Source organism: Pseudomonas sp. IT-232MI5, from assembly GCF_949767845.1.
Lineage (GTDB): Bacteria > Pseudomonadota > Gammaproteobacteria > Pseudomonadales > Pseudomonadaceae > Aquipseudomonas.
Window position 1 is genome coordinate 57,672 of the sequence record NZ_CATKQE010000007.1, and the last position, 57,411, is coordinate 115,082.

The 57,411-nt window shown below is 57.4% G+C and carries 51 protein-coding genes, 3 tRNA genes and 1 other RNA gene (2 of these 55 running past the window's edge); 38 read left to right on the plus strand and 17 right to left on the minus strand.

Annotation, left to right across the window (positions count from 1 at the left end):
- The 9 genes from hsdR to ACM6JQ_RS06840 form a co-directional block, all read right to left on the minus strand.
- Positions 1-97: the start of an EcoAI/FtnUII family type I restriction enzme subunit R gene (gene hsdR / locus ACM6JQ_RS06800; protein WP_414893451.1), read on the minus strand. It extends 2,270 nt beyond the left edge of the window; the window shows 97 of its 2,367 coding nt (coding positions 1-97); it begins with the start codon at positions 95-97; its stop codon lies off the left edge, out of view.
- Between the two features lie 183 nt (positions 98-280).
- The gene (locus ACM6JQ_RS06805; protein ID WP_414893452.1) at positions 281-1,168 is read right to left on the minus strand and encodes a hypothetical protein; all 888 of its coding nucleotides are present in this window, start codon (positions 1,166-1,168) and stop codon (positions 281-283) included.
- A 553-nt stretch (positions 1,169-1,721) separates the two neighbouring features.
- Positions 1,722-2,110, minus strand: a transfer-messenger RNA (tmRNA) gene (gene ssrA, locus ACM6JQ_RS06810).
- Between the two features lie 95 nt (positions 2,111-2,205).
- Complete coding sequence (locus tag ACM6JQ_RS06815; RefSeq protein ID WP_414893453.1) at positions 2,206-2,484, minus strand: hypothetical protein; 279 nt, start codon at positions 2,482-2,484, stop codon at positions 2,206-2,208.
- A 130-nt stretch (positions 2,485-2,614) separates the two neighbouring features.
- The gene (locus tag ACM6JQ_RS06820; protein ID WP_414893454.1) at positions 2,615-5,425 is read right to left on the minus strand and encodes an FAD-binding and (Fe-S)-binding domain-containing protein; all 2,811 of its coding nucleotides are present in this window, start codon (positions 5,423-5,425) and stop codon (positions 2,615-2,617) included.
- Complete coding sequence (locus ACM6JQ_RS06825; RefSeq protein WP_095114212.1) at positions 5,422-6,093, minus strand: LutC/YkgG family protein; 672 nt, start codon at positions 6,091-6,093, stop codon at positions 5,422-5,424. The genes ACM6JQ_RS06820 and ACM6JQ_RS06825 overlap by 4 nt, the downstream gene beginning before the upstream one ends.
- Positions 6,093-7,547, minus strand: a complete 1,455-nt coding sequence (locus tag ACM6JQ_RS06830) for a LutB/LldF family L-lactate oxidation iron-sulfur protein (protein ID WP_414893455.1) — start codon at positions 7,545-7,547, stop codon at positions 6,093-6,095. The genes ACM6JQ_RS06825 and ACM6JQ_RS06830 overlap by 1 nt, the downstream gene beginning before the upstream one ends.
- Positions 7,544-8,368, minus strand: a complete 825-nt coding sequence (locus ACM6JQ_RS06835) for a (Fe-S)-binding protein (RefSeq protein ID WP_007915202.1) — start codon at positions 8,366-8,368, stop codon at positions 7,544-7,546. Before ACM6JQ_RS06835 ends, ACM6JQ_RS06830 begins: the two co-directional genes overlap by 4 nt.
- A 150-nt stretch (positions 8,369-8,518) precedes the next feature.
- Positions 8,519-10,213 carry a lactate permease LctP family transporter gene (locus tag ACM6JQ_RS06840; protein ID WP_414893456.1) on the minus strand — a complete coding sequence of 565 codons (1,695 nt, stop codon included), beginning with the start codon at positions 10,211-10,213 and terminating at the stop codon, positions 8,519-8,521.
- A 262-nt stretch (positions 10,214-10,475) separates the two neighbouring features.
- Here ACM6JQ_RS06840 and ACM6JQ_RS06845 point away from each other — a divergent pair, with 262 nt between their 5' ends.
- Entirely contained in the window at positions 10,476-11,243 is a 768-nt protein-coding gene (locus ACM6JQ_RS06845; protein ID WP_007915207.1) for an FCD domain-containing protein, read from the plus strand.
- A gap of 120 nt (positions 11,244-11,363) precedes the next feature.
- On the opposite strand, the gene smpB is transcribed toward ACM6JQ_RS06845, so the two are convergent.
- Entirely contained in the window at positions 11,364-11,846 is a 483-nt protein-coding gene (gene smpB / locus ACM6JQ_RS06850) for an SsrA-binding protein SmpB (protein WP_007915208.1), read from the minus strand.
- A gap of 119 nt (positions 11,847-11,965) precedes the next feature.
- Between smpB and ACM6JQ_RS06855 the strand changes: the two genes are divergently transcribed.
- Genes ACM6JQ_RS06855 through ACM6JQ_RS06865 form a run of 3 tightly spaced genes read left to right on the plus strand, consistent with a single transcriptional unit; the run spans position 11,966 to position 14,118 of the window.
- Entirely contained in the window at positions 11,966-13,369 is a 1,404-nt protein-coding gene (locus tag ACM6JQ_RS06855) for a sodium-dependent transporter (protein ID WP_007915211.1), read from the plus strand.
- 7 nt (positions 13,370-13,376) lie between these two features.
- On the plus strand, positions 13,377-13,811 hold the full coding sequence (locus ACM6JQ_RS06860) for a type II toxin-antitoxin system RatA family toxin (RefSeq protein ID WP_007915213.1): 435 nt from the start codon (positions 13,377-13,379) through the stop codon (positions 13,809-13,811).
- Positions 13,804-14,118, plus strand: coding sequence for an RnfH family protein (locus ACM6JQ_RS06865; RefSeq protein WP_414893457.1), 315 nt, complete (start codon positions 13,804-13,806; stop codon positions 14,116-14,118). The genes ACM6JQ_RS06860 and ACM6JQ_RS06865 overlap by 8 nt, the downstream gene beginning before the upstream one ends.
- A gap of 60 nt (positions 14,119-14,178) precedes the next feature.
- On the opposite strand, the gene ACM6JQ_RS06870 is transcribed toward ACM6JQ_RS06865, so the two are convergent.
- Positions 14,179-14,706: an outer membrane protein assembly factor BamE gene (locus ACM6JQ_RS06870; protein WP_007915215.1), complete on the minus strand. Its 528-nt coding sequence runs from the start codon at positions 14,704-14,706 to the stop codon at positions 14,179-14,181.
- 97 nt (positions 14,707-14,803) lie between these two features.
- On the opposite strand from ACM6JQ_RS06870, the gene fur reads away from it, so the two are divergent.
- Positions 14,804-15,208 carry a ferric iron uptake transcriptional regulator gene (gene fur, locus ACM6JQ_RS06875; protein WP_007915216.1) on the plus strand — a complete coding sequence of 135 codons (405 nt, stop codon included), beginning with the start codon at positions 14,804-14,806 and terminating at the stop codon, positions 15,206-15,208.
- A gap of 75 nt (positions 15,209-15,283) precedes the next feature.
- Here fur and recN read toward each other — a convergent pair whose 3' ends face one another.
- Positions 15,284-16,957, minus strand: coding sequence for a DNA repair protein RecN (gene recN, locus ACM6JQ_RS06880; RefSeq protein WP_414893459.1), 1,674 nt, complete (start codon positions 16,955-16,957; stop codon positions 15,284-15,286).
- Positions 16,958-17,198: 241 nt separating this feature from the next.
- Between recN and grpE the strand changes: the two genes are divergently transcribed.
- From grpE to ACM6JQ_RS06920, 8 genes are all read left to right on the plus strand, one after another.
- Positions 17,199-17,765, plus strand: a complete 567-nt coding sequence (gene grpE, locus ACM6JQ_RS06885) for a nucleotide exchange factor GrpE (protein WP_007915219.1) — start codon at positions 17,199-17,201, stop codon at positions 17,763-17,765.
- A gap of 102 nt (positions 17,766-17,867) precedes the next feature.
- Positions 17,868-19,784 carry a molecular chaperone DnaK gene (dnaK, locus tag ACM6JQ_RS06890; protein ID WP_414893460.1) on the plus strand — a complete coding sequence of 639 codons (1,917 nt, stop codon included), beginning with the start codon at positions 17,868-17,870 and terminating at the stop codon, positions 19,782-19,784.
- A 297-nt stretch (positions 19,785-20,081) separates the two neighbouring features.
- Complete coding sequence (dnaJ, locus tag ACM6JQ_RS06895; protein WP_007915222.1) at positions 20,082-21,206, plus strand: molecular chaperone DnaJ; 1,125 nt, start codon at positions 20,082-20,084, stop codon at positions 21,204-21,206.
- Between the two features lie 9 nt (positions 21,207-21,215).
- On the plus strand, positions 21,216-22,022 hold the full coding sequence (gene dapB, locus ACM6JQ_RS06900) for a 4-hydroxy-tetrahydrodipicolinate reductase (RefSeq protein ID WP_414893462.1): 807 nt from the start codon (positions 21,216-21,218) through the stop codon (positions 22,020-22,022).
- Positions 22,023-22,279: 257 nt separating this feature from the next.
- Positions 22,280-23,416, plus strand: a complete 1,137-nt coding sequence (gene carA / locus ACM6JQ_RS06905; RefSeq protein ID WP_007915228.1) for a glutamine-hydrolyzing carbamoyl-phosphate synthase small subunit — start codon at positions 22,280-22,282, stop codon at positions 23,414-23,416.
- A 126-nt stretch (positions 23,417-23,542) separates the two neighbouring features.
- Positions 23,543-26,764, plus strand: coding sequence for a carbamoyl-phosphate synthase large subunit (gene carB / locus ACM6JQ_RS06910; protein ID WP_007915231.1), 3,222 nt, complete (start codon positions 23,543-23,545; stop codon positions 26,762-26,764).
- Positions 26,761-27,237, plus strand: a complete 477-nt coding sequence (gene greA / locus ACM6JQ_RS06915; protein WP_003221530.1) for a transcription elongation factor GreA — start codon at positions 26,761-26,763, stop codon at positions 27,235-27,237. The genes carB and greA overlap by 4 nt, the downstream gene beginning before the upstream one ends.
- A 28-nt stretch (positions 27,238-27,265) precedes the next feature.
- Positions 27,266-27,670 (plus strand): hypothetical protein, encoded by a 405-nt coding sequence (locus tag ACM6JQ_RS06920; protein ID WP_007915233.1) that lies wholly within the window; start codon positions 27,266-27,268, stop codon positions 27,668-27,670.
- Between the two features lie 9 nt (positions 27,671-27,679).
- Here ACM6JQ_RS06920 and ACM6JQ_RS06925 read toward each other — a convergent pair whose 3' ends face one another.
- A complete protein-coding gene (locus ACM6JQ_RS06925) occupies positions 27,680-27,988 on the minus strand; it encodes a YhbY family RNA-binding protein (RefSeq protein WP_007915235.1) in 309 nt (102 codons plus the stop codon).
- Between the two features lie 101 nt (positions 27,989-28,089).
- Here ACM6JQ_RS06925 and rlmE point away from each other — a divergent pair, with 101 nt between their 5' ends.
- From rlmE to ACM6JQ_RS07010, 17 genes are all read left to right on the plus strand, one after another.
- On the plus strand, positions 28,090-28,719 hold the full coding sequence (gene rlmE, locus ACM6JQ_RS06930) for a 23S rRNA (uridine(2552)-2'-O)-methyltransferase RlmE (protein ID WP_007915237.1): 630 nt from the start codon (positions 28,090-28,092) through the stop codon (positions 28,717-28,719).
- A gap of 202 nt (positions 28,720-28,921) precedes the next feature.
- Positions 28,922-30,829, plus strand: a complete 1,908-nt coding sequence (gene ftsH, locus ACM6JQ_RS06935) for an ATP-dependent zinc metalloprotease FtsH (protein WP_016986501.1) — start codon at positions 28,922-28,924, stop codon at positions 30,827-30,829.
- Between the two features lie 8 nt (positions 30,830-30,837).
- Complete coding sequence (folP, locus tag ACM6JQ_RS06940) at positions 30,838-31,689, plus strand: dihydropteroate synthase (protein ID WP_095114216.1); 852 nt, start codon at positions 30,838-30,840, stop codon at positions 31,687-31,689.
- Between the two features lie 16 nt (positions 31,690-31,705).
- Positions 31,706-33,043: a phosphoglucosamine mutase gene (gene glmM / locus ACM6JQ_RS06945; protein WP_064119464.1), complete on the plus strand. Its 1,338-nt coding sequence runs from the start codon at positions 31,706-31,708 to the stop codon at positions 33,041-33,043.
- A 65-nt stretch (positions 33,044-33,108) separates the two neighbouring features.
- Positions 33,109-33,864 (plus strand): triose-phosphate isomerase, encoded by a 756-nt coding sequence (gene tpiA, locus ACM6JQ_RS06950; RefSeq protein ID WP_007915248.1) that lies wholly within the window; start codon positions 33,109-33,111, stop codon positions 33,862-33,864.
- 4 nt (positions 33,865-33,868) lie between these two features.
- Positions 33,869-34,255, plus strand: coding sequence for a preprotein translocase subunit SecG (gene secG, locus ACM6JQ_RS06955; RefSeq protein WP_016986497.1), 387 nt, complete (start codon positions 33,869-33,871; stop codon positions 34,253-34,255).
- A 21-nt stretch (positions 34,256-34,276) separates the two neighbouring features.
- Positions 34,277-34,362, plus strand: a tRNA-Leu gene (locus ACM6JQ_RS06960).
- 97 nt (positions 34,363-34,459) lie between these two features.
- Positions 34,460-34,536, plus strand: a tRNA-Met gene (locus ACM6JQ_RS06965).
- A gap of 139 nt (positions 34,537-34,675) precedes the next feature.
- A complete protein-coding gene (gene rimP / locus ACM6JQ_RS06970) occupies positions 34,676-35,134 on the plus strand; it encodes a ribosome maturation factor RimP (protein WP_007915250.1) in 459 nt (152 codons plus the stop codon).
- 47 nt (positions 35,135-35,181) lie between these two features.
- Positions 35,182-36,663, plus strand: a complete 1,482-nt coding sequence (gene nusA / locus ACM6JQ_RS06975; protein ID WP_007915252.1) for a transcription termination factor NusA — start codon at positions 35,182-35,184, stop codon at positions 36,661-36,663.
- Positions 36,664-36,690: 27 nt separating this feature from the next.
- A complete protein-coding gene (gene infB, locus ACM6JQ_RS06980) occupies positions 36,691-39,222 on the plus strand; it encodes a translation initiation factor IF-2 (RefSeq protein WP_007915253.1) in 2,532 nt (843 codons plus the stop codon).
- Between the two features lie 160 nt (positions 39,223-39,382).
- Positions 39,383-39,784 (plus strand): 30S ribosome-binding factor RbfA, encoded by a 402-nt coding sequence (gene rbfA / locus ACM6JQ_RS06985; protein ID WP_007915259.1) that lies wholly within the window; start codon positions 39,383-39,385, stop codon positions 39,782-39,784.
- Positions 39,785-39,788: 4 nt separating this feature from the next.
- Complete coding sequence (truB, locus tag ACM6JQ_RS06990; RefSeq protein ID WP_053117035.1) at positions 39,789-40,706, plus strand: tRNA pseudouridine(55) synthase TruB; 918 nt, start codon at positions 39,789-39,791, stop codon at positions 40,704-40,706.
- A 142-nt stretch (positions 40,707-40,848) separates the two neighbouring features.
- Positions 40,849-41,118, plus strand: coding sequence for a 30S ribosomal protein S15 (rpsO, locus tag ACM6JQ_RS06995; protein WP_003177875.1), 270 nt, complete (start codon positions 40,849-40,851; stop codon positions 41,116-41,118).
- Positions 41,119-41,311: 193 nt separating this feature from the next.
- Positions 41,312-43,417, plus strand: a complete 2,106-nt coding sequence (gene pnp, locus ACM6JQ_RS07000) for a polyribonucleotide nucleotidyltransferase (RefSeq protein WP_007915263.1) — start codon at positions 41,312-41,314, stop codon at positions 43,415-43,417.
- Positions 43,418-43,546: 129 nt separating this feature from the next.
- Positions 43,547-43,622 (plus strand) — tRNA-Thr (locus ACM6JQ_RS07005).
- A gap of 399 nt (positions 43,623-44,021) precedes the next feature.
- Positions 44,022-45,182, plus strand: coding sequence for an acyltransferase family protein (locus ACM6JQ_RS07010; RefSeq protein ID WP_414893464.1), 1,161 nt, complete (start codon positions 44,022-44,024; stop codon positions 45,180-45,182).
- 141 nt (positions 45,183-45,323) lie between these two features.
- Here ACM6JQ_RS07010 and ACM6JQ_RS07015 read toward each other — a convergent pair whose 3' ends face one another.
- Complete coding sequence (locus ACM6JQ_RS07015; protein WP_007915265.1) at positions 45,324-45,818, minus strand: hypothetical protein; 495 nt, start codon at positions 45,816-45,818, stop codon at positions 45,324-45,326.
- Positions 45,819-46,093: 275 nt separating this feature from the next.
- Between ACM6JQ_RS07015 and ACM6JQ_RS07020 the strand changes: the two genes are divergently transcribed.
- Positions 46,094-46,393, plus strand: a complete 300-nt coding sequence (locus ACM6JQ_RS07020) for a DUF6388 family protein (protein WP_095114218.1) — start codon at positions 46,094-46,096, stop codon at positions 46,391-46,393.
- Between the two features lie 51 nt (positions 46,394-46,444).
- On the opposite strand, the gene nadC is transcribed toward ACM6JQ_RS07020, so the two are convergent.
- A complete protein-coding gene (gene nadC, locus ACM6JQ_RS07025; protein WP_007915269.1) occupies positions 46,445-47,293 on the minus strand; it encodes a carboxylating nicotinate-nucleotide diphosphorylase in 849 nt (282 codons plus the stop codon).
- 389 nt (positions 47,294-47,682) lie between these two features.
- Here nadC and ACM6JQ_RS07030 point away from each other — a divergent pair, with 389 nt between their 5' ends.
- From ACM6JQ_RS07030 to ACM6JQ_RS07055, 6 genes are all read left to right on the plus strand, one after another.
- Positions 47,683-49,863 (plus strand): DUF1631 domain-containing protein, encoded by a 2,181-nt coding sequence (locus ACM6JQ_RS07030; protein WP_414893465.1) that lies wholly within the window; start codon positions 47,683-47,685, stop codon positions 49,861-49,863.
- 64 nt (positions 49,864-49,927) lie between these two features.
- On the plus strand, positions 49,928-50,488 hold the full coding sequence (gene ampD / locus ACM6JQ_RS07035) for a 1,6-anhydro-N-acetylmuramyl-L-alanine amidase AmpD (RefSeq protein WP_007915273.1): 561 nt from the start codon (positions 49,928-49,930) through the stop codon (positions 50,486-50,488).
- Complete coding sequence (gene ampE, locus ACM6JQ_RS07040) at positions 50,485-51,324, plus strand: regulatory signaling modulator protein AmpE (protein WP_007915275.1); 840 nt, start codon at positions 50,485-50,487, stop codon at positions 51,322-51,324. Before ampD ends, ampE begins: the two co-directional genes overlap by 4 nt.
- 198 nt (positions 51,325-51,522) lie before the next feature.
- Positions 51,523-53,553 (plus strand): methyl-accepting chemotaxis protein, encoded by a 2,031-nt coding sequence (locus tag ACM6JQ_RS07045; protein ID WP_414893466.1) that lies wholly within the window; start codon positions 51,523-51,525, stop codon positions 53,551-53,553.
- Positions 53,554-53,798: 245 nt separating this feature from the next.
- On the plus strand, positions 53,799-54,188 hold the full coding sequence (locus ACM6JQ_RS07050; protein WP_095114221.1) for a hypothetical protein: 390 nt from the start codon (positions 53,799-53,801) through the stop codon (positions 54,186-54,188).
- Between the two features lie 340 nt (positions 54,189-54,528).
- The gene (locus tag ACM6JQ_RS07055) at positions 54,529-54,990 is read left to right on the plus strand and encodes a hypothetical protein (protein ID WP_007915281.1); all 462 of its coding nucleotides are present in this window, start codon (positions 54,529-54,531) and stop codon (positions 54,988-54,990) included.
- Positions 54,991-55,216: 226 nt separating this feature from the next.
- Here ACM6JQ_RS07055 and ACM6JQ_RS07060 read toward each other — a convergent pair whose 3' ends face one another.
- On the minus strand, positions 55,217-55,996 hold the full coding sequence (locus ACM6JQ_RS07060; RefSeq protein ID WP_414893467.1) for a TatD family hydrolase: 780 nt from the start codon (positions 55,994-55,996) through the stop codon (positions 55,217-55,219).
- A 3-nt stretch (positions 55,997-55,999) separates the two neighbouring features.
- Positions 56,000-56,995: a catabolite repressor/activator gene (cra, locus tag ACM6JQ_RS07065; protein WP_123375774.1), complete on the minus strand. Its 996-nt coding sequence runs from the start codon at positions 56,993-56,995 to the stop codon at positions 56,000-56,002.
- Positions 56,996-57,303: 308 nt separating this feature from the next.
- Between cra and ptsP the strand changes: the two genes are divergently transcribed.
- Positions 57,304-57,411, plus strand: partial view of a phosphoenolpyruvate--protein phosphotransferase gene (ptsP, locus tag ACM6JQ_RS07070; protein WP_414893468.1) — the 5' end (the start) only. The gene runs 2,754 nt beyond the window's last position; 108 of the gene's 2,862 nt are visible here — the first part of the coding sequence; the start codon lies at positions 57,304-57,306; the stop codon falls past the right edge of the window.

Genomic DNA, 57,411 nt, shown 5'->3' on the forward strand with positions numbered 1-57,411 from the left:
CGCGCACCTGCTTGTGCATGTCCCACCCAGCTTGTTGAACAGCTGGGGCGATGTACTTGCTGCAGATGTCCCGCTCGGAAAGCGACTTTTTGTCCATAACCCCAATTCCCTTTCAAGCCGGCCTGGTCGCTCCATTCCGGCACTGCTGATCGTGCTTGATGGGCGTAAATGTACCTTGTTTGATGATGGCACGGGGGAAGATCAGACTTAGGTGGCTGAAGCTATAGGTAAGATGAGTTGAGGCAATAACAAAGCGAATGTTTCGCGTTGTCCGAATCCTTTATCTAGGATCGTTTTCTGCGGCGGGCTGAAGGTGGCTAGGATGAATAGGGCCACACGCGAATCGTTGGTACTGAATTAACTTCCGTCGGCGTACGTCACCAATTTGGCGGAGCATGTTCGGTCGTTCCCGATCCATGTAGGCAGTTGGATACAGCACCGGATCGTAGGGGATGGCGTCCAGCACGTCGATTCCATATTCGACATAAACACGCTTGCCGAGCGGTGTCAGGGCCAAAGCCTTAATTCGGCGGATATGTTCTGATATGGCTCGGTATCCGTCATGTACAAGCAGGTCGCGCAGGTAATGGTTCGAAGCGCGAAGTGCGATCTTCACCCGCACGGATTCCCTGTGCCGCCGATCCTGCCAGTAAGCAAATAGGTTGAACAGGCGAGACTTTAGGCATGTGATGGGGTCGATGACGGCGACTTGCACGCCTTCGATATCCAGGACGGATAAATACTTGAAAATCTCTTTTTTGGGCGCGCCCCCGACGCTGTCCATTTCCAGGATATCGACGATGACCTCTTTATCGTCAATCCAGTGAATGTACGCGGCGGCAATATTTATTGTGTTGTCTTCCATCTTCGCTTTGCGAAAAGGGACGCCCATCATGCGGGCGCAATAATCAACAGAGTTGGGTTTGCCGATAAAGTCCAAGTCATCGCTGGTGACGAATCCGACATCCTCACCTGTCATTTCGTCGATGAGGTATTGTCGGGCCCAAAGCGTAAGCGATTGCCCGCCAACGATCACAAGGCCGTAATCGGTGACAGCTGATTGAATTGAGGGGCGGTAGACGCGCTGAATTAGATCGAGCAGGAAAGCGAAGAGCTCTGAGCGTTCAAGTAGGGCGAACGGAGCGTCTTCGTCTACCGTTTCGGGCATCAGTTGCTTAGCGCAGAGAATCGTTGTGGGCGAGCGATTGAAGCAGAGTTGCCACGAAGGGCGGATTTAGCACGGGCAGCAGCCATTTCAAGCATCTGAGGGTCAGCTGAATAGACAGCATCAACCTGGCGGTCACGTGAGCTACTTTTAAGGCTCATCATTTCCGCAAAGCTAAGGTCTTTTGAATGCTGGTGGCCGCTGATCATGGCAAAAATACCCATAAGGGTGGAAATATACTTGGGTTTGAGACTAGCACATTCAGTTGGCGCATTTACAGGTGAAGGGCTGTAAACGCAGAGTGTCCTGACGAAATGCATGCTAATCATGACGCCTAGGCGCAGGGCCGGCAAAGCCGGCCCTGCGCCTAGGCGTCAGTTTAACGAAATATACGGGAAGCTGTTAGCAGAGATAATCATCTGTCAAGCGGAATGTCAATATGGTGGGCGAAACCACTGGCTTGGCTGAGTGCGTCGCTCCTAGCAATCTTATGATGAGTCTGTTCCTGAATTTCAGGCACAAAAAAAGACGTCCTAGGACGTCTTTTTTATAGAGTTGGTGGAGCCGGGGGGATTTGAACCCCCGTCCGCCAGTACTCCGCTGTCGGTACTACATGCGTAGCCGTTTCTATTAAGTTAACCCTCAGCGACCCGAAGGGCAGGGTGCTTTGGGCGAGTTGTGTAAGTTTTAGCCGCTTCGTCCACAACGTACTGCACGGCGATTCTGTTCTATATGACAATCATTTTGGGTTTACAGACATCCCCTGATGATTGCTGGACCCGAAGGTACCAGGAGCATTGTCAGCTGCAATTAAGCAGCGAGAGCAACACCGTATTGGTCGTCATTGGCAACTATAAGTAGTTGCAACAGTGGATTTACGACTTCTGTTACCAAGTCGGCATGCACCTAAAGTTTCGCAACCGGCGTCGAATCCTAAACGGCCCCGAACTCGTTGCTCAGTACATCTGTTTGAGCAACAAGCCTGCGCAGTGTACGCCAATCAGCCCGTAAGGCCAACCCGAAGGTTGGCCGGGCTTTGATCAATTGTTGGTGCCGGCTGCTTTTTGAAGGTCCGAGATGAGTTGCGAGGTTTCCGCAACGCAGTTATCGATTTGACCTTTGGCCTTGAGGTCGTGGGCTCTGGTCACAGTGGCTTCAACCTTCTGGCTCACTTCTGGCTTCGCTGACAGCTGACCCTTCATATTATTGATGGTCTGAATATTCGCATCACACAGGTCAGCAGGCTTGTCCGCGGCGAACGAAGTGGACGCCATCATCGATGCAGTAACGAACAGACCTAACAGTACAGAACGTTTCATGTGTATCTCCTTGAACCGAGTGGGTCCAGACTTCGCTGGCCGTCAGGACGGGCAACCGTATGGAAGAAAAACCCCGATCAGTCGGGGTTATTCTGTGGACTACAGTCGAACTCAAGGGTTCTATTTTTCTTCAGCAGGCCTTCGCCCGGGTCACGCGATCCACCAGATAGACCAGCCCGTGGTAGTCGATTCCGCCGTGTTGCGTCAGGCCGATCTCACAGGTGCGACTGGTGGAAATCCCCTCGCTGCAATGCTGCACCGCATCCTTTAGCGTGCGCAGCGAGTGGCTGTTCAGCTCCGGCGTGGTGAAGCCTTTGTCGCCGGCAAACCCACAGCAGTGAATGCCTTCCGGGATCACCACGTTATTGCTGCACTTGCGCGCCAGATCGATCAACGCCTGGCTTTCGCCCAGATGCTGCGTGCTGCAGGTCACGTGTACGGCAATCGGTGCGTCTTGCGGAGTGAAGTCCAGTCGATCAAGAAGGTGCGTACGGATGAAGCGCACCGGGTCGTACAGATCCAGACGGGTTTCTCCTACGTCCTGAACCAGGCGCAACGTACACGGACTGGTATCGCAATAGATTGGATCAAGTCCGCCGCGACTGGCGTGCAACAGGGCGCTGATCAACTCCTGACGCTTGTGCTCGGCCTGTTCGGCGTAGCCCTTGGAGGCGAAGGGCTGACCGCAGCAGAGGTTGTCCTGATTGTCCGGGAAGACCACCTGGTAACCGGCCTTTTCCAGCAGTCCACGGGTTTTGTCGTAGAGCGACACTTGCTCTTTATCACCCGCCGCCGGACCCATGACTCGCGAGACACACGCTGCGAGATACACCACACGCGGACGTTCGTCTGAGACGCTGGGGCTGAAGCGAATGGCCTTCTCTGGCTGCGGCATCGCATTCGTCCACAACGGCACTTGGCCCTTGGACAGGCGCGTAATGGTTGCAGAAAGTTTCGCCAGACGCGGTGCGCCAAGCATCATCCGCGCACCGTTGGCCACGTGCAGGGTAAAACGGGCGCCTTGCAGAGTCTTGGCGAAATTTCCTTCAATCCAGTCAGCGGTTTTCTGATGCGTAGCGTGTCGGCCACGCAGCTTTTTCACCAGCTCGCCGGTATTAATTCCTACGGGGCAACGTTGCGCGCACAGACCAGTGGCGGCGCAGGTTTCGATGCCTTGGTATTCGTAAGCTTTTTCCAATTCTGTGGTGTCGACGCCCGCACGCTTTTTCGCCTGAATATCGCGCCAGATCACAATACGCTGGCGCGGACTCAGGGTCAGTCCTTTAGATGGGCAGACCGGTTCGCAGAAACCGCACTCGATGCACTTATCCACAATCTCGTCAGCCGCCGGCAGCGGTTTCAGATGCTTGAGGTGGATCTGCGGATCTTCGCTGAGCACTACGTCCGGGTTGAGAATCCCGTTCGGGTCGAGCAGACGTTTGAGCTGCCACATCAACTGATAGGCGTCGCTGCCCCATTCCAGTTCCACGAACGGCGCCATGTTGCGCCCGGTGCCGTGTTCGGCTTTCAGCGAACCGCCAAACTCCACCGCGACCAGTTGCGCGACGTCGTCCATGAACGCTTGATAGCGTGCGACTTCTTCCGGGTTGTTGAAGCCTTGGGTGAAGACGAAGTGCAGATTGCCTTCCAGCGCGTGTCCGAAAAGGATCGCTTCGTCGTAGGCATGTTTGTCGAACAACTCGATCAAGCGATTCACGCCGATTGCCAACTGGTCGACCGGGAAGGTCACGTCTTCGATGATCACCGTGGTACCGGTTTTGCGCACCGCGCCGACAGCGGGGAAGGTGTCCTTGCGGATGGCCCAGAGCTTGGCGTTCTCGGCTGGGTCTTCGGTGAAGTCGACCTGCTTTTCCACCGGGAAGCTACTGAGCGACGCCATGATTTGCGCCAGTTGTTCCTGCAACAAAGTAGAAGACGCGGCGCGGGATTCGATGAGCAACGCGCAGGCATTGTTCGACAGCTGCTGTACGAAAGCAGGCATGCCCGGTTTGTCCTGCACCGAACGCAAACTGCGGCGATCCAGCAGTTCTACGGCGGATACCGGTTGGCTCTTCAGTACGGTGACGGCGTTGCAGCAGGTTTCCACATCCGGGAAGACGATCAGCGCCGACGCCTTGTTCGGGTGATCGATCACCGTGTCGTAAGTCACCGCGCTGATGAAACCGAGGGTGCCTTCGGAGCCGACCAGCAAGTGGCTCAAGATATCCACAGGCTCATCGAAATCCACCAAGGCGTTGAGTGACAGGCCGGTGGTATTTTTCAGACGGTATTTGTGGCGGATTCGTGCAGCCAGTTCGGCGTTGGCGCGGGTCTCGCGGCCCAAAGTCGCCAAGCGTTCGAGCAGATCGCCGTGACTGCTGCGAAACGCTGCAACACTGGCAGCGTCTTCGGTATCGAGTCGCGTGCCATCGGCCAGTACAAGACGAATCCCGGCCAGTGTGTGATAGGTGTTTTGTGCCGTGCCGCAGCACATGCCGCTGGCGTTGTTTGCAACAATGCCGCCAATTTTACAGGCGTTGATCGACGCCGGATCAGGGCCGATCTTGCGGCCAAACGGTGCGAGCCATGCGTTGGCCTGTGCGCCGATCACACCAGGTTGCAGGCGGATTTGCGTGCCTTGGCCACGAATCTCGCGCGCGTTCCAGTTATCCCCAAGCACGATCAAAACGGAATCGCTGATCGCCTGACCAGAGAGACTGGTGCCCGCTGCACGGAAGGTCACTGGAACATGGTCGCGCTGAGCCAGTTTCAGCAGGGCCACGACTTCGTCCTCCGATTCGACGCGGATTACCAGTTGCGGAATCAGTCGATAAAAACTGGCGTCGGTGCCGAAGGCCAGAGTCGATAACGGATCATCAAAGCGGCGCTCCGCCGGAATCAGTTGTTGCGCATCACGCAGAAAATTAGCCGGAAGCGTCATTGGTCCTCCAGGATCAGCACCACCAAGTCTTTCGGGCCGTGGGCTCCGTAGGCCAGCACTTGTTCAATGTCGGCGGTTTTCGACGGGCCGGACACCAGCAACGCGTTGGTCGGCATGCCTTGCGCCCATTCGAATTCCTGCTGCACTTGATAGAAGTTGTCGCGGATTTCACTGGCCTTTAGCAGGGCAAAATGCACCGGTGGCACCAGACTCATCAAACGCGGTTCTTCGCGGGTTGGCCACATGATCAGGCTGCCGGTAGCGGCGATTGCACCGAGGGTGCCGGTGAGACTCGCCGGAGTGTCGTTGAACAGCTCGGCTTTCCACTCTTCCATCGGCCGGTCGTAGGATTTCAGTGCTGGCAGATCAGGATTGTTCGCCCAGTGCTGTGTGATTTTCTGCCCGTGCGCGGTAGTCGGTGCAATCAACAGGCTCGGCAACTGACGGTCGCGCAGTAATTGCGCAAGCAACGCCGGCCATGCTTCGCCCGAGGTCAGGTGGATTTCGGTGTGCACTGCTTCCATCAATTTGCGCAGTTGCGGAATGCGTTGTTCGGCGCTGTAGGTGTAAGGCTGCGTCACTAGATCGACGTCGAAGTCGTCGGCAATAGGTGTGGTCCCCGTCAGACTTTTCCGCAGTTTGCCGAGGATATTTTGCTTGGCGCTCATCAGCGGTCTCCCTGTTTGGCCAGATGCTCGCGGGCCATGTCGTGCAGTGAGCGAGCGGCAGGTTTCGGCGCGCTGTGGTTTTGCGTCCACGGGCCGACGTTACTCGGGGTCAGGGCACGCAGGCGCGTGGCGAAGAAACCGAACAATCGATACAGCGTTGGAGAGCTGTTGAGCCTGGCCCAGGCGTTCCAGATGAAGCGTTCTTTGCGCGAATATTTGCTGCCCTGACCGCGCATCACTTGATTCGGGCTGTCCGGGGCTTTGACGTTTTCTTCGCGCAGGCGACGCAGGATCGCCGGAATCGGAATTTTTACCGGGCAGACTTCACCGCAGGCACCGCACAGCGAAGAGGCACTCGGGTGATCCGGAACCTTGGCCAAGCCAACCATGTGCGGGGTGATGATTTTGCCGATCGGCCCGGGATACACCTCGCCATAGGTGTGGCCACCGACGCGGGTGTAGACCGGGCAATGGTTCATGCAGGCGCCGCAGCGGATGCAGTTCAACGTCTGGCGTAATTCACTGTCGGCGAAAGCCTGGCTGCGACCGTTGTCGAGCAGTACCAGGTGCACTTCCTGGGGGCCGTCGAGTTCGTGTTCCTTGCGCGGGCCGGAGATCATGTTGACGTAAGTGGTGATCGGAATACCCAGCGCCGAACGCGTCAACAGTGACAGCAGCGGCACCACGTCACGCAGGTTTTCCACGACTTTTTCGATGCCGGTGACGGCGATGTGCACCGGCGGCACGGTGGTGGTCATGCGCCCGTTGCCTTCGTTTTCCACCAGCAGCAGGGTGCCGGTCTCGGCGACGGCGAAGTTGACACCGGAGACGCCGATGTCCGCTTCGAAGAATTTCTGCCGCAGGACTCTGCGACCGATCTGAATGAGTTGGTCAACGTCCTTGGTGTATTCCACGCCAAGTTTGTCGTGGAACAAGGACGCGACCTGACCGGCATTCTTGTGGATCGCCGGCATAATGATGTGTGAAGGCTTCTCGTGGTCGAGCTGGACGATGTACTCCCCCATGTCGGACTCCAGACATTCAATGTCCCGAGCCTCGAGGAAATGGTTCATCTCCATCTCTTCGCTGACCATCGATTTGCCCTTGATCACTTGCCGCGCCTCGTGAGCGCGGATGATCGATAAGACGATGCCATTGGCCTCGTCCACCGTTTCCGCCCAGTGCACTGTCACACCGTTGCGGGTCAGGTTCTGTTCCAGTTGCTCGAGCAGCTCGGGCAGCTTGGAGAGCGCGCGGGCCTTGATCGAATTGCCCAGTGCGCGCAAATGTTCTCTTTCGTGGGCATCACTGAAAGCGGCTGCCCGCTTGACCATCAGTGAGTCCATGGCAGTGCGGAAGTTGTTCCGCAGTTGCTGATCACCCAAGGCATTGTGTGCCCGGGTGCGGAAATCTTCTTCTACGGCGACCGTAGGGATAATCGCGGAAGTGCTCATTGCGCACCTCCGGTTCGTTGCCACAAGAAGCTGGCGAGATGTTGCCCGCGTAGCGCTTCTTTTTGTTTCTCCAATGCGCCGTTGATGTTCATCAAACAGCCACAGTCGGCGCTCAACACCTTGTGCGCGCCGGAATCCTTCAACGCTTTGGTCTTGTCAGCCACCATCGCGCCGGAAATGTCTGGCATACGGACGCTGAATGTTCCGCCGAAGCCACAGCATTCGCTTTCGTGGTCGTGGTTGACCCGTTCCACGTTGCTCAACTGCGCCAACAACTCGCGGCCGTGCAGGTGGGTGTTCATCTCGCGGCGTGCCGAACACGAAGTGTGCAGCGCGACTTTGACCGGTTCGCCGCTGTCCTTGAGCTGCACCTTGCAGACGAACAGCAGAAATTCGGCCAGTTCATAGGTGCGGGCCGCGAGGGCCTGAACCTGTTTTAACGTCTCCGGCTCGTCCTTGAACAAGTCGGCGTAATGCTCGCGCAGCATGCCGGCGCAGGAACCCGACGGCACCACCACCGGATAATCTCCGGCAAACAGCGCCAGTTGCGAGCGCGCTACCGTCCGTGCCTGCTCGGTGTAACCCGAGGTGTAGGCCGGCTGGCCGCAGCAACTCTGCCCTTGCGGATACTCGACCCGGATCCCTTCACGCTCCAGCAAGTGGATCGCGTCCATCCCGGCTTCGGGGTAGAACAGGTCGACCACGCACGTGCCAAACAGGTAGACCCGCGACGGTTTCTCGCTGGGATATTGCCGAGGTTCGGGCAGTGGCGGTGCCACGCGGGTCGCGTTTGGCACGGCGTTATAAAAAAGCTCGCTCATCAGGCGTGTCTCCGGGTGGTCCCGGTTATCCGTCCGCTGAGGCTGCTGAATATAGAGAGCGTTGCTTTCAGCAGCCTTACAGACCGGGTTGTGAATTGCTGACGCCGGCATCACGAACCGGCGTCGGTTTTTTCTGTGTTTCTTGTAGGTTTAGTGCACCAGCATGCCGGTGAACCAGTAAGCCTGAGCCAAGGTGATCAGACCGACAATCGTTGCAAAGAATAGGCTGTGCTTGAGGGTGAAGCGGAACAGATCCGATTCCTTGCCCACCAGCCCGGTCGCGGCGCAGGCCACGGCGATCGATTGTGGCGAGATCATCTTGCCGGTCACGCCGCCGCTGGTGTTCGCCGCCACCAGCAGGGTGTCGTTGACGCCGATCTGGTGTGCGGTGGTCGCTTGCAGCGAACTGAACAGGGCGTTGGACGAAGTATCCGAGCCGGTGAGGAACACGCCGAGCCAGCCCAGGAACGGCGAGAAGAATGGGAACGCCGCGCCGGTTCCGGCCAATACCAGGGCCATGGTCGAAGACATGCCGGAGTAGTTGGTGACGAAGGCGAACGCCAGCACCATGCCGATCGACAGGATTGGCCAGCGCAGTTCGTAGAAGGTTTCTTTCAAAGTGGTAAGACCAGTTTTGAAATTGATCTTCAGTACCAGCATCGAGATCAGCGCGGAGAAGAAAATCGCCGTACCGGTCGCGGAAATCGGATCGAGTTTGAACACCGCGGGTATTGCTGTTGGAGCAGCCACGATCGGTGCGGTTTTGATCACCAGTTGGTCAAGATGCGGGATCGCGAAGTTGAACACCCAGCTGTACATCGAGCCGCCGGCGGCGAACATCGCTTTGAAGGGCTTCAGTGTCCAGATGGTCACCAGCACAGTGAGAATCAGGAACGGCGACCACGCTTTGAAAATTTCCCCGAGGCTGTATGGCGAAGCCACGGTGGTGCGCTTTTGACCGAAACCGCCGACGCTGGCAGTCACCACCGAGGCGGAAACGGCACCGGCGATGTGTTGGCCGGCGGCGCGTTTCGGCTGCCAGACTTTCAGGAACAGGGTCAGCGAGATCAGGCTGGCCAGTGCCGAAGTGATGTCCGGCAGCTCTGGGCCAATAAAGTTGGACGTGAAGTACTGAGTGACGGCGAAGCTCAAGCCTGCAACCAGCGCGGCCGGCCAGGTTTCACGCACGCCGCGCAGGCCATCCATCATGAACACCAGCCAGAACGGCACGAATAGCGACAGCAGCGGCAGTTGGCGACCGGTCATGGCGCCGATCTTGAACGCGTCGATGCCGGTGACTTGGCCGGCAACAATGATCGGAATCCCAAGGGCACCGAACGCCACTGGCGCGGTGTTGGCGATCAGGCACAAGCCGGCAGCGTACAGCGGGTTGAAGCCCAGGCCGACGAGAAGTGCGGCAGTAATCGCCACGGGCGCGCCGAAACCGGCGGCACCTTCCAGGAATGCACCGAAGCAGAAACCGATCAGCAGCACTTGCAGGCGCTGGTCGTCAGTAATCGATAACACCGAACTGCGAATGACCTCGAACTGACCACTTTTCACTGTCAGTTTGTAGAGGAATACCGCTGCGACAATGATCCAGGCAATCGGCCACAGACCGTAGGCAAAGCCATACCCGGCGGCGGCAAAGGCCATGTCGATCGGCATCTGGAACGCGAAGATTGCTACGGCAATCGACAGGGCGAGGGTGATGCTCCCGGCCACGTGGCCTTTGAGGCGGAACACCGCCAGCGCGAGGAAAAAGAAAACGATGGGAATGACGGCCGCAAGTGCGGACACGCCGAGACTGCCGAGCGGGCTGTAGAGCTGTTGCCAGGTTTGCATATGGGGTGGCCCCTAATTGTTGTTGGTCAGGCACTGTCAGCGTTTTTGGATAATTGGTAAGACCAATTTACAATCGCTGTTGGCTAGGGTAAAAGCCTTGATGGCGGTGTGTCAATTTGCCGCCCTAAAACTTTTGTCGAACAAGCGGTGCAGATCGCATCTGATCCGGTTTCGGCAACTGGCGTCTGGTAGGTGTCGAGAAGGCGCCGATAGGCCAGAATAGAGAGCCCGGCGAGCGGTCGGGATCGTGGAGAAATGAGTTATGGGGTTTGATCAGATACGTCAGCGCCGTTTGTCTGACGATATTGTCGAGCGACTTGAGGGGATGATCCTTGAGGGCACGCTGAAGTCCGGCGAACGGCTGCCGGCGGAGCGCACGCTGGCCGAACAATTTGGCGTATCACGGCCATCTCTGCGTGAAGCGATTCAGAAACTGGCGGCGAAAGGGCTGCTGGTCAGTCGCCAGGGCGGCGGCAATTATGTAGTGGAAAGCCTCGGGTCGACGTTCAGCGATCCGCTGTTGCAACTGCTTGAAAGCAACCCCGAAGCACAGCGTGATTTGCTCGAGTTTCGGCACACTCTGGAGGCATCGTGCGCCTATTACGCGGCATTGCGCGCAACTGATGTCGATCGTGAAAGGCTCACCGCAGCCTTCGAAGAGTTGCAGGATTGCTACTCGCGCCACGATGAAGTCAGCCGGGCGGAGGAGGGCGCGGCGGATGCGAAATTTCATCTGGCAATTGCCGAAGCCAGCCATAACGCGGTGTTGCTGCACACCATTCGCGGGCTGTTCGATCTGCTCAAGCGCAACGTGGTTACCAACATCGGCGGCATGTACAAGCAGCGCACGGAAACCCGCGACATGCTGATCACTCAACATCGGGAATTGTATCTGGCGATTATTGAAGGTCGCGCGGAGCAGGCACGGGAAGTCTCCAGTCGACATATTTTGTATGTGCAGGAAGTGCTGGAAGAGGTGCGGCAGGAGGTTCAGCGCATGGCTCGGGCGGAGCGGCGCAAGGGGATGTGATTCTTTAAAGCAAAAGATCGCAGCCTGCGGCAACTCCTACAGGGAAATGCGAATCCCAGTGTAGGAGCTGCCGAAGGCTCGGGCCGCGATCGGACGATCTTTGCTTTCAAGGTCGGAAGATCAGTCTTCCTTGCCCTTATTGCGCACCGCACGCTGCAGCTCACGACCAGCATCGCGTTCGCGCTCGGTATCACGCTTGTCGTATTCCTTCTTGCCCTTGCCCAGAGCAATTTCGCACTTGACCATGTGCTTGCTCCAGTACCAGGACAGGCAGACGCAGGCGTAACCCTTTTGCTGCACAGCGGCGGCGAGTTTTTCCAGCTCGCGGCGGTTGAGCAGCAATTTGCGCGTGCGCACCGGGTCGGCGATGACGTGGGTGCTTGCGGTCATCAGAGGCGTGATGTGGCTGCCGAGCAACCACGCTTCGCCATCCTTGAGCAGCACATAGCTGTCGACCAGCTGTAGCTTGCTTGCCCGCAGACTTTTTACTTCCCAGCCGGCCAGGACCAGACCAGCCTCGAACTTATGTTCGATGAAGTAATCGTGTCGCGCCTTTTTGTTCTGCGCGATGGTCCCTGTTGGGTGTTTCTTCTGTTTAGCCATAGGGGCGGCATTATATGGAGATAAACGGCTGTCGGCTACGGTGATGCTGCGTGCTTGAGCAGGTTGAGTGAATCCCGGACAATGCGGCCTCTTTTTCTAACGCTTGGGCGTGATAAACGATGTCGACAGACAAGGTTTCTGTCCACGGCAGTTGGGCTAGCCGCTGGGTTTTCATACTCGCCGCGACCGGTTCGGCCGTGGGACTGGGTAGCATCTGGAAGTTCCCCTACATGGTCGGGGTCTACGGCGGCGGCGCCTTTGTGCTGATGTTTCTGGCGTGCATCGCGCTGATCGGCATCCCGGTCATGCTCGCTGAAACCCTGATCGGCCGGCGCGCCCGGCAAAGTCCGGCGAACGCCTTGAAGGTGCTGGCGCTGGAAGCCGGGCACTCGGGCAAGTGGTCGTGGGGAGCATTTGCCGGGATGATCACGGCATTGCTGATCCTGTCTTTCTACAGTGTGGTCGGCGGCTGGTCGCTGGACTACATCGTCGACATGGGCCGTGGCGACTTCCAGGGCGCAACGGCCGACCAGGTCGGCGCTTATTTCGGCAATGTCATCTCCAATCCATGGCGCCTGACACTTTGGCACACGATTTTCATGCTGCTGTCGGCCTTCGTCATCGCCAAAGGCGTGGTCGCCGGGCTTGAGCGCAGCCTGCGCATCATGATGCCGCTGCTGTTCGTGATGATTCTGGTGTTGCTGGGTTACAGCATGACCACCGGGCATTTCATGGAAGGCGTGCATTTCATGTTCGATTTCCACCCGGAAAAAGTCCTCGACGGTTTGTTGCCGGCGATGGGGCACGCGTTCTTCTCGCTGAGCGTCGGTGTCGGTTCGATCATGATCTACGGCGCTTACATGCCGAAGAGTTCGTCGTTGTCCGGCACGGTTGTCGGTGTGGCCCTGCTCGATACCTTTGTTTCGCTGGTCGCCGGTCTAGCTCTGTTCCCGATTGTGTTTGCCGGCGGCCTGAACCCAAGCGAAGGCCCGGGCCTGATGTTCGTCAGCCTGCCATTTGCCTTTGGTAACGTGGCTTTCGGGCAACTGATGGGCGTGGTGTTCTTTGTGCTGGTGGCGATTGCGGCCTGGAGTTCGGCGATTTCGCTTCTGGAGCCGATGGTTGCCTATTTGGTTGAGCGCACGAAAGTCAGTCGCGCGTGGGTGACTTTCTGGCTGGCGTTCATCTGCTGGTTCGTCGGTCTGGGCACGGTGTTCTCCTTTAATATCTGGAAGGAAGCCAAATTTTTCGTGAACGAAGGCGGGATGTTCCACCTCTACCAATGGGGTGCGCAGAGCGGTCTGGACTTCTTTGGCGTGATCGATTTCTTCACCTCGCGGATCATGTTGCCGCTCGGTGGCCTGTGTTTTGTGCTGTTTGCCGGATGGGTGATGGGGCGTGAAGCGGTACGCGACGAGTTGTCGATCCGCAATCCGGCACTGTTCGCCCTGTCTTTGTTTTTGATGCGCTACGTGGCGCCCATCGGCATTCTTGTAGTGTTTGCCGCTCAGCTCTGGAAGTAACGCTCACATGACGACACATATTCAACGATCGGCATTACTGCCGTACCCGGCGCAATTCCTCTACGACCTGGTCAACGACGTGGCGCGTTACCCGGAATTTTTGCCGTGGTGCTCAGCCGCTGAAGTGCTGGAAAGTTCGCCGGAGCATATGCGCGCCAGCGTTGGCGTGGCCAAGGGCGGTCTCAGCCAGCATTTCGTGACGCGCAACACGCTGGTGCCGGGACAGTCGATCGAGATGAACCTGGAAGAAGGTCCGTTCAATCAATTGCACGGCGTCTGGGTGTTCAAGGCCTTGAATGAGAAGGCCTGCAAGATCAGTCTGGATCTTTCGTTCGATTACGCCGGGCCACTGGTACGCGCGACGTTGGGGCCGCTGTTCAATCAGGCTGCCAACACGCTGGTGGACGCGTTCTGTCAGCGCGCCAAGCAGATGCATGGTTGAGCCGGTGATTGAGATAGAGGTCGTTTACGCCGCCGTGGACCGTCAGGTTTTACGCACTGTCAGCGTGAAAGAGGGCGCGACGGTTCGCGCTGCGGTTCTGGCGTCAGGTATCGGTAGCGAATTCCCTGAGCTGAATCTGGCGGAGTGCCCGTTGGGTATCTTCGGCAAAGTAGTGGCTGATCCGGATACGCGGGTAATTCAGGCGGAAGATCGCATCGAGATTTACCGCCCATTGCTTGCCGACCCCAAAGAAGTTCGACGTTTGCGTGCTGCCAAGGCTGCGGAAGCCAAGGCTCGAAACGCGTAAAAAGACAAATTGCAGGCAATAAAAAACCCGGAATTTCCGGGTTTTTTATTGCGTCGCAAATTATTGCGGCGAGGTGTCCAGCGGCTCTGGTGTTGGAACCGGAACGGTTTCTACCCCATCGACGTCCTTCTGGATCTGATCCAGCAAGGAACCTGGCTTGACCGGTTTTTCCGGTGTTGGCTTCTCGGCGTTTTCAGCAGGAGCGGTCACCGTAGTGCCACTGTCCTTGCCGAGAATGGCTTCGTCACGGCTTACGCCCGGCATAAAGTCACCGGACAGGCTGACAAGCTGGTCGTTTGAGTTGAAAATAACGCTGATGCGTTCCTGTTGGCGTTCACCGCCACCCGGTTGCAGGCTGTACAGATAATCCCAGCGATCGGCATGGAACGTGTCGACAAGCAGGGGGTTACCCATGATAAACCGTACTTGCGGCCGGGTCATTCCCGGGCGTAACTGGTCTATCATGTCCTGCGTGACGACATTGCCCTGCTGGATGTCGATTTTGTAAACCCCGGGGAATGAACAACCGGCGAGTGCGAGCAGTCCCACAAAGGTGAAACTGGTTAGCAAGAGCTTGGTGTTTTGCATCGGTGGGCGACTTCCACTATCTTGGCTGGGACAACGTAAACGCCGATCATACCCGCATTAAGAGAAGCTGCGAAGCAGCATCGCGAGAAAGCTGACCATGGTTGAAAATAGCGAACTACGCAAAGCCGGCCTTAAAGTGACCCTGCCACGGGTCAAGATCCTGCAAATGCTCGACTCTACAGAGCAGCGTCACATGAGCGCCGAGGACGTCTACAAGGCGTTGATGGAAGCTGGCGAGGACGTCGGTCTGGCCACGGTTTACCGTGTTCTGACCCAGTTCGAAGCGGCTGGCCTCGTGGTCCGTCACAACTTCGACGGCGGCCACGCGGTTTTTGAGTTGGCCGACAGTGGTCACCACGACCACATGGTTAACGTGGAAACCGGTGAGGTTGTCGAATTCGTCAGCCCGGAAATCGAAAAGCTCCAGAAGGCAATTGCCGAGGAGCACGGTGTCGAGTTGGTGGATCACAATCTGGTGCTGTACATCCGCAAGAAAAAGTAAGCATGTCGCGCGAATTTCACATTCGCGAAACGAACGAAGGCGACCCAAGGGTCGCCTTCGTGCTTTCTGTCGTTCCTAAACCTTGGCGGTAACGACCATTTTTTTCGCGTGAGCCAAGGACTCTTTGGTCAGATCGATGCCGCCGAGCATGCGCGCCACTTCTTCTATACGGTCGTTCTTGCTCAGTTTGGAGACGGCGGTGTGCGTTGCCTCTTCACCGCGCACCTTGTGCACGAACAGATGCTGATGACCCTGCGCTGCTACTTGTGGCAAGTGCGTCACGGTCAATACCTGGCCGCGATCGCCGAGACGGCGCAACAGTTGGCCGACAATTTCAGCCGTCGGGCCGCCGATGCCGACGTCCACTTCGTCGAACACCAGTGTCGGAACGCGGGAGGTCTGTGCGGTGATCACCTGAATTGCCAGGCTGATCCGTGACAGCTCACCACCGGAAGCGACTTTTGCCAGTGCCTTCAGCGGCTGGCCCGGGTTGGCGCTGACCAGCAATTCGACCTGTTCCAGCCCGTTGGGCAGCAACTCATCGCTGCTGTTAGCCTTCAATTCGATAGTGAATCGGCCGCCAGGCATGCCCAGTCGCTGAATCTCCTGCTCAACCGCGCTGGCGAGACTGCCGGCAGCCTGATGCCGCAAATCGCTCAGTTCCCGTGCCTTCTCTTGATAGTGGCGGGCATAGGAGGCCAGCTCTTCACCGAGGCGCTCGATGGATTCATCATTGGCGTTGAGGGTTTCGATTTCATCCAGCAACTTCTGCTGCATCTCACCCACTTCGGTCGGCTGGATCCGGTGCTTGCGCGCCAGGGTGTAGATCGCGTCGAGGCGTTCTTCCAGATACTGCAGGCGTGCCGGATCGGCATCGAAGTTATCGAGGAAGCGATTGAGTTCGCCAACGGCCTCTTCGACCTGGATCTGCGCACTGGTCAGCAGGCTGCTGGCTTCGCCCAGTGCGCCGACGGAGTTATTCACGCTCGACAGGCGGTTGAGGCTGGCGGTCAGTGCATTCAATACATTGCCAGAATCGCTTTCGCTGCATTGCTCGACCACTTGCCGGCAAATGCCCAGCAGCGTCTCGGCGTTGGTCAGGTTTTTGTGTTCCTGCTCCAGTTGCTCAAGTTCGTTATCGCCGAGACCGAGATTTTCCAGCTCTTCGAGTTGATAGCTCAGCAATTGGTGGCGCGCGCGTTGTTCGTCGCCGGAATTGGAGAGACGCTCCAGCTCCTGACGAGTCTGACGCCAGCGCTGGGCTGCGAGCTGAACCTGGCGCGCCAGGTCGGTAGCGCCGGCGTACTCGTCCAGCAGGCGTCGATGAGTATCGGTTTTCAGCAGGGACTGGTGTTCATGCTGGCTGTGGATATCGATCAACAACTCGCCCAGCGACTTGAGGTCGCCGAGTGGGCAAGGGGTGCCGTTGATGTAGCCACGCGAACGACCCTCCGACGTGATCACCCGGCGCAGAATGCACGGGCCATCCGTTTCCAGGTCGCGCTCGGCCAGCCATGCGCTGGCTTCAGGGATGTCCGCCAGATCGAAGGTCGCGAGGATGTCGGCCTTGTCGGCGCCGGGGCGAACCACGCCGCTGTCGGCACGATCACCTAGAGTCAGGCCCAGCGCGTCGAGCATGATCGACTTGCCGGCGCCGGTTTCACCCGTGATCACGCTCATCCCGCGCTCAAGTTCGAGATCGAGATGTTCAACGATGGCGTAGTTATGTACGGACAGGTGCACCAGCATAAAAGGCCGCTCCCAAGCTAAAGGTCTGGTTATTTATACAGTGTTTTGTTTCAGGCTGACAATGCCCGTCCTTAGCTCGATTTGCTTGAACGTCAAATCTGCTTAGCGCATTGAGGAATGAAGATTCGACACTTTTTTGTAGGGTTAATGTTTGCAGGCCCTTGAAGCCTGATTTTGCGGCCCCATATATCGGGGCAGAAGCGCGAGTCAGGCTCGCGGACGAAATTGAAAGGAGAATTCTATGGCTGACGAACAGACAGTAGATACGCAAAACCCAGAAGCCAATCAGGCGCCCGAAGGTTCGGGTGATGACCTGGCGACCCGTGTACAAGTGCTCGAAGAGCAATTGGCCGCCGCGCAGGATCAATCTCTGCGTGTTGCTGCCGATCTGCAGAACGTCCGTCGCCGTGCCGAACAGGACGTCGAGAAGGCGCACAAGTTTGCCCTGGAAAAATTTGCCGGCGACCTGCTGCCGATCGTCGATAGCCTGGAGCGCGGCCTCGAGCTGTCGAACCCGGACGACGAAAGCATCCGCCCGATGCGCGAAGGTATCGAGCTGACGCTGAAAATGTTCCACGACACCCTCAAGCGTTATCAGTTGGAAGCGATCGATCCGCATGGCGAACCGTTCAACGCCGTTCAACATCAGGCGATGGCCATGCAGGAAAGCGCCGACGTAGAACCGAACAGCGTTCTGAAGGTGTTCCAGAAGGGCTACCAGCTCAACGGTCGCCTGTTGCGCCCGGCCATGGTTGTGGTCAGCAAGGCGCCTGCGCCAATTTCGCCTTCGATTGACGAGAAGGCTTGAAATTAGCCGCAAGGCCCCCATTTAGAAGTCAAGCGTTTAAGTATTACCGCAGTCAGCCACCACTGCTGCGGCAAAAAAATCCAAAGTTTCGGGAGAGTTAACATGGGCAAAATTATCGGTATCGACCTGGGGACTACCAACTCCTGCGTCTCCGTGCTGGAAAACGGCAAAGCAAAAGTTATCGAAAACGCTGAAGGCGCGCGTACCACGCCGTCGATCATCGCTTACGCCAACGATGGCGAAATCCTGGTAGGTCAGTCGGCCAAGCGTCAGGCTGTGACCAACCCGCACAACACTCTGTACGCGGTAAAGCGTCTGATCGGTCGTCGTTTCGACGAAGAAGTTGTGCAGAAAGACATCCAGATGGTCCCTTACAAGATCGTCAAGGCTGACAACAACGACGCCTGGGTTGAAGTGAACGGCCAGAAAATGGCACCGCCACAAATCTCGGCTGAAATCCTGAAAAAGATGAAGAAAACCGCCGAAGACTACCTCGGCGAGACCGTGACCGAAGCGGTGATTACCGTTCCGGCCTACTTCAACGACAGCCAGCGTCAGGCGACCAAAGACGCCGGCCGCATCGCCGGTCTGGACGTAAAACGTATCATCAACGAACCAACCGCAGCCGCTCTGGCTTACGGCATGGACAAGGCCAAGGGCGATCACACCGTGATTGTTTATGACCTGGGTGGCGGTACGTTCGACGTTTCCGTAATCGAGATCGCTGAAGTTGATGGCGAGCACCAGTTCGAAGTTCTGGCGACCAACGGTGACACGTTCCTCGGCGGTGAAGACTTTGACATTCGTCTGATCGACTACCTCGTTGACGAATTCAAGAAAGAAAGCGGCATGAACCTCAAAGGTGATCCGCTGGCCATGCAGCGCCTGAAAGAAGCCGCTGAGAAAGCCAAGATCGAGCTGTCTTCCGCTCAGTCGACCGACGTCAACCTGCCGTACATCACTGCAGATGCGACCGGTCCTAAGCACCTGAACGTGAAGATTTCGCGTGCCAAGCTCGAAGCACTGGTTGAAGACCTGGTTCAGCGCACCATCGAACCTTGCCGCATCGCCATGAAAGACGCCGGTCTGGACGTTGGCGCGATCAACGACGTGATTCTGGTTGGTGGTCAGACCCGTATGCCGCTGGTACAGAAGCTGGTTACCGATTTCTTCGGTAAAGAAGCTCGCAAAGACGTTAACCCGGACGAAGCTGTTGCCATGGGTGCTGCGATTCAGGGCGCCGTTCTGGCCGGTGACGTGAAAGACGTTCTGCTGCTCGACGTCAGCCCGCTGACCCTGGGTATCGAAACCATGGGCGGCGTGATGACTGCGCTGATCGAGAAAAACACCACGATTCCTACCAAGAAATCGCAAGTGTTCTCGACTGCCGACGACAACCAGGGCGCTGTGACCATTCACGTGCTGCAGGGCGAGCGTAAGCAAGCCACTCAGAACAAGTCCCTGGGCAAGTTCGACCTGGCCGACATTCCACCAGCTCCACGTGGTGTGCCGCAGATCGAAGTGACCTTCGACATCGACGCTAACGGCATTCTGCACGTTGGTGCGAAAGACAAAGCGACCGGCAAGACCCAGTCGATCGTGATCAAGGCCAACTCCGGTCTGTCCGACGAAGAAATCGAGCGCATGGTGCGTGACGCCGAAGCTAACGCTGAGGAAGACCGCAAGTTCGAAGAGCTGGCCGCTGCCCGTAACCAGGGTGACGCACTGGTTCACTCGACTCGCAAGATGATTGCCGACGCGGGCGACAAAGTCACCGCTGAAGAGAAGGCTGCGATCGAAGCTGCTGTGGTTGCTCTGGAAGCCGCTGTCAAAGGCGACGACAAAGCTGCTATCGAAGCCAAGGTTGAGGAGCTGTCGAAAGTCTCCGCTCCGGTTGCTCAGAAGATGTACGCCGAACAGGCTCAGCCAGCTGATGGCGCGGCCCCGCAAGGCGAATCGGCTGAGAAGGCTGACGACGTTGTCGATGCAGAGTTCGAAGAAGTCAAAGACCACAAGTAAGTTGTTGGTCGGCCGGTTGACTGCCTTCAGGCAGTGACTGGTAGGATGTCGCCGCGCGGGAGCTAGCTCCCGCGTTGGCGTATCTGGAATACGCGAATTTTTACAGCATGCGACAAGGTTCGGATGTTGGCGGTATGGCCGGGAATGCTCCTGCTTTTCGTGCCGAAAGTACCGCAAGAAACAAAGACCAGGATCGTTGAATTGACGTGAGTTGGGTCCGGGCCTGTATTGGGGCTCAACGAGTTTGGCCATCCTCAGGAGGGGTTTGCCGAACGTCCTCAAGAGTGCAGAAGACTTATGGCAAAGCGTGACTATTACGAAGTGTTGGGTGTTGAGCGCGGCTCAAGCGATGCGGACCTGAAGAAGGCTTACCGTCGTCTGGCGATGAAGCACCACCCGGACCGTAATCCCGATGACAAAGCGTCGGAAGAAATGTTCAAAGAGGCCAATGAGGCCTACGAAGTGCTGTCCGACTCGAGCAAGCGTGCGGCGTACGATCAGTACGGCCATGCCGGCGTCGACCCGAGCATGGGTGGCGGTGGCGCCGGCTTCGGTGGTCAGAACTTCTCGGATATCTTTGGTGATGTCTTCAGTGACTTCTTCGGTGGCGGTCGCGGCGGTTCCCGTGGCGGCGCTCAGCGTGGCAGCGACTTGCGCTACACCCTGGAGCTGAACCTGGAAGAAGCGGTGCGCGGCACCACCGTGAATATCCGTGTGCCGACGCTGGTCAATTGCAAGCCGTGCGATGGTTCCGGCGCGAAAAAAGGCTCATCGCCATCGACGTGCCCGACCTGCGGTGGCATCGGTCAGGTGCGCATGCAGCAGGGCTTCTTCTCGGTGCAGCAGACCTGCCCGCGTTGCCATGGCCAAGGCAAGATCATTTCCGATCCGTGCGATTCCTGCCACGGTGACGGTCGCGTTGAAGAGTACAAAACCCTGTCGGTCAAAGTGCCGGCCGGCGTCGATACCGGCGACCGCATTCGTCTGTCCGGCGAAGGCGAGGCGGGTACGCAAGGTGGTCCGACGGGCGACCTGTATGTAGTCATCAACGTCCGCGAGCACGACATTTTCCAGCGCGATGGCAAGCATCTGTTCTGCGAAGTACCGATCAGCTTCGTTGACGCAGCACTGGGTGGTGAGTTGGAAATCCCGACCCTCGACGGTCGCGTCAAACTGAAAATCCCTGAGGGTACTCAGACCGGCAAGCAGTTCCGCGTGCGTGGTAAAGGCGTGGCGCCGGTACGTGGCGGCGGTGCGGGCGATTTGATGTGCCGTGTGGCGGTCGAGACGCCGGTCAATCTGAATCGTCGTCAGCGCGAGCTGCTGGAGGAGTTCCGCAGTTCGCTGGCAGACGACAACAGTCATTCGCCGAAAACCACTGGCTGGTTCGATGGTGTGAAGCGCTTCTTCGGCGATCTCTAAGGAGTCGGCATGCGACGTATAGCTGTGATGGGCGCTGCTGGGCGCATGGGTAAGATTCTGGTCGAGGCCGTGCAGCAGAGTGCGCCGCTGACCGGTTTGACCGCCGCGGTGGTTCGTCCTGGCAGCACGCTGATCGGCGTCGATGCCGGTGAGCTGGCCTCGCTGGGTCGCATCGGCGTGCCGTTGTCCGGGCATGTCGAAGCTGTGGCTGAAGAGTTCGACGTATTGATCGACTTCACGCTGCCGGAAGTGATGCTGAAAAATCTGGCGTTCTGCCGCAAGGCAGGCAAGGCCATGGTCATCGGCACTACTGGGTTGGACGCTGCGCAGAAGCAGTTGCTGGTCGAGGCGGGCAAGGACATTCCTATCGTCTTCGCGGCCAACTTCAGTGTTGGTGTCAATCTGTCGCTGAAACTGCTGGATATGGCAGCGCGTGTGCTGGGTGATGATGCCGACATCGAAATCATCGAAGCTCATCACCGTCACAAGATCGATGCGCCTTCGGGTACGGCGTTGCGCATGGGTGAAGTGATCGCCAGTGCGCTGGATCGTGATTTGCAGAAAGTCGCGGTCTACGGTCGTGAGGGTCATACCGGCGCTCGTGAGCGTGAAACCATCGGTTTCGCCACCGTGCGTGGTGGTGATGTGGTGGGTGATCACACCGTGCTGTTCGCCTGCGAAGGTGAGCGTCTGGAGATCACGCACAAGGCGTCGAGCCGCATGACGTTTGCCAAGGGCGCGGTGCGTGCGGCGGTGTGGCTGGATGGTCGCGAGCCTGGCCTGTATGACATGCAAGACGTGCTCGACCTGCGTTGATACACTGCTGAACCCAGCGCAAACGCCCTGTTTGCGCTGGTTTTTCTCCGCTTGGCGACGACCTGTCGCATTCTCCGGCCTTTTAGGCTCTTTAGCGGTGGACCAAAAAAGCCTTTTTCTGTAAGCTACAGCTTTAGTGTGTCCACTAAAAGCGCGCAGAATAATTCAGTGAAGAAGCGGGGTGACGTGTCCATACGTCACTCCGCTTTTTTACAACCTGCGATCGCCCTTTCATGCGTTATTTACGGGAGGTCTTCTTGACTAAGCCAGCCATACTTGCCCTTGCTGATGGCAGCATTTTTCGCGGCGAAGCCATTGGTGCCGACGGTCAAACCGTTGGTGAGGTGGTGTTCAACACCGCAATGACCGGCTATCAGGAAATCCTTACCGATCCTTCCTACGCCCAACAGATCGTTACCCTGACTTACCCGCACATCGGCAACACCGGCACCACGCCGGAAGACGCCGAGTCCGATCGCGTCTGGTCCGCTGGCCTGGTCATCCGTGACCTGCCGCTGGTAGCGAGCAACTGGCGTAACACGATGTCCCTGTCCGACTACCTGAAAGCCAACAACGTTGTGGCAATCGCCGGTATCGACACCCGCCGCCTGACCCGCATCCTGCGTGAAAAAGGCGCACAGAACGGCTGCATCATGGCCGGCGACAACATCTCCGAAGAAGCGGCAATCGCCGCTGCGCAAGGCTTCCCGGGCCTGAAGGGCATGGACCTGGCGAAAGTCGTCAGCACCAAGACTCAATACGAATGGCGTTCGACTGTCTGGGATCTGAAAACCGACAGCCACGCAACCATCGACGCTTCCGAGCTGCCGTACCACGTGGTTGCCTACGACTACGGCGTCAAGGTCAACATCCTGCGCATGCTGGTCGAGCGCGGCTGCCGCGTCACCGTGGTGCCTGCCCAGACTCCAGCTGCCGATGTACTGGCGCTGAAGCCGGACGGCGTGTTCCTGTCCAACGGCCCTGGTGATCCGGAGCCATGCGACTACGCGATCAAGGCGATCAAGGAAGTCCTGGAAACCGAAATTCCGGTATTCGGCATCTGCCTCGGTCACCAACTGCTGGCACTGGCCTCCGGCGCCAAGACCCTGAAAATGGGCCACGGCCACCATGGTGCCAACCACCCGGTGCAGGATCTGGACACTGGCGTCGTGATGATCACCAGCCAGAACCACGGTTTCGCGGTAGACGAAGAAACCCTGCCAGCCAACGTGCGTGCGATCCACAAATCGCTGTTCGACGGCACCCTGCAAGGCATCGAGCGCACCGACAAGAGCGCGTTCAGCTTCCAGGGTCACCCTGAAGCGAGCCCGGGCCCGAACGACGTCGCGCCACTGTTCGACCGCTTCATCAACGAGATGGCCAAGCGACGCTAAGCGTTCGCCTTGAGACTGTAGAGAGAAGCCCCTCGAGGGCGGCCCCGACACCGGCGGCCCCCTCGAGACTTCAGAAATCGATCAAGACGGCTTGCCGACTGACCTGCGGATTTGAGTGACAAACCCATGCCAAAACGTACAGACATTAAAAGCATCCTGATTCTCGGCGCTGGCCCGATCGTTATCGGCCAGGCCTGCGAATTCGACTACTCCGGCGCCCAGGCCTGTAAAGCCCTGCGCGAAGAGGGTTACCGCGTCATCCTGGTGAACTCCAACCCGGCCACCATCATGACCGACCCGGACATGGCCGACGCTACCTACATCGAGCCGATCAAGTGGCAGACCGTTGCCAAGATCATCGAAAAAGAGCGTCCGGACGCGGTGCTGCCAACCATGGGCGGCCAGACCGCTCTGAACTGCGCCCTGGACTTGGAGCGCGAAGGCGTTCTGGAGAAGTTCGGCGTAGAAATGATCGGCGCCAACGCTGACACCATCGACAAGGCTGAAGACCGTTCGCGCTTCGACAAGGCGATGAAATCCATCGGTTTGGCGTGCCCGCGTTCCGGTATCGCCCACAGCATGGAAGAAGCCAACGCGGTTCTCGAAACCCTCGGCTTCCCGTGCATCATCCGTCCGTCCTTCACCATGGGTGGCACCGGTGGCGGTATCGCTTATAACCGTGAAGAGTTCGAAGAAATCTGCGCCCGTGGTCTGGACCTGTCGCCGACCAAAGAGCTGTTGATCGACGAATCGCTGATCGGCTGGAAAGAATATGAAATGGAAGTTGTCCGCGACAAAAAGGACAACTGCATCATCGTCTGCTCGATCGAAAACTTCGACCCGATGGGCGTGCACACCGGTGACTCGATCACCGTGGCTCCTGCGCAAACCCTGACCGACAAGGAATACCAGATCCTGCGTAACGCCTCCCTGGCGGTACTGCGCGAGATCGGCGTCGAGACGGGCGGTTCCAACGTTCAATTCGGTATCTGCCCGAACACTGGCCGCATGGTCGTGATCGAAATGAACCCGCGTGTATCGCGTTCTTCGGCACTGGCTTCGAAAGCCACCGGTTTCCCGATCGCCAAAGTCGCGGCCAAACTGGCTGTGGGTTACACCCTCGACGAACTGTCGAACGACATCACCGGCGGCAAGACCCCGGCGTCCTTCGAGCCGTCGATCGACTACGTCGTGACCAAGCTGCCACGTTTTGCCTTCGAGAAATTCGCCAAGGCCGACGCACGCCTGACCACGCAAATGAAGTCGGTCGGTGAAGTCATGGCCATCGGCCGGACCTTCCAGGAATCCCTGCAGAAAGCTCTGCGCGGTCTGGAAGTGGGCGTTTGCGGTCTGGACGAGAAGCTCGACCTGAGCAACCCGGAAAGCATGAGCGTGCTCAAGCGTGAACTGACCGTGCCGGGCGCTGAGCGTATCTGGTACGTGGCGGATGCTTTCCGCGCCGGCCTGTCGGTCGAAGACATCTTCGGCATGAACATGATCGATCCGTGGTTCCTGGTGCAGATCGAAGATCTGATCAAGGAAGAAGAGAAGGTCAAGACCCTCGGTCTGTCCGCTATCGACCGCGACCTGATGTTCAAGCTCAAGCGCAAAGGCTTCTCCGATCAGCGTCTGGCCAAGCTGCTGGGTGTGACCGAGAAGAACCTGCGTACGCACCGCCAGAAGCTGGAAGTGTTCCCGGTCTACAAGCGCGTTGACACCTGCGCCGCCGAGTTCGCCACCGACACCGCTTACCTCTACTCGACCTACGAGGAAGAGTGCGAAGCCGCACCGTCGGGTCGCGACAAGATCATGATTCTGGGTGGTGGTCCGAACCGTATTGGCCAGGGCATCGAGTTCGACTACTGCTGCGTTCACGCTGCCCTCGCTCTGCGCGAAGACGGCTACGAAACCATCATGGTCAACTGCAACCCGGAAACCGTTTCCACTGACTACGACACTTCCGACCGTCTGTACTTCGAGCCGGTAACCCTGGAAGACGTGCTGGAAATCTGTCGCGTCGAGAAGCCGAAAGGTGTGATCGTTCAGTACGGCGGCCAGACTCCGCTGAAACTGGCTCGCGCTCTGGAAGCCGCTGGCGTGCCAATCATCGGCACCAGCCCTGACGCCATCGACCGTGCTGAAGACCGTGAGCGCTTCCAGCAAATGGTTGAGCGCCTGAACCTGCGTCAGCCGCCTAACGCCACCGTGCGTAGCGAAGACGAAGCGGTTCGCGCTGCCGCGAAAATCGGTTATCCGCTGGTGGTGCGCCCGTCCTATGTACTGGGCGGCCGTGCGATGGAAATCGTTTACAAGGAAGACGAGCTCAAGCGTTACCTGCGTGATGCAGTGCAAGTGTCCAACGACAGCCCGGTGTTGCTCGACCACTTCCTCAACTGCGCCATCGAAATGGACGTGGATGCGGTCTGCGACGGTAAAGACGTGGTGATCGGCGCGATCATGCAGCACATTGAACAGGCTGGCGTTCACTCCGGTGACTCGGCGTGCTCGCTGCCGCCGTACTCGCTGCCGGCGCATATCCAGGACGAGATGCGCGAACAGGTCAAGAAAATGGCCCTGGAACTGGGCGTTGTCGGCCTGATGAACGTGCAGCTGGCTTTGCAAGGCGAAGACATCTACGTCATCGAAGTCAACCCGCGTGCTTCCCGTACCGTACCGTTCGTATCGAAGTGCATCGGTGTTTCCCTGGCGATGATCGCTGCCCGCGTAATGGCCGGTAAGACTCTGAAAGAAATCGGCTTCACCAAAGAAATCATCCCGAACTTCTACAGCGTGAAAGAGGCGGTGTTCCCGTTCGCCAAATTCCCTGGCGTTGACCCGATCCTTGGCCCAGAGATGAAGTCGACCGGTGAAGTGATGGGCGTCGGCGACACCTTCGGTGAAGCATTCGCCAAAGCCCAGATGGGCGCCAGCGAAGTGCTGCCGACCGGCGGTACTGCGTTCATCAGCGTGCGCGATGACGACAAGCCACTGGTTGCAGGCGTAGCCCGCGATCTGATCAACTTGGGTTTCGAAGTGGTTGCCACTGCCGGTACTGCCAAGCTGATCGAAGCCGCAGGCCTGAAAGTGCGCCGTGTGAACAAGGTGACCGAGGGGCGTCCGCACGTGGTCGACATGATCAAGAATGACGAAGTCACCCTGATCATCAACACCACCGAAGGTCGTCAGTCGATCGCTGATTCGTACTCCATTCGTCGTAATGCCTTGCAGCACAAGATCTATTGCACCACCACCATTGCTGCTGGCGAAGCTATCTGTGAAGCGCTGAAGTTCGGTCCGGAAAAGACCGTGCGCCGCTTGCAGGATCTACACGCAGGATTGAAGGCATGATCAAATACCCAATGACCGTCCAGGGCGCTAAAGCCCTGGAAGAAGAACACGCTCACCTGACCAAGGTCGTCCGTCCGAAGCTTAGCCAGGACATCGGTACGGCCCGCGAGTTGGGTGACTTGAAAGAGAACGCTGAATACCATGCCGCCCGCGAACAGCAAGGCATGGTCGAGGCGCGGATTCGCGACATCGAAGGCCGGATTCAGAATCAGGTCATCATCGATGTCACAACTATTCCGCACACCGGCAAAGTGATTTTCGGTACCACCGTCGAAATCGCCAACGTCGAGACCGATGAAAGCGTCACTTACCACATCGTGGGTGAGGATGAGGCTGACTTCAAACTCGGCAAGATTTCGGTCGGTTCGCCTTTGGCCCGTGCCTTGATCGGCAAGGAAGAGGGCGATGTGGTCGCCGTGAAAACGCCAAGCGGCGTGATCGAGTACGAGATTGTCGAAGTCCGTCACATCTGAAAAAGGGCGCCCGCTGCATGCGGGCGCCATGCTTTGGCAGCTGACTCAGATGCTCTGGGTTGGCGGTCTATGGCTGATTCATCTCGGTTTGCAGCCGGCGCTGGGCCAGATTGGCCTGGCACCGTTGCTGATCGATGAAGTCGCCAGTGCATTTGAAGTGCTGGTGGTGGGGTTTTCCGCCGCATGCGTTATTTTTCAGGCTTTGGTGCTGGTACAGGCCGAGGGCCTTGCCAGTCTATGGCGAGATTTTCGCGGACAGGTTCTGTTGATGGCGATGTACGCGTGTGCGATGTTTGTCGCAGTGCGTGTCGGCTGGCCGGATGCGCAGCGCTGGCAGGTATTCAGTTATCTGGTTCTGGGGTTTTCCGGGCTGGTGCTGGTGATGCAGCCTGTGCCGGGATGGAGTGGCAGGGTGCGCCAGGCACACCCTTGACCCCTTTCATCACTTGAAGCGATGAACGTTCGACAGCTGCTTGTTGACGCTGAAGTTCTTGCGGTAAATCAGTGCCATCTTGCCGATGACCTGCACCAGGTCCGCTTTGCCAACCTTGCACAGTTCTGCGATGTGCGCCAGGCGCGACTCGCGATCGAGGATGTTGAGCTTGATCTTGATCAGCTCGTGATCCGCCAAGGCGCGTTCAAGTTCGGCTAAAACACCTTCAGTCAAACCGTTGTCAGCCACCGTCAAAACCGGTTTCAGGTGGTGGCCAATGGATTTGTACTGTTTCTTCTGCTCTGGAGTGAGCGGCATAATCTGACCCTTTCGTCTGGATTCTGTAAAATGGCGGCCATTTTACCCGAGGGCTCGTGGATCCGCCCAATTAATCACGACCCTTATCAACGAGGTGCCCAATGGCGCGTTCCAAGACAAGCCTTGGTTGGCTGAAAAGACATGTCAATGATCCTTATGTGAAACAAGCACAGAAGGATGGCTACCGCTCGCGTGCGAGTTACAAGCTTCTGGAGATCCAGGAGAAATACAAGCTGATCCGTCCCGGCATGAGCGTGGTCGACCTGGGTGCAGCGCCCGGTGGCTGGTCGCAGGTCACCAGCCGGCTGATCGGTGGTCAGGGGCGTCTGATCGCCTCGGACATCCTGGAAATGGACAGTATCCCTGACGTGACCTTCATTCAGGGGGACTTCACCGAGGACGAAGTGCTCGGGCGGATTCTTGAGGCTGTGGGTAATTCGCAGGTGGACCTTGTGATTTCCGATATGGCCCCCAATATGAGTGGTACGCCTGAAGTGGATATGCCAAAAGCCATGTTCCTTTGCGAGTTGGCGCTTGATCTGGCTGAACGGATACTCAAGCCGGGTGGTAATTTCGTGATCAAGATTTTTCAGGGTGAAGGGTTTGATGTTTACCTGAAGGATGCTCGCAAGAAGTTCGACAAGATCCAGATGATCAAGCCGGACTCCTCTCGTGGCAGCTCCCGCGAGCAATACATGCTGGCTTGGGGTTATCGCGGGCGTAGCGAGTAAAACGAGGTTTTTGTGCGGGGTGATAGGTTTTTAGTATTTCGCCCGGCTAGCATTAACGAATATTGTGTAGAAAGTGTTTCACAAAGGGTTACAGACGGCGCCTGCCAGAGTCGTAGGTAATGTAGTAAGTTAGGCCGGTGAATATCATGCGAAGCGCGCGCCAGTAGCGGAGCTTGCTTCAGAGGGTAGTTAATTGAACGATATGGCAAAGAATCTGATCCTGTGGTTGATCATCGCGGCTGTCCTGGTGACGGTGATGAACAACTTCTCCAGCCCTAACGAGCCGCAGACCCTCAACTATTCCGACTTCATCCAGCAGGTCAAGGATGGCAAGGTCGAGCGCGTAGCCGTTGATGGTTATGTGATTACCGGCAAGCGCAACGACGGCGACAGCTTCAAGACCATTCGTCCGGCAATCCAGGACAATGGCCTGATCGGCGATCTGGTCGACAACCACGTTGTGGTGGAAGGCAAGCAGCCTGAGCAGCAAAGCATCTGGACCCAGTTGCTGGTAGCCAGCTTCCCGATCCTGGTGATCATCGCGGTGTTCATGTTCTTCATGCGCCAGATGCAGGGCGGCGCCGGCGGCAAGGGCGGACCGATGAGCTTCGGCAAGAGCAAGGCGCGCCTGCTCTCCGAAGATCAGGTGAAAACCACTCTGGCTGACGTTGCTGGTTGCGACGAAGCCAAAGAAGAAGTCGGCGAACTCGTTGAGTTCCTGCGTGATCCAGGCAAGTTCCAGCGTCTGGGTGGCCGCATTCCTCGTGGCGTGCTGATGGTCGGCCCTCCGGGTACCGGTAAAACCTTGCTGGCAAAGGCGATTGCCGGCGAAGCCAAGGTTCCGTTCTTCACCATTTCCGGTTCTGACTTCGTCGAAATGTTCGTCGGTGTCGGTGCCAGTCGTGTTCGTGACATGTTCGAGCAGGCGAAGAAGCACGCGCCTTGCATCATCTTCATCGACGAAATCGACGCCGTCGGTCGCCATCGTGGCGCCGGCATGGGTGGCGGTCACGACGAGCGCGAGCAGACCCTCAACCAATTGCTGGTTGAGATGGACGGCTTCGAGATGAATGACGGCATCATTGTTATCGCTGCAACCAACCGTCCAGACGTACTCGACCCTGCGCTGCTGCGTCCGGGCCGTTTCGACCGTCAGGTCGTGGTTGGTTTGCCGGATATCCGTGGTCGCGAGCAGATTCTCAAGGTTCACATGCGCAAGGTGCCAATGGGTGACGACGTCGCTCCGGCCGTAATCGCGCGTGGTACTCCGGGCTTCTCGGGTGCTGACCTGGCCAACCTGGTCAACGAAGCGTCGCTGTTTGCTGCGCGCAGCGGCAAACGCATCGTTGAAATGAAAGAATTCGAACTGGCCAAAGACAAGATCATGATGGGCGCCGAGCGCAAATCGATGGTCATGTCCGAGAAAGAAAAGCAGAACACCGCTTATCACGAAGCTGGCCATGCCATTGTTGGTCGCGTCGTCCCTGAGCATGATCCGGTCTACAAGGTGTCGATCATTCCGCGCGGTCGTGCGCTGGGTGTGACGATGTTCCTGCCGGAAGAAGATCGCTACAGCCTGTCCAAGCGCGCGCTGATCAGTCAGATCTGCTCGCTGTACGGCGGCCGTATTGCGGAAGAAATGACCTTGGGCTTCGACGGTGTGACTACCGGCGCTTCCAACGACATCATGCGTGCCAGTCAGATTGCGCGGAACATGGTGACCAAGTGGGGCTTGTCGGAAAAACTCGGTCCGTTGATGTATGCCGAAGAAGAGGGTGAAGTATTCCTCGGTCGTGGCGGTGGTGGGCAGGCTGCCAGCTTCTCCGGTGAGACAGCCAAGCTGATCGACTCCGAAGTGCGCAGCATCATTGATCAGTGCTACGGCACGGCCAAACAGATCCTCACGGACAACCGTGACAAGCTCGACGCCATGGCTGATGCCCTCATGAAGTATGAAACGATCGATGCTGAACAGATCGATGACATCATGGCAGGTCGTACACCTCGCGAGCCTCGCGACTGGTCGGGTGGCACAGGTACTCCGCCACCACCAGTGGTTCGGGACGAGCGTCCGGAAACACCGATCGGCGGTCCGGCTGCTGACGTTTAAGGTTTGAAATGACTTCTGTACAGTCCCTGACCCGGTTGCCTTGCGGCAACCGGGTTCTTGATTTGGCCCAGACGCATGTCATGGGCATTCTCAATGTCACCCCCGATTCTTTCTCCGACGGCGGCCAATACAGTCAGCTGGATGCGGCCTTGCGTCACGCCGAAGCTATGGTTGCAGCCGGTGCGACGCTGATTGATGTCGGTGGCGAATCCACGCGTCCCGGTGCGCGAGCTGTCTCTCCGCTTGAGGAGCTTGAGCGCGTCGCGCCGATCGTCGAGCTGATCAATCGCGAGCTTGATGTGATCATCTCGGTGGATACGTCTACTCCTGCCGTCATGCGCGAAACTGCGCGGTTGGGCGCCGGGCTGATCAACGACGTGCGCTCGCTGCAGCGCGATGGTGCGCTGGATGCGGCGGCAGCTACCGGTTTACCGGTGTGCCTCATGCATATGCTCGGTGAGCCAGGTGATATGCAGGACAATCCGCAGTATCAGGATGTCACGCGCGAGGTGGGCGAGTTTCTCGCTGAGCGCATGACACAGTGTGCGGCGGCAGGTATTCCTGCCGAGCGCATCATCCTCGATCCGGGTTTCGGTTTCGCCAAAACCCTGCAGCACAATCTAAGCTTGTTCAAGCACATGGAAGCCCTGCATGCGTTGGGTCGGCCGCTGCTTGTTGGTGTTTCTCGAAAAAGCATGATTGGCCACGCCCTGAATCGTCCTGTGGGCGAACGGCTGCACGGTGGATTGGCATTGGCGGCATTGGCATCGGTAAAAGGTGCGCGAATTTTGCGTGTCCATGACGTGGCGGAAACGGTAGACGTGGTGCGGATGATCGCGGCCGTGGAATCAGCCGAATAAGAATGATGGAGCACTTATGAGCAAGAAATACTTTGGTACTGACGGCATTCGTGGTCGAGTCGGTGAATACCCGATTACTCCTGACTTCATGCTCAAGCTCGGCTGGGCGGCCGGCATGGCCTTTCGCAAGATGGGCGCCTGCAAGGTGTTGGTCGGCAAGGACACGCGGATTTCCGGTTATATGTTCGAGTCGGCACTCGAGGCCGGCCTGACATCGGCGGGCGCTGATGTGATGCTGCTAGGCCCTATGCCGACGCCGGCTATCGCATATCTGTCGCGCACCTTCCAGGCTGAGGCCGGTATCGTGATCAGTGCCTCGCACAACCCGCATGACGATAACGGCATCAAATTTTTCTCCGGTAAGGGCACAAAGCTGCCGGATGAGCTGGAGTTGATGATCGAGGAATTGCTCGATACTCCGATGACCGTGGTCGAGTCGAGCAAAATCGGCAAGGTTTCGCGGATCAACGACGCATCGGGTCGCTACATCGAATTTTGCAAGAGCAGTGTGCCAACCGGTACCAGTTTTTCCGGCCTCAAAATAGTCATCGACTGTGCGCACGGCGCGACCTATAAAGTGGCTCCGAGTGTCTTCCGGGAGCTGGGTGCAGAAGTCGTCGTACTGTCGGCCCAGCCTAACGGTCTGAACATCAACGAGAATTGCGGCTCGACCCATATGGGGCAGCTGCAGGCGGCGGTACTGGCTGAACATGCTGATCTAGGTATTGCCTTTGATGGCGACGGTGATCGGGTTTTGATGGTCGATCACACGGGCGCCATCGTTGATGGCGACGAATTGTTGTTCATCATCGCTCGTGATCTGCATGAGCGTGGCAAATTGCAGGGCGGCGTGGTCGGTACATTGATGAGCAACCTGGGTCTGGAGTTGGCGCTGGCCGATCTTTCGATTCCGTTCATTCGTGCCAATGTCGGCGACCGCTACGTGATCGCCGAACTGCTTGAGCGCAATTGGCTGGTCGGTGGCGAGAATTCGGGGCATATCGTTTGCTTCAATCACACCACAACCGGTGATGCGATCATCGCGGCTTTGCAAGTGCTGATGGCACTGAAGACCCGCAATGAAGGACTGGCGCAAACACGTCAGGCTTTGCGCAAGTGTCCTCAGGTACTGATCAATGTGCGTTTCGGTGGTGGCGAAAGTCCGTTGGAACACCCGGCTGTCAAGGAAGCCAGTGCGCGTGTAACCCAGGCAATGGCCGGGCGCGGTCGTGTGCTTTTGCGCAAGTCCGGGACAGAGCCTCTGGTGCGCGTAATGGTCGAAGGCGAGGACGAAACTCAGGTTCGTAACTATGCCGAAGAGCTGGCAAAACTGGTAACTGAAGTTTCTGCCTGATTCGGCTTGCAAGCCATGATTGTGTTGGGTAACATCTGCGCCCACTTTGACCGACGAGGTACAGCATGCGTCGCCCTATGGTAGCTGGTAACTGGAAGATGCACGGTACCCGCGCCAGCGTCGCTGAGCTGATCAACGGCCTTCGTCATCTGGCCTTGCCAAGCGGTGTTGATGTCGCGGTATTTCCGCCTTGCTTGTATATCAATCAAGTGATTGATGGCTTGAAAGGCAAATCGATTTCGGTCGGTGCGCAGAATTCTGCGGTGGAAGCCATGCAAGGTGCATTGACCGGTGAAATTGCTCCGAGTCAGTTGGTGGATGCAGGTTGTTCCCTGGTACTTGTCGGGCACTCCGAACGCCGCCAGATAATGGGCGAGCGAGACGGTATGCTGAATCGCAAGTTCGCAGCGGCACAGGCATGCGGCTTGATTCCGGTGTTGTGCGTAGGGGAGACTCTCGAGCAGCGCGAAGCCGGGAAAACTCTTGAGGTTGTCGGGCGTCAGCTGGGCAGTATCATTGAGGAGCTGGGTGTAGGTGCCTTTGCCAAGGCAGTCATTGCTTACGAGCCTGTCTGGGCCATTGGTACCGGACTGACTGCAACGCCGCAACAGGCTCAGGATGTGCATAAAGCCATTCGCGAGCAGTTGGCGGCAGAGAATTCTGAAGTCGCACGAGGTGTGCGGCTTCTATACGGCGGCAGCGTGAAGGCGGCCAATGCGGTCGAACTGTTCGGCATGCCGGATATCGATGGGGGGCTCATTGGTGGAGCTTCCCTGAATGCAGATGAGTTCGGTGCGATCTGTCGCGCCGCGGGAAACTGAAAAAATGCTGGAAACAGTCGTAGTCGTTTTTCATCTGCTGGGTGCATTGGGCGTAGTTGCTCTGGTTTTGCTGCAGCAGGGTAAGGGTGCGGACGCTGGCGCGTCTTTCGGAGCAGGTGCTTCAAATACTGTGTTCGGAAGCCAAGGTTCCTCTACCTTTCTTAGTAAGTTTACTGCTATACTTGCCGCCGGTTTCTTCATAACCAGCTTGGGGTTAGGTTACTTTGCTAAAGAGAAGGCTCATCAGCTGACTCAGGCAGGTCTCCCAAATCCAGCAGTGTTGGAAGTACCTAAGCAGCAACAACCGGCTTCTGATGATGTCCCGGTGCTTCAAGAGCAAAAGTCGGCTACTCCAGCGACTGACGTACCTCCAGCTCAAGAGCAGAAGTAAGAAGGTTTCAAACGTAGTTTTGCCGAGGTGGTGGAATTGGTAGACACGCAACCTTGAGGTGGTTGTGCCCATAGGGTGTAGGGGTTCGAGTCCCCTTCTCGGTACCAATTAGTCAGGAGAGCCCGCTGTTGCGGGCTTTCTTGCAGGTGGAAGGTTACATTGACCCTATAAGGGATCGGTCGTATACTTCCGCCCCAGCTTTGTCGCGGGGTGGAGCAGTCTGGTAGCTCGTCGGGCTCATAACCCGAAGGTCGTCGGTTCAAATCCGGCCCCCGCAACCAGTTTAAGGAGCCCCTTTTAAGGGGCTTTTTGTTAGCTGGACACTTTCAACGCCGCTGTTCGACGGCGTTTCAAGGATGGGCGTTTAGCCCATTTTTTTATTTTGCAAAGCATGCACATATCATGCACTAGGGGGTTCAGGTGTCGAGCAAGCTAGAAGAGTTGCAGGCCTTGCTGGCCCCGGTGGTCGTGGCCCTGGGCTATGAATGCTGGGGTATCGAGTTTTCGGCTCAGGGTCGTCACTCGATGTTGCGCGTTTATATCGATAAAGAGGGCGGCGTGCTGGTGGACGATTGCGCCATTGTCAGCCGTCAGATCAGCGGTGTACTGGATGTTGAAGATCCTATCTCCGTTGAATACACCCTCGAAGTTTCCTCGCCTGGCATGGAGCGCCCACTGTTCACTCTTGAGCAGTTTGCAAAATTTGCCGGTGAACAAGTGAAGATCAAGCTGCGCTCGCCTTTTGAAGGTCGACGCAACTTTCAGGGCCTTCTGCGCGGTGTAGAAGAACAGGATGTCGTGGTGCAGGTAGATGACCATGAGTTCCTGTTGCCGATCGATATGATCGACAAGGCCAACATTATTCCCAGTTTTGACTGAGACGCGGATCCCGCGGATCCAATGGCTTGCGAAAGGCGAGGCGTACGATGAGCAAAGAAGTACTGCTGGTTGTTGAGTCGGTATCCAATGAAAAGGGCGTACCGGCGAGCGTAATTTTTGAAGCGCTGGAGCTGGCTCTGGCCACTGCTACCAAAAAGCGTTTTGAAGACGAAGTTGACCTGCGTGTGGAAATTAACCGCCACACCGGTTCTTACGAAACTTTCCGTCGCTGGACGGTCGTCGAAGAGAATGATCTCGACGATCCGGCCATCGAAACCTGGCCAACCAAGGTTGCTGAAACGCATCCAGGTGCCAAGGTTGGCGACGTCGTTGAAGAAAAGATCGAATCCATCGAGTTCGGCCGCATCGCTGCGCAGACTGCAAAGCAAGTCATCGTGCAGAAAGTTCGCGAAGCCGAGCGCGCTCAAGTGGTCGACGCTTATCGCGAGCGCCTGGGAGAAATCATCTCCGGCACCGTGAAAAAAGTCACCCGCGACAACGTGATCGTCGATCTGGGTAACAACGCTGAAGCGTTGCTGGCCCGTGAAGACATCATTTCTCGCGAAACTTTCCGTGTCGGCGTGCGTCTGCGTGCGCTGCTCAAGGAAATCCGCACCGAGAACCGCGGCCCGCAGCTGATCCTGTCGCGTACCGCGCCGGAAATGCTGATCGAGCTGTTCCGCATCGAAGTGCCGGAAATTGCCGAAGGCCTGATCGAAGTAATGGCAGCGTCCCGTGATCCGGGTTCGCGCGCCAAGATCGCCGTCCGCTCCAAGGACAAACGCATCGACCCGCAGGGCGCTTGCATCGGTATGCGCGGTTCGCGCGTCCAGGCAGTGTCGGGTGAGTTGGGCGGTGAGCGTGTTGATATCGTCCTCTGGGATGACAACCCGGCTCAGTTCGTGATCAACGCCATGTCCCCGGCTGAGGTTGCGGCAATTATCGTTGACGAAGATGCCCATGCAATGGACATCGCCGTTGGCGCAGACAATCTGGCTCAGGCCATCGGTCGCGGTGGTCAGAACGTGCGTCTGGCCAGCCAATTGACTGGCTGGACCCTGAACGTGATGACCGAATCGGACATCCAGGCTAAGCAGCAAGCAGAAACCGGCGACATCCTGCGCAACTTCATCGACGAGCTGGAAGTCGACGAAGACCTGGCACAGGTGCTGGTAGATGAAGGCTTCACCAGCCTGGAAGAGATTGCCTACGTACCGTTGGAAGAAATGCTCAACATCGACGGCTTTGACGAAGATACCGTCAACGAGCTTCGCGCTCGTGCCAAGGATCGTTTGTTGACCAAAGCCATCGCTACTGAGGAAAAGCTGGCAGACGCCCATCCGGCCGAAGACCTGCTCTCGCTTGAGGGTATGGACAAGGATTTGGCGATGGAACTGGCGGTGCGCGGCGTAATTACCCGCGAAGACCTGGCCGAGCAGTCTATTGACGACCTGCTCGACATCGACGGCATTGACGATGATCGTGCCGGCAAGTTGATCATGGCCGCCCGAGCCCACTGGTTCGAGTAATTAGGCGCGGCCTGAGGAGAGAAGTGCATGACGCAAGTCACGGTGAAACAACTGGCCGATGAGGTCAAAACACCGGTAGAGCGCCTGTTGCAGCAGATGCGTGAGGCAGGTCTGCCGCACACCGCCGCCGAAGAAAATGTGACTGACAGTGAGAAGCAGTCCCTGCTGACTCACTTGAAAAGCAGCCACAAGGCGAAAGTGGAAGAACCACGCAAGATCACGCTGCAGCGTAAAACCACCAGCACCCTGCGTGTGGCTGGTAGCAAAAGCATCAGCGTAGAAGTTCGCAAAAAGAAAGTTTTCGTACAGCGTAGCCCGGAAGAAATCGAAGCCGAACGCAAGCGTGAACTGGATGAGCGTCGCGCAGTAGAAAATGCTGCTCGTCAGAAGGCTGAAGAAGAAGCCAAGCAGCGCGCCGAAGAAGAAGCGCGCCGCCAGCCTGCTGCTGCGCAGACCGCTACCAGCGACGCCGTTGCGGCGCCGGCTGCAGCTGCCGAACCTGTTCGCGAAAGCGCGCCGGTGGTTGCCGCTGCTCCAGCTCCGTCTGCTGATGTTCGCAACAAGCAGAACGAACAGCGCCGTCCTGACAAGCCGCGTGCCGACGACAACAATCGTCGCAGCGGTGGTGGTGATGGCGAGCGCAAAAACGCTCCGCATCGCGCATCGGTCAAAGAAAAAGCGCCGGCTCCACGTGTGGCGCCACGCACTACCGACGAAGAAAGCGATGGCTTCCGTCGCGGTGGTCGCGGCAAGGCCAAGCTGAAGAAGCGCAACGCCCACGGTTTCCAGAGCCCAACCGGCCCTGTCGTGCGTGATGTGCAGATCGGTGAGACCATCACTGTTGGCGATCTCGCCAATCAGATGTCGGTCAAGGCTGCTGAAATCATCAAGTTCATGTTCAAACTGGGTACTCCAGCGACCATCAACCAGGTGCTTGATCAGGAAACTGCTCAACTGGTAGCCGAAGAACTGGGCCACAAAGTGACCCTGGTCAGCGACACCGCTCTGGAAGATTCCCTGGCCGAGTCCCTGAAGTTTGAAGGTGAGTCGTTCTCCCGTGCGCCAGTCGTGACCGTAATGGGCCACGTTGACCACGGTAAAACTTCCCTGCTCGACTACATCCGTCGTGCCAAGGTAGCTGCTGGCGAAGCCGGTGGTATCACCCAGCACATCGGTGCATACCACGTTGAAACCGAACGCGGCATGGTCACCTTCCTCGATACCCCGGGTCACGCTGCGTTTACCGCAATGCGTGCTCGTGGTGCCAAGGCGACCGACATCGTGATTCTGGTGGTTGCAGCGGACGATGGCGTGATGCCGCAGACCATTGAAGCTGTTCAGCACGCAGTAGCGGCTGGTGTTCCACTGGTTGTTGCAGTGAACAAAATCGACAAGCCGGGCGCCGATCTTGATCGCATCCGTAGCGAGCTGTCGGTTCACGGCGTGACTTCCGAAGAGTGGGGCGGTGATACGCCGTTCGTACCGGTGTCGGCGAAAGTCGGTACTGGCGTGGACGAGCTGCTTGAAGCCGTTCTGCTGCAAGCTGAAGTTCTCGAACTGAAAGCAACTCCATCGGCTCCTGGCCGTGGCGTTGTGGTTGAATCGCGTCTCGACAAAGGTCGTGGCCCGGTTGCAACCGTTCTGGTTCAAGACGGTACCCTGCGCCAAGGCGACATGGTCCTGGTCGGTTCGAACTATGGCCGTGTGCGTGCCATGCTCGACGAGAACGGCAAGCCAATCAAGGAAGCCGGTCCTTCCATCCCTGTCGAGATCCTCGGCCTGGACGGTACTCCGGACGCTGGCGACGAGATGAGCGTGGTTGCCGACGAGAAGAAAGCCCGTGAAGTGGCTCTGTTCCGTCAAGGCAAGTTCCGCGAAGTCAAATTGGCTCGCGCTCATGCTGGCAAGCTGGAAAACATCTTCGAAAACATGGGTCAGGCCGAGAAGAAGACGCTCAACATCGTCCTCAAGTCCGACGTCCGTGGTTCGCTGGAAGCGTTGAACGGTGCCTTGAATGGCCTGGGCAACGACGAAGTACAAGTGCGCGTAGTGGGCGGCGGCGTTGGTGGTATCACCGAGTCCGACGCTAACCTGGCACTGGCTTCCAACGCTGTACTGTTCGGCTTCAACGTGCGTGCCGATGCTGGCGCACGGAAGATCGTCGAGCAGGAAGGTCTGGACATGCGTTACTACAACGTGATCTACGACATCATCGAAGACGTCAAGAAAGCCCTGACCGGCATGCTCGGCAGCGATGTTCGCGAGAACATCCTGGGTGTGGCCGAAGTGCGTGACGTGTTCCGTTCGCCGAAGTTTGGCGCGATCGCTGGTTGCATGGTGATCGAAGGTGTTGTGCACCGTAACCGTCCGATCCGTGTACTGCGTGAAGACATCGTTATCTTCGAAGGCGAGCTGGAATCCCTGCGCCGCTTCAAGGATGACGCTTCCGAAGTACGTGCCGGCATGGAATGCGGTATCGGCGTGAAGAGCTACAACGACGTCAAAGTCGGCGACAAGATCGAAGTCTTCGAGAAGGTTCAGGTTGCTCGCAGCCTCTAACTCGCGCACTTCAGGAGCCGTGATGGTCGGCCGCACTCAACAGTGTGGCGCATCACCCGGACTCTAAACGCAACGCCCGGTCTGGCTTTTGTCAGGCCGGGCGTTTGCCGCTTTCAGACCTTGCGGGTTTCGCCGCGGGGCAGTAACAGGTAACAAAATCATGGCAAAAGAATACAGCCGTACCCAACGTATCGGCGATCAGATGCAGCGCGAGCTGGCTCAACTGATCCGTCGCGAAGTCAAAGACCCGCGCGTCGGCCTGGTCACCATTACCGCAGTAGAAGTCAGCCGTGACGTTGGTCACGCGAAGATCTTCATCACCGTGATGGGCCAGGACAACGCCGAAGATATCGCGCAAAGCATCAAGGTGCTGAATGCCGCCGCAGGTTTCCTGCGGATGCAACTGGCCCGTGAAATGAAACTGCGCAGCGTGCCGCAATTGCACTTCCACTACGACGAATCCGTTGTCCGTGGTGCGCACCTGTCGGCCCTGATCGAGCGTGCCGTGGCTGAAGACAATCAGCATCCGGTCGCTGCTGAACCTGAAGACACCAAGGAGTAATTCGGTGGCTCAGGTCAAACGTATCCGTCGTAACGTCAGCGGTATCATCTTGCTCGACAAGCCGTTGGGGTTCACCTCCAACGCCGCGTTGCAGAAGGTTCGCTGGCTGCTCAATGCCGAGAAGGCCGGTCACACCGGCAGCCTCGATCCATTGGCCACCGGTGTCTTGCCGTTGTGCTTTGGTGAGGCCACCAAGTTCTCGCAGTACCTGCTCGATTCCGACAAGGCTTATGAAACCCTGGCGCAGCTGGGCAAGACCACCACCACGGCGGATGCCGAAGGTGAAGTTTTGCAGGAGCGCCCGGTGACCGTTGGTCGCACCGATGTAGAAGCAGCATTGCCGAAATTTCGTGGGCAAATCAGTCAGATACCGCCGATGTACTCGGCGCTCAAGCGTGATGGCCAGCCGCTGTACAAGTTGGCGCGTGCAGGCGAAGTAGTGGAGCGCGAACCGCGTTCTGTTACTATTGCGCGCTTGGAATTACTGGCCTTCGAAGGCGATACTGCGCGACTTGCGGTGGATTGCAGCAAAGGCACCTATATTCGCACCCTGGTGGAGGATATCGGTGAGCAACTCGGTTGTGGTGCGTACGTCGCTGAATTGCGCCGTACCCAGGCCGGGCCTTTCACCCTGGCGCAGACCGTGACCCTCGAAGAGCTTGAAGCGGTTCATGCCGAAGGCGGCAACGAAGCGGTTGATCGCTTCCTGATGCCATCGGACAGCGGCCTGCAGGATTGGCCACTGCTGCACTTCTCGGAAGCGAGCGCGTTCTACTGGCTCAACGGCCAGCCGGTGCGTGCCCCGGATGCTCCGAAGTTCGGCATGGTGCGGGTACAGGATCACAATGGTCGCTTCATCGGTATCGGTGAAGTGAGCGAAGACGGGCGCATTGCGCCACGTCGACTGATTCGGTCGGAATGACCGAAACCGGTCTGTGTCAAAGCAGGCTGGCGAGGGTGGCTGTCAACAGGCACGGTCACTACTCATTTATAGATACAGGGATTTGTCCCTGGCCTGTTGAAGTTGTTTCTTTGAAACAGCTTCCTGATAAAAGGATTGCCTCATGGCTCTCGACGTTCAAGAAAAAGCTCAAATCGTTGCTGACTACCAGCAAGCTGTTGGTGACACTGGTTCGCCAGAAGTGCAAGTTGCACTGCTGACCCACAACATCAACAAGCTGCAAGGTCACTTCAAGGCCAACGGTAAAGATCACCACTCCCGTCGTGGTCTGATCCGCATGGTAAACCAGCGTCGCAAGCTGCTGGACTACCTGAAAGGCAAGGATCTGGGTCGTTATCAGACTCTGATCGGTCGCCTGGGTCTGCGTCGCTAATCAGCGATTGCGCTATGAGGTTGGTTGTCTGTCGGACGTCTGCGGTTTACCGCCGACGGCTTGCAGGCTCCCAGCCTCAAGTTTTATCTGGATACACGTTTTACCCTGGACAGGCGTTGGGCCGATTCCCGACATTGCCCAAGAATTCGCAAGAAACCAGTTCCCCCAAGAGCCACAAAGAAGGTAGGACACCGTGAACCCGGTAATCAAAAAATTCCAGTTCGGTCAATCGACCGTTACCCTCGAGACTGGCCGTATCGCCCGTCAGGCCTCCGGCGCAGTATTGGTCACCGTTGACGACGACGTCAGCGTATTGGTGACTGTAGTCGGTGCAAAACAAGCCGATCCAGGCAAGGGCTTCTTCCCTCTGTCGGTTCACTACCAGGAAAAGACTTACGCTGCCGGTAAGATCCCTGGCGGTTTCTTCAAGCGTGAAGGCCGTCCTTCCGAGAAAGAAACCCTGACTTCCCGACTGATCGACCGTCCGATCCGTCCGCTGTTCCCAGAAGGCTTCATGAACGAAGTGCAGGTTGTCTGCACCGTCGTTTCCACCAGCAAAAAGACCGATCCGGACATCGCTGCGATGATCGGTACCTCGGCTGCCCTGGCCATCTCGGGCATTCCGTTCGACGGCCCGATCGGCGCCGCTCGCGTAGCTTTCCACGAAAGCACCGGCTACCTGCTGAACCCGACTTACGAGCAGCAAGCAGCTTCGAGCCTGGACATGGTCGTTGCCGGTACTTCCGACGCCGTACTGATGGTTGAATCGGAAGCCAAAGAGCTGACCGAAGACCAGATGCTGGGCGCGGTACTGTTTGCTCACGACGAGTTCCAGGTTGTGATCAACGCGGTTAAAGAACTGGCTGCCGAAGCTGCCAAGCCAACCTGGACCTGGGCTCCTGCGCCAGAAGCCACCGAACTGCTGGGCGCTATCCGTGCCGAGTTCGGCGAGGCGATCTCCCAGGCTTACACCATCACCGTCAAGGCCGACCGTTATGCGCGTCTGGGCGAGCTGAAGGATCAAGTCGTTGCCAAGCTGTCCGGTGAAGAAGGCCAGCCTTCTTCCAGCGAAGTCAAAGCCGCTTTCGGCGAAATCGAATACCGCACCGTTCGCGAAAACATCGTTAACGGCAAGCCACGTATCGACGGTCGCGACACCAAAACCGTACGTCCGCTGAACATCGAAGTCGGCGTTCTGCCGAAGACTCACGGTTCGGCGCTGTTCACCCGTGGTGAAACCCAGGCTCTGGTAGTCGCGACTCTGGGCACCGCCCGTGACGCACAGCTGCTGGACACCCTGGAAGGCGAGAAAAAAGACCCGTTCATGCTGCACTACAACTTCCCTCCGTTCTCGGTGGGCGAGTGTGGTCGCATGGGTGGCGCTGGTCGTCGTGAAATCGGTCACGGCCGTCTGGCCCGTCGTTCGGTTTCGGCCATGCTACCAGCCGCTGACGTGTTCCCGTACACCATCCGTGTGGTTTCGGAAATCACCGAATCCAACGGTTCTAGCTCGATGGCTTCCGTTTGCGGCGCTTCCCTGGCCCTGATGGACGCTGGTGTGCCGATGAAAGCACCGGTTGCCGGTATCGCCATGGGTCTGGTTAAAGAAGGCGAGAAATTTGCCGTCCTGACCGACATCCTTGGTGACGAAGACCACCTGGGCGACATGGACTTCAAAGTAGCCGGTACCGCCAAAGGCGTTACTGCGCTGCAGATGGACATCAAGATCAAGGGCATCACCGAAGAGATCATGGAAATCGCTCTGGGCCAAGCCCTGGAAGCGCGCCTGAATATCCTCGGTCAGATGAACCAGATCATCGGCCAGTCGCGTACCGAACTGTCGGCCAACGCTCCGACCATGATCGCGATGAAAATCGACACCGACAAGATCCGTGACGTTATCGGTAAAGGTGGCGCGACCATCCGTGCGATCTGCGAAGAAACCAAGGCTTCGATCGACATCGAAGACGACGGTTCGATCAAGATCTTCGGCGAAACCAAGGAAGCCGCTGAAGCTGCACGTCAGCGCGTTCTGGGTATCACCGCTGAAGCCGAGATCGGCAAGATCTACGTGGGCAAGGTTGAGCGCATCGTCGACTTCGGCGCATTCGTCAACATCCTGCCGGGCAAGGACGGTCTGGTGCACATCTCGATGCTGAGCGACGCTCGCGTAGAGAAAGTGACCGACATCCTGAAAGAAGGCCAGGAAGTGGAAGTGCTGGTACTGGACGTGGACAACCGCGGCCGTATCAAGCTGTCCATCAAAGACGTGGCAGCAGCCAAGGCTTCGGGCGTTTAATCAGCCCAAAGCGTTAGCGCAATAAAAATGCCCCGCCGTGAAAACGGCGGGGCATTTTTTTGTCTGCGAAATATCGGGACATTCTGCGAAGTTGCCGGACTTCAAGACCGGTGCTAGGTTTAGCCCACCGCCCGTGTAGCTCAGCCGGTAGAGCAGCGCACTCGTAACGCGAAGGTCGCAGGTTCGATTCCTGTCTCGGGCACCACATCAACGTTCGTCGGCGTTCGGCGACTCTCACACCCGCCCAAAACAGGCCGTCCAACGCGGCCTTTTTCTTTCGCTCTTTCGTTGCGTGCCGCGCAGGCCCTGTTGCGGAGGGCTGTCCAGGCAGAAAGCAGTCCTCATGCGCCGGCTCGGTACGAAACCGGAATCAAACAAATGCTTTCGAATATCTGTCGATGCCTCGAAGAACGTAGCGGAGGGGCGTGACCCCGACGGGATGGCGCAAGGGAGCGTGACGATTCCGTCGCATTGCTTCTAATTTTCCTACCGGTAATGATGGCGAGCAGATATTATCCGCTCGCTTTTCGCATGGAAGTGTGTGTGCTGGACGCGCACTCAGTGACGAGGTTCTTCGGAGCCGGATAAAAAGAGAAATTAGATGATGTCCACCAACCGCAAGCCAATAGAAAACCTAAAGCCATTAACGAGCTTAAGATTCTTCGCCGCATTCATGATTGTCGTTTGGCACTCAGTTATGTTTTACCCATGGTTCGCAGGGGTTCCATCCTTCCTGACGCATGGAGTTAGTTTCTTTTTTGTTCTGTCAGGATTTATTCTGACGCACGTTTACACATCAAAAAAGCCATCGGGATACTTTGGCTTTATTCGTGATCGCCTTGCCAGGCTCTGGCCGGTCCATATATTCGCATTGTGTTTCCTCGTGATGTTCGTGCGTCCAGATGCAATTACCTTCGACGGGGAAGGGCTATTTGCTAAGTCAGTTCAGCTAGCCTTGAATCTGACGCTGATGCAGTCAATATTCCCCTTTGACAAGATCATGTTTTCCTGGAATGCCGTGTCGTGGAGCATTTCAACCGAAGTTTTTTTCTATCTTGCGTTTCCGTTTCTTGTAATCGGAATAAGAAAGAACTGGGCAATCAAACTTCTTGTCGCCATTTTTATTTCAACTGCTTTCGTCTTTGCAATGACCGCATTTTCCAAGACGCAAACAGGTCAGGAAGTCGGCATTAATATGTTTTATGCGGCTTACTCCAATCCTTTGTTTCGTGGTGTTGAGTTTGTTCTAGGCATGTCGCTCTGGGTGGTTTGGGATAAATACATCCGAAACTACGAGGCATCATATTTGGTCTGGAGCGCAGTCGAGATAGTAGCTGTCTTGTTTGCAGCATGGTGGATTTGTTACGGTGCCGAACATGCTATTAGCTATCTAGGTGACTTTGAATCTCCAAGACTTATGGCAAATACAATGGGTTCAGCCTGGGTGTTTGCAATACTGATTGGAGCGGTAGCCTCTGGTCGTGGAGTTGTTGGCTCTATCCTTAGTAACCGGGTTTTGGTTTATCTCGGCGAAATCAGCTTTTCAATTTACATGATTCATCAAGTCTTACTGAAGGTGTTCGCTTACTCGTTTTCAAAGGATTTGCAAGTCACCCCACTTATGTATTTTTCTGCGTTGCTGTTCTTGGCGTCGGCCAGCTACCTGATGATCGAGAAGCCAGCTCAGCGTCTGCTGCGATCCAATAAGAAACCAAAGGAACAGGAAGTCGCCACGCAGGGAGCTCAACTTCAGAATGTGAGCTGATTTCTAACAGTCGGTGTTCTTTGCGCAATGGCTCTCCAGTGGAGAGCCATCGCTTCATCAATAAGCCCCTTGGCGCTATTTATCCAATAGATGCTGGGGTTTTCCGTCTGGGTTGAGGTTCCTGTCTCAACACCATTTTCTCTACTTTACCTTGCGGCTCAGATCCTCGACGGTACGTTTGAGCTGATCCATCGCCCGATCCTGATCGTTGATTTTCTGCTTCAGATTCGAAATCTCGCTGCTGTTCGAGTTGGAACTGGAGCCACTGTTGCGCTTGAGGTCTTCGACCTGACGACCTAGCGTGTCCAGTTCACGGTCCTGGTCTTTGACCTTGTTTTTCAGATCATCGATTTCCTTGCCGCTGGAGCTGGAGTTCGAACCGTTGCTGCGTTTGAGCTCTTCGATCTGCCGCGACTGGTCACTGATCGTGTCGCGCATTTTTTGCAGTTCGTCGACGCTGATGTCGCTTCTGATGACGACATCTTTGCCGTAATCGTTGTGAATCAGGGCAACCTTGTCGCCGTAGGAGGAACTGCTACTGCTCAACTCGACAGCCATTGCGTTTGCAGGCAGGGCCAGAACAGCCATCAGCGCGGTAGCGGGCACAACAGAGAGAATCTTCGAAAAGCTGCGCATCACTGGTTTTCCTTGTGAACAGCGGAGACGTGCCGAAGTGGCACATCGCTATGACTCGAAATCCGCATTTATGTTCCGCAGGTCAACTTTTTGTGCGAGAGATGTAAAGAGCCGTGTAATTCGTCATGCAAACGTCCTATATTCGGTGCCTGCATGAGCATCGCCCAGCAGTTTTCAGATGATCCCGAATGGTTCCGAAGGCCGGAAAAATCCGCGTCAGAGAGATCCTTGATGATCCAGATCCATCCTCCATTCTTACGATCAGCGAGAACGCCATGACCGAATTAACTCAAGAGCAACGTCACGAACAAGCGCTGGAAAAGTACATTCTGGACGTACCGGACCTGAAGGAAGAGATCAAGGATCTCAGTCCCGATGATCAGAAAGATCAGATTCAGTGGGCCTTCGAAGACGAGGCCGAAGCCCAGGGCCTGCAGCCGTGGGAGCTGACACTCAAGTACACGAGCACGCCGCAGGAGTTCGAGGCACAGCGCCTTGTGCTGCACAAAGAGGCGGCCGAAGTGCTGGGTGTCGAGTGGGACGAGTACTGCGAGATGAATAATCTGGTGGTCTGAAACAAAAACGCCAGCCTCAACCGGGCTGGCGTTTTTTATTGCGTGAATCCTTCAGAGGCTCAAGCGCATCGACAGGTCCACCGCTTTGACATCCTTGGTCATCGCGCCGATCGAGATGTAGTCCACCCCGGTTTCGGCGATCGGCAGCAGTGTGCTTTCGTTGATGCCGCCGCTGGCTTCCAGTTTCGCCTTGCCGCCGTTCAGGCGCACGGCTTCGCGCATGTCATCCAGGCTCAGTTCATCGAGCATGATGATGTCAGCGCCGGCGGCCAGTGCCTCTTTCAGCTCCTCCAGACTTTCCACTTCGACTTCCACCGGTTTGCCCGGCGCAATCTTGTGCGCGGCGGCAATGGCCTGCGGGATGCCACCGCTGGCGGCGATGTGGTTTTCCTTGATCAGGAACGCGTCGTACAGACCGATGCGATGGTTGTGGCAGCCACCGCAGGTCACCGCGTATTTCTGCGCCAACCGCAGGCCTGGCAGGGTTTTTCGGGTGTCGAGCAACTTGACCTGAGTGGTGCCGACGAAATCGGCCAGGTACTGCGCGCGCGTGGCCACACCGGACAGCAGTTGCAGGAAGTTCAGCGCACTGCGTTCACCGGTCAGCAGCGAACGGGCCGGGCCTTCCAGATGAAATAGCGGTTGATTGGGCTTTACCCGCTCGCCATCGATCACTTGCCAGTGCACCGCGACCCGCGGATCAAGCTGGCGAAACACTGCATCGACCCAAGCGGTGCCGCAGATGACAGCCGCGTCGCGAGTGATGATGGTGGCTTTGGCCAGACGTTCGGCCGGGATCAGTTGCGCGGTAATGTCGCCGCTGCCGATGTCTTCGAGCAACGCACGGCGCACGTTGGCTTCGATTTCGGCGGTCAAATCGGCGAGACGTAGATTCGGCATAACGGGCTCCACAAACAAAGTGGTTCGATTATAGGGGCATGGCGCGAGCCAACCCAAGGCGAGAACGCGCGTGGCAGCCTGCATCCGGTCGATTTTCTTTGAGCAAAACCGGCCAGGCGTGGTCACTGAAAGGGGCTGTATAGGGGAAACCCTGACGGCTCTGGCGCCGGGTGCAAGTTATGAAAGATAATTCGCCTTGCATTTGACGTCATAGCTTTGACGTGCAGGGCGGCCAAAGTTGTTGAGACCTGTGGGAGCGAGCTTGCTCGCGAAAGCGCAGTGTCAGTCACCAACAATGTCACTGACAGATCGCCTTCGCGAGCAAGCTCGCTCCCACAGGAGGCTTATGTTGAAAGTGACCGAACGAATCACCGTTTCAGGAGGCTTGGATGCACAACGACGGGAAAGTAGTGCCTTTGCACAAGGCTGCTACCGATCAGGCGAATCATTCGCCGCTCGCCCGCCTGCCTGTGATTCTGCTTCAGGTTCGCGACAAGGCTGCCCAGCAACTGCGTCACGGTTTGCAGGAACTGTTCGATAACGCCGACGACACACTGTTTGAAATGGCCGACCGGGCGCGCAACGACATTGAGCAGAACATCTTTTTCGAAGCCATGCGCGACCTGCGTCTCAAGCGTAAAAACATCGAGCGCGGCTTTCTTGAGCAATTCTTCGAAGCCTTCGTCGGTCTGACGCAATACGATCCCACGCACAACACGCTGCCCCATGCCTTGATATACGATGAGTTGGCCCCCCGCAGCGACGACATGGAGCGCAGCGTGGCGGTCGAGACCATGGTCGGTCGCGTACTCAAGCGTGACGGCTTCGCGCTCGATCAACTGACCGCGCGGCTTAACGCGCTGCTCGGCAACACCCTCGACGATCAACACAACCCGCTTGGCCCGGCGATGCTTTGCGAGTTTTTCCTGCAGGCCGGGCGAAACCTGGGCGTGGAGATCAAGGTCAAGCTGATCCTGCTCAAACTCTTCGAGCGTTATGTCTTGACCGACACCGAGCAGCTTTACGCCGAAGCCAATCAATTGCTGCTCGCCACCGGAGTGTTGCCCGAGCTGAAAGCGGCCCCGGCGCGCCGTGCGATTGATCGTGCGATCGCCAATGTGAACAGCGATGAAAGCGACGACACGCCGCCCGTCGACGAAGGCGTGCAGGAGGTTTTCGCCGCACTGCAGCAACTGCTCGCGCACGTCCGTGGCAGTGTCGCGCCGACGCTGGAATCCAGCGTTGCGGCGCAGCCGATTTCCACTCGCGACCTGCTGCGCCTGCTCTCGCATTTGCAACAGTACGTGCCGACGCTGGCGGCTCAGGATGACTTCGATCTGCGCAATCAGCTCGAACAACTGCTGACCCGGGTCAGCGTCAGAAGTGGCAAATCGCGGATCGTGGGCGATGCGGACGAAGACGTGATCAATCTGATTGCCATGGTCTTCGACTGCATTCTTGAAGACCGCAATGTGCCGGATTCGCTTAAGGCGCTGATCGCCCGGTTGCAGATCCCGATGCTCAAGGTCGCGGTGCTCGACAAGAGTTTCTTCAGCCGCAGCAGTCATCCGGCGCGGCGCCTGCTCAACGAAATCGCCGAGGCGGCCATGGGCTGGGGCGGCTGCGACGGTGAGGCGCGTGACAGCTTGTACCTGCGTATCGAACAAGTGGTGCAGCGTCTGCTGACCGATTTTGTCGATGATCCGGCGATTTTCTCCGAGTTACTGGCTGATTTTCTCGCCTTCACCAGCGATGAGCGCCGCCGCAGCGAGTTGCTTGAACAGCGCCTGCGTGACGCCGAAGAGGGGCGAGCGAAAACCGAGCTGGCGCGGCGCCGGGTCGAGCGGGCGTTGAATCAAGCGCTGCTGGGTAAAGTACTTCCACCGTCCGTGGTCACCTTCGTACAGGACGCCTGGAGCAAAGTATTGCTGTTGACGTGCCTCAAGCATGGTGATCAGTCAGCCGAATGGCAGGCCGATGTGCAGACCATGGCGCAATTGATCTGGAGTGTGCAGCGTCATGAAGACGCTGAATCCAGCTTGCGCTTGCTGGCACTGGTGCCGGGGTTGCTCAAGTCGCTGCGTGATGGTCTGAACAGTTCGGCGTTTGATCCCTTTGCCACCAGCGAGTTTTTCAGTGAACTGGAAGCCCTGCATGTGCAGGTGCTGGAGCGTTCCGTTGCGGCTGATCAGGCCGCGCCCATGATCGAGGTGTCGCAGCAGATCGTGCTGCAAACCGCCGACGACAGCAGCATGGCATTGACGTCGGTACGCTTGCCCCACGATGCCGCCGGTCTGCGCCAGGTCGAGCAACTGCGCCTGGGCAGTTGGGTGGCGTTTCAGGAAGACGATGAACACAGTCTGCGCTGCAAACTGGCGGCCATCATCGAAGCCACCGGCAAGTATGTATTTGTCGATCGCACCGGCATGAAGGTGCTGGAGCGCAGCCGCAGCGCGCTGGCCGTGGAATTCGAGCGCGGCGCGGTACGTGCGCTGGATGACACCTTGCTGTTCGACCGCGCGCTGGAGTCGGTGCTGGGCAATCTGCGGCGACTCAATCGCGGCAAGTGATCGCGCGCCGGGGGCCGATCGCGGCATACTGGGCGCCTACACAGTCGGCGTTGAAGGAATCGGTATGCAGTTGGATCCCGCTAGCGGGTGGTGTCACGGGGTGCAGGTCTGCCCATCGCCCAACTTCAATGAACGCCCGGCGGGCGAAATTTCCCTGTTGGTCATTCACAACATCAGCCTGCCGCCGGCGCAGTTTGCCACGGGCAAGGTGCAGGAGTTTTTCCAGAATCGTCTGGATGTCACCGAACACCCCTACTTTGCAGGGATCGCTGACCTGCGCGTCTCGGCGCATTTTCTGATTGAACGTGACGGCAAGGTCACCCAGTTTGTCTCCTGTCTTGAGCGGGCGTGGCATGCCGGCGTGTCGGTCTTCGAAGGACGGGAAACCTGTAACGATTTTTCCGTGGGCATCGAGCTCGAAGGCACTGATGATCTACCGTTCACCGACGCGCAGTATCAGGCGTTGACGGCGTTGACCCGCCAATTGCAAAGCGCATTTCCGGCCATCACCGGCGCCCGCATTTGTGGGCACAGCGATATAGCACCCGGGCGTAAGACCGATCCTGGCCCGGCATTCGACTGGGCGCGTTATCGCGCAGCCCTGGCACAAGAGGAAGGACAATGAGTTTTCTGGTGTTACTGCTGGCGTTGTGGATCGAGAAGTTTTCGGCCCTGCGCCATCGGGTTCAACGCGATGGCGGATGGATCCGCGAACTGAACAAACTCGAAACCAGCGCGCGGCTGGCCAAACAGCCCTGGCTGGTGCTGACGATTCTGGTGCTGTTTCCGGTGGCGTTGCTGGCGCTGTTGCTAGTGGTGCTGGAACCGGTGGCCTACGGCTTGCTGGCGTTGCCGGTGCATTTGCTGGTGGTGATTTACAGTCTGGGGCGCGGCGACTTGCTTGGCGGTCTTGGGCCGTTTCGCGATGCCTGGCGCCGCGAGGATCTGCAAGCGGCGGCACATGTGGCCAAACGCGATCTGAACATTTGCGCCGACAGCGGCGAGCAGTTGCTTGAAAGCGTGCAGGGGCATCTGCTGTGGCAGGCTTATCAGAGCTTTTTTGCGGTGATCTTCTGGTATTTCGTGCTCGGCCCGGTGGCGGCATTGGCGTATCGCCTGCTGGCGCTGGCGCAGGAACACGGGCAGAACCCGGCATTGGTCGAGCGTGCCGCGCAACTGCGGCATGCCTTTGACTGGCTGCCGGTACGTTTGCTGGCCGCGAGTCTGGCGCTGGTCGGCAACTTTGTCGCGGTCAGTCGGGTGATGCTGCATGAATTGCTCAACTGGAACATCAGCGCGGCGCAACTGATCAACCGGGTCGGTCTGGCGGCGGGGGAGATTCCACCTCCCGTGGTCGGGCCGGACGGCATCAACACCCTCGATTGCCTGTGGGAACTGCTGCTGCGCGCGGCGGTGCTGTGGTATGCCGGGTTTGCCTTGTGGACGGTTCTGGTTCACTGATTTAAAGAAAGATCAAAAGATCGCAGCCTGCGGTAGCTCCTACGAGGAGGTCTGTGTGTCGCGGGCTGCGATGTCGTTAACCTTAAGTTACAAAACCTCCCTTCGATTTGAGCTATACAGAGATGGCGCCCGATAGTGGCTATCTGCTGTCGCCCCGCGCCTGCCAATAAAAACAAGAAAAACCAAGGGAGACTTCCAGTGAAGAGCTTGCTCTATCCCGCCGTCTCGCTGATGAACCGTCTGAGCTTCGGCATGAAGTTCAGCCTGATCAGCGTGCTGTTCCTGGTGCCGATGCTGGTGACCAATTTCTATCTGGTGCGCGATTCCTATCGCGAATTCCAGGGCACTCGGGTCGAACTGCAAAGCCTCGATCTGCTGGGCAGCAGCCTGGCCCTGCGCCGGGATCTGGAAACCCTCAACAATCTGGTGCAGATCAACGTCACCCTCGGCCAGTCCGGCAAGGCCGGCAATGTCGATGCGCAGATCACCACCCTCGAGCAAGCGGTTTTGACGCGCTTGCAAGGGCTGACGGCGATGACCGACGATCCCGAACAGATTCAGGTGTTCGACGGCAAACGCGATGAAATGATCGCCGCGTTCAAGGCCCAGCAAACGGAAAACTCGCTGCAAAGCAAAAGCGCGCTGATCGGCAAATTGTTGGCCAGTGCGCAGATTTTCAGCCAGATCATCAGCAGTCAGGCCGGACTCAGCCGCGATAATCAGAGCGATATCCGTCAGCTCAGCGAACTGGTCACCCTGATCACGCCGACCGTCACGCAAACCCTCGGCGAAGGCCGGGCCATGGGTTCGTATTCATTGGGCCAGGGTTTTCTTAACAGTTCGTCGAGCACGCGTTTTGATGAGCTGATGGTGCAGATCGAAAAACTCCAGGCCGAATACGGCCTGAAGCTGCAGGACGCCCTCGGCTCCAGCAAAGCCGCGCGGGAAAACCTCAGCGCGGCGGCCGAGAGCAGCAAGGGCTCGCTGAAACAGGCCAGCGAACTGTTCGAAGAACAAGTGGTGATGGCTGACACGCTCGATGCACCGTGGCAGGCGTTTTACGATCAGGTCACCGGGCTGATCGACCGGACTTACCAGCTCAACGAAGCCACGTTGAAATTCCTCGACACTCAATTGCAGCAACGTCTGGCGCAAAACCGCACGCACATGGTCTTGCAGGCGGTGGCGCTGTCGGTGGTGTTTGTGCTGATTTTCTACCTCTATGGTGGTTTCTACGCCTCGACCCGCACCACGCTGAAACGCTTGGGCGCGATGATGGACAAGGTCGCGGCCGGCGACATGACGGTCAACTTCATGGCCAACAGTCGCGATGAATTGGGTGAGTTGGGCGAAGTGTTCAATGGCACGGTGCGCAAGATTCATGACTTGATCGAGCGCGTGGGGCAGACCGTCGGCGAGGTCGAGCGTCAGGCCGGGCAGGTTGAAAACGTCTCGGCGCAAAGCAACCAGGCGGTCGCCGGACAGCGCACGCAGATTGAGCAAGTGGCGACGGCGATGAATCAGATGTCGGCAACCTCACTGGAGGTGGCGCGCAGTGCCGCCGCAGCGGTGAGCAGTGCCCACAGTGTGAATGACGAGACTATCAGCGGTCGCGGTCTGGTCGAATCACAACAGGGCAGCATTGCCGCGCTGGCCAGCGAAATCGATCAGTCGGTGTTGGTGATCAACCAGTTGGCCAGTGACAGCCAGGCGATCAGTCGTGTACTGGAAGTGATCAAGAGCATCGCCGAACAAACCAACTTGCTCGCGCTCAACGCCGCGATCGAAGCAGCCCGTGCTGGTGAGCAGGGACGCGGTTTTGCTGTGGTTGCCGACGAAGTGCGCACCCTGGCCAAACGCACCCAGCAATCGACCGAAGAAATCGAACAGATGATCGCCAAACTGCACGGCGGTGTCGGCGCGGCGGTGAAAGCCATGGGCGTCAGCCATCAGATGGCCAATGGCACGGTCGGGCAGTCGGAGAAGGTCCAGCAGGCGCTGGAAAACATCCTCGGTGCGGTGGGCATGATCGTCGATCAGAACCAGCAGATCGCCGCTGCGGTTGAACAGCAAACGGCGGTGGCCCACGACATCGACCAGAACATCGTCGAGATCAACCGCGCCGGCGAACGTACGGCGCAAGGTGCGCACCAGACCGAAGATGCCAGCCGGGCGTTGTCGGCCCAGGTGGTAGAACTCAAACAGCTGATCAGCGCCTTCCGCGTCTGAGGCACGCACGAAACCTGTGGGAGCGAGCCTGCTCGCGAATGCAATCTGTCAGTGACATCTCTGTCACCTGACACATCGCCTTCGCGAGCAGGCTCGCTCCCACCGGGTTCTGGGTTATATCAGAACCTTTTGTAGTACTTTTTCACTTCGGCCCGTAAGCCCAATCCTGTTTCTCTGCAGACTCTGGCATTTCCCCTGCAATGAGCCAGTATCCATACCCAATCGTTCGGTAGAGGAGGCCGCTCATGTCTGCCGCAACTCTGGGAGTCCAGGGCCGTTGTGCTCATTGCCAGACCACGCTGCTGCTCAAACCGTGGCAACTCAATGCCATCTCGATCAATGAACCGTTCAGCTGCGAGCATTGCCAGCAAGCGCTGGAGCTGCGTTGCCCGCAACAGATCAAGCGCTTCAAGTCCCTCGATTCACTGGCGCTACTGCGTTTCAGCGCTTCAGTAACAGTCTGCACCGCGCTGCTGGTGGCGTTGGTGATGGAATGGGTGGGATTGCTTAGCGTCACCGAGCAACTGAACGCATCACTGATCACGATCTTCGTGTACTTCGTGGTCGTCCGTTACGCGCGCCAGCGTCAGCATCTGACGCTGGTTCTGGAGGCCGCCAAGGCGCACGCCGACTGATTTGTAGGCGCTGTCGAGTGAAAAGAGGCTGCGATCTGTTGATCTTTTCTTCAAGCCAGGATCAAAAGAGCAATCACTCGATGCATGCGTAACGCCTGCGGCCACCTCAACGCTATCGGTGGGCTGAGTGAATGTTATCGGCAGGAAATAATTGGCAACGGGAACAGTTGAACGCTATGTGATCAGGTATAAAAAACACCGCAAGATCAGCGATAGCCGTTTGTCGGGACTGTCAGGTTTGACAGTAGAGCATGATGAAATAGTCAGATTTACTAATGTTGGCCTAACAAAGGCTGCACTTATATTTCGACTATTGTTGATCCCGATCCATGGAGCGATCATGAAAGATAAAGATGCTACTCCCGGCTCTACAAAAAACATCGAGAACGTCACTGAGAAAAATATTCTCACGAGCGAGGAGATTGATAAGTTATCCAAAGGTGCAAAAACCTACGAGGGGATTTTGATTGCGGATAATAGAGTCTATCGTGGGCAAATTAAATATACTTACTGGTGGGGTAATGACGGCGGAATGTTTTATTGCTATGCGTCCCACTACACCATTAATGATCCAGACGGTTTTAGCCGGCATAAGGCGAACATCCATTTCAGTTTTGATTCAAACCAGTGGTGGGGAATCGACTCTCCAGACAGCATGCGCCAAGACAATCAATGGAATCCTTGGCGCGTCGGAGGTTATATAGGGGCAAATAGACGAGCCCGCGTTTATGTCAGATTCGTTTTTGACCTTCCCTTCGCAGATGTGAGTGGAGAAAACTCCATTTATTATACGTACCCTTGACAGCAATATACTGTGTGAGGGGTAAGTCGAAGTCTGGTTGTCTTGCTCGACATGTAAGGAAGCAGTCAGGTATACGAGCGGCTGTTGTTGGGTTTGTGGTGTCGAAGCAGTCGTTCGTTTTGTTTTTTATTTTTATAAGGTTTTTGTTAGAGTCGCGGGCCTTTTAACGTTGGTGGTTGGGGCATTCAAGGCTATTCGCGTTTACAAGAGCTGAACCCGATATGGTCTAATGCCAATCAAATAATTCCTCGATATTAGCGGTAGTTTGTCTGGCCAATTGCTGGGTTGTGATGCTCATCAACTCGGCCAGCACCTCACAAATCGCCGGCAAATGCGCCGGGCTGTTGCGCTGACCGGGAAACATCGCGGGCGCCATGTCCGGCGAATCGGTTTCCAGCACGATCGACTCCAGCGGCAATTGCGCAATCACTCGATGCATGCGCAACGCCTGTGGCCAGGTCGGCGCGCCGCCCAGACCCAGTTTGAAACCCAGTTTGATGTACTCCCGCGCTTCTTCACGGCTGCCGGCGAAGGCGTGGATGATTCCCGCGCGTTTGAGCTTGAAGCGTTTGAGCGTTGAGATCACTGCCGCATGACTACGGCGAACGTGGATTAATGCCGGTAATTCGAAATCCGCAGCCAGTTGTAGCTGCGCCTCGAACAGCGCCTGTTGCCGCTCGCGGTCGAGGGTTTCGATGAAGTAATCCAGACCGATCTCGCCCACCGCACACAACTGCCGATGACCGCGCAATCGCGTCAGCCAATCTCCGAGTGCCGACAAATCTTCGGGGCGATGCTGATCGAGATACACCGGGTGCAGACCGAATGCCGCGTATAAATCCGCATCGCTCTGCACCAGATCCCACACCCGTTGCCAATTACCCTCATGGACACCCAACACCACCATCCGCCGCACCCCGAGGGCGCGGCTTTCGGCGAGCAACGCCGAGCGGTCGGCGTCGAAGTCGGGGAAGTCGAGGTGGGTGTGGCTGTCGATCAGTTCCACGGCTCAGTCCCGGTGAATACGCTGCTTGAAGGTCCGCGCAATGGCCTGCACGCCAGGCTTGTACTCCGACTGCTCGACAGCGGCCAGCGCCAGTTCCAGCGCCTTGTCGGCGATCAACTGGTGTTGCTGGGCCATGGCGTTGACCGGCAGCGGCAGGAAATCCAGCAACTGCGTATCGCCGAAGGTGCCCAGGCGCAATGGCCGCGATTTCAGCGGGAAGTCATGCAGCGCATCGAATACACCCTGCAACAGCACGTAGGAAGTGGTTACCAACGCGTCGGGCAAATGCCCCAGACGTTGCAGGAGTTCTTCCATCAGTTGCTTGCCGCACTCACGGCTGAAGGATTCGGCGTGTTCGACCAGCACTTCGCCCTTGAAGTCGACCAGCGCCTCTTTGAAACCGGCGGCACGTTCCTGGCTGATGCTCAGTTCCGGGCGCGCGCCGAGCAGCACAATCTGCTTCAGTTGCGGGTCGAGCAAGCTCTGGGTCAGGTGCAGGCTGGCTTCGCGGTCGTCACTGATCACCGAGCAGAAATGTTCCGGCTCCATGACCCGGTCGATGGCGATGATCGGCAGCCCTTTGGCCTGCAACTGCCGATAGCTATCATCGCCGGCGGGCAGGCAACTGGCGACGATCAACGCATCACAACGACGCGCGCGGAACAGTTGCAGCAACTGCCGCTCGCTGTCTGGCGCATCGTCGGAGCTGGCGATCAGCAATTGATAGCCGCGCGCTCGCGCACCTTGTTCGAGCAGCTTGGCGATCCGCGCGTAACTGGGGTTTTCCAGATCCGGCAGAATAAAGCCCAGCGTGCGCGTATGCCGACTGCGCAGCCCGGCCGCTTGAGGGTTTGGCGTGAAGCCGTGCAGATCGACCACCGCCCGCACCCGCTCGACGGTGGCGTTACTGATGCGTTGCTGTTCGGCCTTGCCGTTGATGACGTAGCTGGCGGTGGTCACGGACACTCCGGCCAACCGCGCGATATCACTGAGTTTCAACCCGGGATTTCCTTGTTTTTTCGAGCTTGCCGCGACATTTTCGCCAATCCTACCCGATTAGGGCAGGCGACTATTGTCGCAGCGCATCCGACAAGTTGGACTTCAAGGATGGGACATTATCGAGTAACGTGCCGATCAATCTAGATTAAACGTTTCAGCAAGCGTATTTTCTACGTTTTAGACGTCTTTGGCCGGTTCTGCCGTGAAACCGCCAAAACTGCCGCTGAAAAGCAAAGCGGTAAAGCGCCTAAGCTGCAAACCATCCAAAACAATACCTGGCACTCATAAAGCGCCAAAAAGGAGATCGCATGCTCGAGCTCACTATAGAGCAGATATCCATGGGCCAATCGGCTGTGGATAAACCCGCTGCCCTGCAACTGCTCGCCAATCACCTGGTGGCCGATGGTCTGGTTGCC

Bases quoted from the DNA above. Each gene is read 5' to 3' on its own strand.
- glmM (WP_064119464.1), top strand. From the start codon at position 31,706: ATGAGCAAGAAATACTTTGGTACTGACGGCATTCGTGGTCGAGTCGGT.
- rpsO (WP_003177875.1), top strand. From the start codon at position 40,849: ATGGCTCTCGACGTTCAAGAAAAAGCTCAAATCGTTGCTGACTACCAG.
- ACM6JQ_RS06840 (WP_414893456.1), bottom strand. From the start codon at position 10,213: ATGCAAACCTGGCAACAGCTCTACAGCCCGCTCGGCAGTCTCGGCGTG.
- smpB (WP_007915208.1), bottom strand. From the start codon at position 11,846: ATGGCTAAACAGAAGAAACACCCAACAGGGACCATCGCGCAGAACAAA.
- dnaK (WP_414893460.1), top strand. From the start codon at position 17,868: ATGGGCAAAATTATCGGTATCGACCTGGGGACTACCAACTCCTGCGTC.
- dapB (WP_414893462.1), top strand. From the start codon at position 21,216: ATGCGACGTATAGCTGTGATGGGCGCTGCTGGGCGCATGGGTAAGATT.
- ACM6JQ_RS06865 (WP_414893457.1), top strand. From the start codon at position 13,804: ATGGTTGAGCCGGTGATTGAGATAGAGGTCGTTTACGCCGCCGTGGAC.
- ACM6JQ_RS06855 (WP_007915211.1), top strand. From the start codon at position 11,966: ATGTCGACAGACAAGGTTTCTGTCCACGGCAGTTGGGCTAGCCGCTGG.
- ACM6JQ_RS06870 (WP_007915215.1), bottom strand. From the start codon at position 14,706: ATGCAAAACACCAAGCTCTTGCTAACCAGTTTCACCTTTGTGGGACTG.
- ACM6JQ_RS06825 (WP_095114212.1), bottom strand. From the start codon at position 6,093: ATGAGCGCCAAGCAAAATATCCTCGGCAAACTGCGGAAAAGTCTGACG.
- ACM6JQ_RS07030 (WP_414893465.1), top strand. From the start codon at position 47,683: ATGCACAACGACGGGAAAGTAGTGCCTTTGCACAAGGCTGCTACCGAT.
- nusA (WP_007915252.1), top strand. From the start codon at position 35,182: ATGAGCAAAGAAGTACTGCTGGTTGTTGAGTCGGTATCCAATGAAAAG.
- ACM6JQ_RS06835 (WP_007915202.1), bottom strand. From the start codon at position 8,368: ATGAGCGAGCTTTTTTATAACGCCGTGCCAAACGCGACCCGCGTGGCA.
- rbfA (WP_007915259.1), top strand. From the start codon at position 39,383: ATGGCAAAAGAATACAGCCGTACCCAACGTATCGGCGATCAGATGCAG.
- ACM6JQ_RS06805 (WP_414893452.1), bottom strand. From the start codon at position 1,168: ATGCCCGAAACGGTAGACGAAGACGCTCCGTTCGCCCTACTTGAACGC.
- ACM6JQ_RS06925 (WP_007915235.1), bottom strand. From the start codon at position 27,988: ATGCCGCTCACTCCAGAGCAGAAGAAACAGTACAAATCCATTGGCCAC.
- ampE (WP_007915275.1), top strand. From the start codon at position 50,485: ATGAGTTTTCTGGTGTTACTGCTGGCGTTGTGGATCGAGAAGTTTTCG.
- ACM6JQ_RS06820 (WP_414893454.1), bottom strand. From the start codon at position 5,425: ATGACGCTTCCGGCTAATTTTCTGCGTGATGCGCAACAACTGATTCCG.
- ACM6JQ_RS06845 (WP_007915207.1), top strand. From the start codon at position 10,476: ATGGGGTTTGATCAGATACGTCAGCGCCGTTTGTCTGACGATATTGTC.
- ACM6JQ_RS07015 (WP_007915265.1), bottom strand. From the start codon at position 45,818: ATGCGCAGCTTTTCGAAGATTCTCTCTGTTGTGCCCGCTACCGCGCTG.
- dnaJ (WP_007915222.1), top strand. From the start codon at position 20,082: ATGGCAAAGCGTGACTATTACGAAGTGTTGGGTGTTGAGCGCGGCTCA.
- tpiA (WP_007915248.1), top strand. From the start codon at position 33,109: ATGCGTCGCCCTATGGTAGCTGGTAACTGGAAGATGCACGGTACCCGC.
- ftsH (WP_016986501.1), top strand. From the start codon at position 28,922: ATGGCAAAGAATCTGATCCTGTGGTTGATCATCGCGGCTGTCCTGGTG.
- ACM6JQ_RS07010 (WP_414893464.1), top strand. From the start codon at position 44,022: ATGTCCACCAACCGCAAGCCAATAGAAAACCTAAAGCCATTAACGAGC.
- nadC (WP_007915269.1), bottom strand. From the start codon at position 47,293: ATGCCGAATCTACGTCTCGCCGATTTGACCGCCGAAATCGAAGCCAAC.
- ACM6JQ_RS07020 (WP_095114218.1), top strand. From the start codon at position 46,094: ATGACCGAATTAACTCAAGAGCAACGTCACGAACAAGCGCTGGAAAAG.
- ampD (WP_007915273.1), top strand. From the start codon at position 49,928: ATGCAGTTGGATCCCGCTAGCGGGTGGTGTCACGGGGTGCAGGTCTGC.
- ACM6JQ_RS06920 (WP_007915233.1), top strand. From the start codon at position 27,266: ATGCTTTGGCAGCTGACTCAGATGCTCTGGGTTGGCGGTCTATGGCTG.
- ACM6JQ_RS06830 (WP_414893455.1), bottom strand. From the start codon at position 7,547: ATGAGCACTTCCGCGATTATCCCTACGGTCGCCGTAGAAGAAGATTTC.
- ACM6JQ_RS06815 (WP_414893453.1), bottom strand. From the start codon at position 2,484: ATGAAACGTTCTGTACTGTTAGGTCTGTTCGTTACTGCATCGATGATG.
- ACM6JQ_RS06860 (WP_007915213.1), top strand. From the start codon at position 13,377: ATGACGACACATATTCAACGATCGGCATTACTGCCGTACCCGGCGCAA.
- secG (WP_016986497.1), top strand. From the start codon at position 33,869: ATGCTGGAAACAGTCGTAGTCGTTTTTCATCTGCTGGGTGCATTGGGC.
- ACM6JQ_RS07050 (WP_095114221.1), top strand. From the start codon at position 53,799: ATGTCTGCCGCAACTCTGGGAGTCCAGGGCCGTTGTGCTCATTGCCAG.
- folP (WP_095114216.1), top strand. From the start codon at position 30,838: ATGACTTCTGTACAGTCCCTGACCCGGTTGCCTTGCGGCAACCGGGTT.
- greA (WP_003221530.1), top strand. From the start codon at position 26,761: ATGATCAAATACCCAATGACCGTCCAGGGCGCTAAAGCCCTGGAAGAA.
- carB (WP_007915231.1), top strand. From the start codon at position 23,543: ATGCCAAAACGTACAGACATTAAAAGCATCCTGATTCTCGGCGCTGGC.
- recN (WP_414893459.1), bottom strand. From the start codon at position 16,957: ATGCTGGTGCACCTGTCCGTACATAACTACGCCATCGTTGAACATCTC.
- infB (WP_007915253.1), top strand. From the start codon at position 36,691: ATGACGCAAGTCACGGTGAAACAACTGGCCGATGAGGTCAAAACACCG.
- fur (WP_007915216.1), top strand. From the start codon at position 14,804: ATGGTTGAAAATAGCGAACTACGCAAAGCCGGCCTTAAAGTGACCCTG.
- grpE (WP_007915219.1), top strand. From the start codon at position 17,199: ATGGCTGACGAACAGACAGTAGATACGCAAAACCCAGAAGCCAATCAG.
- rlmE (WP_007915237.1), top strand. From the start codon at position 28,090: ATGGCGCGTTCCAAGACAAGCCTTGGTTGGCTGAAAAGACATGTCAAT.
- ACM6JQ_RS07055 (WP_007915281.1), top strand. From the start codon at position 54,529: ATGAAAGATAAAGATGCTACTCCCGGCTCTACAAAAAACATCGAGAAC.